38 protein-coding genes are annotated in these 44,726 nt (G+C 35.1%); 25 read left to right on the forward strand and 13 right to left on the reverse strand.

Features of this window, described 5'->3' with window-relative positions; all coding sequences use genetic code 11:
* From Q0845_RS26510 to Q0845_RS26540, 7 genes are all read left to right on the forward strand, one after another.
* The coding region (locus Q0845_RS26510) for a gliding motility-associated C-terminal domain-containing protein (protein ID WP_298520705.1) at positions 1-4,593 on the forward strand (4,593 nt) is incomplete at its 5' end.
* Between the two features lie 55 nt (positions 4,594-4,648).
* Positions 4,649-5,593, forward strand: coding sequence for a type IX secretion system membrane protein PorP/SprF (locus Q0845_RS26515; protein WP_298520708.1), 945 nt, complete (start codon positions 4,649-4,651; stop codon positions 5,591-5,593).
* A gap of 20 nt (positions 5,594-5,613) precedes the next feature.
* On the forward strand, positions 5,614-7,569 hold the full coding sequence (locus Q0845_RS26520) for an OmpA family protein (RefSeq protein WP_298520711.1): 1,956 nt from the start codon (positions 5,614-5,616) through the stop codon (positions 7,567-7,569).
* A gap of 184 nt (positions 7,570-7,753) precedes the next feature.
* Positions 7,754-8,662, forward strand: a complete 909-nt coding sequence (locus Q0845_RS26525; protein WP_298520714.1) for an SIR2 family protein — start codon at positions 7,754-7,756, stop codon at positions 8,660-8,662.
* Positions 8,663-8,925: 263 nt separating this feature from the next.
* Positions 8,926-10,320 carry a S9 family peptidase gene (locus Q0845_RS26530; RefSeq protein WP_298520715.1) on the forward strand — a complete coding sequence of 465 codons (1,395 nt, stop codon included), beginning with the start codon at positions 8,926-8,928 and terminating at the stop codon, positions 10,318-10,320.
* A gap of 78 nt (positions 10,321-10,398) precedes the next feature.
* Positions 10,399-11,463: a sensor histidine kinase gene (locus Q0845_RS26535; protein ID WP_298520717.1), complete on the forward strand. Its 1,065-nt coding sequence runs from the start codon at positions 10,399-10,401 to the stop codon at positions 11,461-11,463.
* A gap of 2 nt (positions 11,464-11,465) precedes the next feature.
* A complete protein-coding gene (locus tag Q0845_RS26540) occupies positions 11,466-12,188 on the forward strand; it encodes a LytTR family DNA-binding domain-containing protein (RefSeq protein ID WP_298520720.1) in 723 nt (240 codons plus the stop codon).
* Positions 12,189-12,250: 62 nt separating this feature from the next.
* Here the strand turns inward: Q0845_RS26540 and Q0845_RS26545 are convergent, their stop codons facing one another.
* The 4 genes from Q0845_RS26545 to Q0845_RS26560 all read right to left on the reverse strand — a co-directional run bounded on the left by Q0845_RS26545 (position 12,251) and on the right by Q0845_RS26560 (position 15,784).
* Positions 12,251-13,027, reverse strand: coding sequence for a nuclear transport factor 2 family protein (locus Q0845_RS26545; RefSeq protein ID WP_298520724.1), 777 nt, complete (start codon positions 13,025-13,027; stop codon positions 12,251-12,253).
* 200 nt (positions 13,028-13,227) lie between these two features.
* Positions 13,228-14,100 carry a helix-turn-helix transcriptional regulator gene (locus tag Q0845_RS26550; protein WP_298520727.1) on the reverse strand — a complete coding sequence of 291 codons (873 nt, stop codon included), beginning with the start codon at positions 14,098-14,100 and terminating at the stop codon, positions 13,228-13,230.
* A gap of 13 nt (positions 14,101-14,113) precedes the next feature.
* Entirely contained in the window at positions 14,114-14,848 is a 735-nt protein-coding gene (gene rluF / locus Q0845_RS26555) for a 23S rRNA pseudouridine(2604) synthase RluF (protein WP_298520731.1), read from the reverse strand.
* A 78-nt stretch (positions 14,849-14,926) separates the two neighbouring features.
* Complete coding sequence (locus Q0845_RS26560; RefSeq protein WP_298520734.1) at positions 14,927-15,784, reverse strand: hypothetical protein; 858 nt, start codon at positions 15,782-15,784, stop codon at positions 14,927-14,929.
* Positions 15,785-16,079: 295 nt separating this feature from the next.
* Between Q0845_RS26560 and Q0845_RS26565 the strand changes: the two genes are divergently transcribed.
* The 6 genes from Q0845_RS26565 to Q0845_RS26590 all read left to right on the forward strand — a co-directional run bounded on the left by Q0845_RS26565 (position 16,080) and on the right by Q0845_RS26590 (position 23,125).
* Complete coding sequence (locus Q0845_RS26565; protein WP_298520737.1) at positions 16,080-17,294, forward strand: NAD(P)/FAD-dependent oxidoreductase; 1,215 nt, start codon at positions 16,080-16,082, stop codon at positions 17,292-17,294.
* Between the two features lie 667 nt (positions 17,295-17,961).
* On the forward strand, positions 17,962-19,044 hold the full coding sequence (locus tag Q0845_RS26570) for a diphosphomevalonate decarboxylase (protein ID WP_298520740.1): 1,083 nt from the start codon (positions 17,962-17,964) through the stop codon (positions 19,042-19,044).
* A 92-nt stretch (positions 19,045-19,136) separates the two neighbouring features.
* Complete coding sequence (locus tag Q0845_RS26575) at positions 19,137-20,066, forward strand: mevalonate kinase (protein WP_298520743.1); 930 nt, start codon at positions 19,137-19,139, stop codon at positions 20,064-20,066.
* A gap of 13 nt (positions 20,067-20,079) precedes the next feature.
* Positions 20,080-20,994 carry a geranylgeranylglycerol-phosphate geranylgeranyltransferase gene (locus Q0845_RS26580; RefSeq protein WP_298520746.1) on the forward strand — a complete coding sequence of 305 codons (915 nt, stop codon included), beginning with the start codon at positions 20,080-20,082 and terminating at the stop codon, positions 20,992-20,994.
* Between the two features lie 171 nt (positions 20,995-21,165).
* Complete coding sequence (locus Q0845_RS26585; protein WP_298520749.1) at positions 21,166-22,122, forward strand: carbon-nitrogen hydrolase family protein; 957 nt, start codon at positions 21,166-21,168, stop codon at positions 22,120-22,122.
* Between the two features lie 118 nt (positions 22,123-22,240).
* Complete coding sequence (locus Q0845_RS26590) at positions 22,241-23,125, forward strand: pseudouridine synthase (protein WP_298520752.1); 885 nt, start codon at positions 22,241-22,243, stop codon at positions 23,123-23,125.
* A 169-nt stretch (positions 23,126-23,294) separates the two neighbouring features.
* Here Q0845_RS26590 and Q0845_RS26595 read toward each other — a convergent pair whose 3' ends face one another.
* Complete coding sequence (locus Q0845_RS26595) at positions 23,295-23,696, reverse strand: hypothetical protein (RefSeq protein WP_298520755.1); 402 nt, start codon at positions 23,694-23,696, stop codon at positions 23,295-23,297.
* 387 nt (positions 23,697-24,083) lie between these two features.
* On the opposite strand from Q0845_RS26595, the gene Q0845_RS26600 reads away from it, so the two are divergent.
* Genes Q0845_RS26600 through Q0845_RS26610 form a run of 3 tightly spaced genes read left to right on the forward strand, consistent with a single transcriptional unit; the run spans position 24,084 to position 26,916 of the window.
* A complete protein-coding gene (locus Q0845_RS26600; protein WP_298520757.1) occupies positions 24,084-24,254 on the forward strand; it encodes a hypothetical protein in 171 nt (56 codons plus the stop codon).
* Between the two features lie 36 nt (positions 24,255-24,290).
* Positions 24,291-26,240 carry a tetratricopeptide repeat-containing sensor histidine kinase gene (locus Q0845_RS26605; protein ID WP_298520760.1) on the forward strand — a complete coding sequence of 650 codons (1,950 nt, stop codon included), beginning with the start codon at positions 24,291-24,293 and terminating at the stop codon, positions 26,238-26,240.
* Between the two features lie 10 nt (positions 26,241-26,250).
* Positions 26,251-26,916 carry a response regulator gene (locus Q0845_RS26610; protein ID WP_298520763.1) on the forward strand — a complete coding sequence of 222 codons (666 nt, stop codon included), beginning with the start codon at positions 26,251-26,253 and terminating at the stop codon, positions 26,914-26,916.
* 71 nt (positions 26,917-26,987) lie between these two features.
* Here Q0845_RS26610 and Q0845_RS26615 read toward each other — a convergent pair whose 3' ends face one another.
* From Q0845_RS26615 to Q0845_RS26645, 7 genes are all read right to left on the reverse strand, one after another.
* Positions 26,988-27,707: a hypothetical protein gene (locus Q0845_RS26615; RefSeq protein ID WP_298520766.1), complete on the reverse strand. Its 720-nt coding sequence runs from the start codon at positions 27,705-27,707 to the stop codon at positions 26,988-26,990.
* 92 nt (positions 27,708-27,799) lie between these two features.
* Positions 27,800-29,149 (reverse strand): glycosyltransferase 87 family protein, encoded by a 1,350-nt coding sequence (locus tag Q0845_RS26620; RefSeq protein WP_298520769.1) that lies wholly within the window; start codon positions 29,147-29,149, stop codon positions 27,800-27,802.
* 47 nt (positions 29,150-29,196) lie between these two features.
* On the reverse strand, positions 29,197-30,702 hold the full coding sequence (locus Q0845_RS26625; protein ID WP_298520772.1) for a cellulose synthase family protein: 1,506 nt from the start codon (positions 30,700-30,702) through the stop codon (positions 29,197-29,199).
* Positions 30,703-31,389, reverse strand: a complete 687-nt coding sequence (locus Q0845_RS26630; protein ID WP_298520775.1) for a glycosyltransferase family 2 protein — start codon at positions 31,387-31,389, stop codon at positions 30,703-30,705.
* 255 nt (positions 31,390-31,644) lie between these two features.
* Complete coding sequence (locus Q0845_RS26635) at positions 31,645-32,121, reverse strand: hypothetical protein (protein WP_298520778.1); 477 nt, start codon at positions 32,119-32,121, stop codon at positions 31,645-31,647.
* Positions 32,122-32,467: 346 nt separating this feature from the next.
* Positions 32,468-34,057, reverse strand: a complete 1,590-nt coding sequence (locus Q0845_RS26640) for a 4Fe-4S binding protein (RefSeq protein ID WP_298520780.1) — start codon at positions 34,055-34,057, stop codon at positions 32,468-32,470.
* Positions 34,058-34,068: 11 nt separating this feature from the next.
* Entirely contained in the window at positions 34,069-35,418 is a 1,350-nt protein-coding gene (locus Q0845_RS26645) for an FAD/NAD(P)-binding oxidoreductase (protein WP_298520783.1), read from the reverse strand.
* Positions 35,419-35,700: 282 nt separating this feature from the next.
* On the opposite strand from Q0845_RS26645, the gene Q0845_RS26650 reads away from it, so the two are divergent.
* The 5 genes from Q0845_RS26650 to Q0845_RS26670 all read left to right on the forward strand — a co-directional run bounded on the left by Q0845_RS26650 (position 35,701) and on the right by Q0845_RS26670 (position 40,784).
* The gene (locus Q0845_RS26650; protein WP_298520786.1) at positions 35,701-36,417 is read left to right on the forward strand and encodes a DUF547 domain-containing protein; all 717 of its coding nucleotides are present in this window, start codon (positions 35,701-35,703) and stop codon (positions 36,415-36,417) included.
* A 367-nt stretch (positions 36,418-36,784) separates the two neighbouring features.
* The gene (locus Q0845_RS26655) at positions 36,785-37,714 is read left to right on the forward strand and encodes a hypothetical protein (protein WP_298520789.1); all 930 of its coding nucleotides are present in this window, start codon (positions 36,785-36,787) and stop codon (positions 37,712-37,714) included.
* Positions 37,715-37,750: 36 nt separating this feature from the next.
* A complete protein-coding gene (locus tag Q0845_RS26660; protein ID WP_298520792.1) occupies positions 37,751-38,755 on the forward strand; it encodes a glycoside hydrolase in 1,005 nt (334 codons plus the stop codon).
* An 8-nt stretch (positions 38,756-38,763) separates the two neighbouring features.
* Positions 38,764-39,519 (forward strand): hypothetical protein, encoded by a 756-nt coding sequence (locus Q0845_RS26665; protein ID WP_298520794.1) that lies wholly within the window; start codon positions 38,764-38,766, stop codon positions 39,517-39,519.
* A gap of 2 nt (positions 39,520-39,521) precedes the next feature.
* Complete coding sequence (locus Q0845_RS26670; RefSeq protein WP_298520797.1) at positions 39,522-40,784, forward strand: outer membrane protein assembly factor; 1,263 nt, start codon at positions 39,522-39,524, stop codon at positions 40,782-40,784.
* Positions 40,785-40,846: 62 nt separating this feature from the next.
* Here Q0845_RS26670 and Q0845_RS26675 read toward each other — a convergent pair whose 3' ends face one another.
* Positions 40,847-41,830, reverse strand: coding sequence for an NAD-dependent epimerase/dehydratase family protein (locus Q0845_RS26675; RefSeq protein WP_298520800.1), 984 nt, complete (start codon positions 41,828-41,830; stop codon positions 40,847-40,849).
* A 57-nt stretch (positions 41,831-41,887) separates the two neighbouring features.
* Between Q0845_RS26675 and Q0845_RS26680 the strand changes: the two genes are divergently transcribed.
* The 4 genes from Q0845_RS26680 (at position 41,888) to Q0845_RS26695 (ending at position 44,496) form a co-directional block, all read left to right on the forward strand.
* Complete coding sequence (locus tag Q0845_RS26680) at positions 41,888-42,346, forward strand: RidA family protein (RefSeq protein ID WP_298520803.1); 459 nt, start codon at positions 41,888-41,890, stop codon at positions 42,344-42,346.
* Between the two features lie 167 nt (positions 42,347-42,513).
* The gene (locus tag Q0845_RS26685) at positions 42,514-43,365 is read left to right on the forward strand and encodes a TraB/GumN family protein (RefSeq protein ID WP_298520805.1); all 852 of its coding nucleotides are present in this window, start codon (positions 42,514-42,516) and stop codon (positions 43,363-43,365) included.
* An 11-nt stretch (positions 43,366-43,376) separates the two neighbouring features.
* Complete coding sequence (locus Q0845_RS26690) at positions 43,377-43,880, forward strand: RNA polymerase sigma factor (protein ID WP_298520808.1); 504 nt, start codon at positions 43,377-43,379, stop codon at positions 43,878-43,880.
* On the forward strand, positions 43,870-44,496 hold the full coding sequence (locus tag Q0845_RS26695) for a hypothetical protein (protein ID WP_298520810.1): 627 nt from the start codon (positions 43,870-43,872) through the stop codon (positions 44,494-44,496). Before Q0845_RS26690 ends, Q0845_RS26695 begins: the two co-directional genes overlap by 11 nt.
* Positions 44,497-44,726 lie beyond the last annotated feature (230 nt).

Raw genomic sequence — 44,726 nt, forward strand, 5'->3', positions numbered from 1 at the left:
GACAATGACGGATTAAACAACGGAGAAGAAACTACAGGCGTAGACGATCCAACAACACCAGCCGATCCAAATGGTAACACAACCGATCCACAAGATCCAGATACGGATGGTGACGGTGTGACTGACGGAGATGAAGCAAATGATGGAACGAATCCAAACGATCCATGTGATTTTGTAGCAGCCAACCAAACGGTAGCAGTAGAAGCAGCATGGAATGGTTTAGATTGTGATAATGACGGACTAACCAATGAAGAAGAGGTTACAGGAGTAGATGATCCAACGACGCCAGCGAATCCAAATGGTAATACAACCGATCCACAAGATCCAGACACGGATGGAGACGGAGTTACTGACGGAATAGAAGCAGTTGATGGAACCGATCCAAACGATCCATGTCTATACGAAGCATCAAGTCAAGACATCACTGCTGTAGAAGTGGCTTGGAATGACTTAGATTGTGATAATGATGGATTAAACAACGGAGAAGAAACTACAGGCGTAGACGATCCAGCAACACCAGCTGATCCAAATGGAAACACAACCGATCCACAAGATCCAGATACGGATGGCGACGGTGTGACTGATGGAGACGAAGCAAATGACGGAACAAATCCAAACGATCCATGTGACTTTGTAGCAGCGAATCAAACGGTAACGGTAGAAGCAGCATGGAACGGATTAGACTGTGATAATGATGGACTGACCAATGAAGAAGAAGTTACAGGCATAGATGATCCAACAACACCAGCGAATCCAAACGGCAATACAACCGATCCACAAGATCCAGATACGGATGGCGACGGAGTTACTGACGGAATAGAAGCAGTAGATGGAACTGATCCAAACGATCCATGTTTATATGAAGCATCAAGTCAAGATATCACTGCTGTAGAAGCAGCATGGAACGACTTAGATTGTGACAATGACGGATTAAACAACGGAGAAGAAACCACAGGAGTAGATGATCCATCAACGCCAGCTGATCCAAATGGTAATACAACCGATCCACAAGATCCAGACACGGATGGTGACGGTGTGACTGACGGAGATGAAGCAAATGATGGAACGAATCCAAACGATCCATGTGATTTTGTAGCAGCCAACCAAACGGTAGCAGTAGAAGCAGCATGGAATGGTTTAGATTGTGATAATGACGGACTAACCAATGAAGAAGAGGTTACAGGAGTAGATGATCCAACGACGCCAGCGAATCCAAATGGTAATACAACCGATCCACAAGATCCAGACACGGATGGAGACGGAGTTACTGACGGAATAGAAGCAGTTGATGGAACCGATCCAAACGATCCATGTCTATACGAAGCATCAAGTCAAGACATCACTGCTGTAGAAGTGGCTTGGAATGACTTAGATTGTGATAATGATGGATTAAACAACGGAGAAGAAACTACAGGCGTAGACGATCCAGCAACACCAGCTGATCCAAATGGAAACACAACCGATCCACAAGATCCAGATACGGATGGCGACGGTGTGACTGATGGAGACGAAGCAAATGACGGAACAAATCCAAACGATCCATGTGACTTTGTAGCAGCGAATCAAACGGTAACGGTAGAAGCAGCATGGAACGGATTAGACTGTGATAATGATGGACTGACCAATGAAGAAGAAGTTACAGGCATAGATGATCCAACAACACCAGCGAATCCAAACGGCAATACAACCGATCCACAAGATCCAGATACGGATGGCGACGGAGTTACTGACGGAATAGAAGCAGTAGATGGAACTGATCCAAACGATCCATGTTTATATGAAGCATCAAGTCAAGATATCACTGCTGTAGAAGCAGCATGGAACGACTTAGATTGTGACAATGACGGATTAAACAACGGAGAAGAAACCACAGGAGTAGATGATCCATCAACGCCAGCTGATCCAAATGGTAATACAACCGATCCACAAGATCCAGACACGGACGGAGACGGAGTAACTGACGGAGACGAGGCAAATGATGGAACGAATCCAAATGATCCATGTGACTTTGTAGCAGCAAACCAAACAGTAACAGTTGATGCAACTTGGAACGATCTAGACTGTGATAATGACGGACTGACGAATGAAGAAGAAGTAACAGGCGTAGACGATCCAACAACACCAGCAAATCCAAACGGAAACACAACGGACCCACAAAATCCAGATACGGATGGAGACGGCGTAACCGATGGAGATGAAGCAAATGATGGAACTGATCCAAACGATCCGTGTAGTCTTGAAATCCTGAGTCAAACAGTGACAGCTTCCATGATGTGGAATGATTTAGACTGTGACAATGACGGATTAAATAATGAAGAAGAGCTTACAGGAGTAGACGATCCAACAACACCAGCCGATCCAAATGGAAACACAACCGATCCACAAGATCCAGACACGGATGGAGACGGTGTAACCGATGGAGACGAAGCAAATGACGGAACGAATCCAAATGATCCTTGTGATTTTATAACAGCAAGTCAAACGGTAGCAGTAGAAGCAGCATGGAATGGTTTAGATTGTGATAATGACGGACTAACCAATGAAGAAGAAGTTACAGGCGTAGATGATCCTTCGACTCCAGCGAATCCAAACGGAAACACAACCGATCCACAAGATCCAGACACGGATGGAGACGGAGTTACTGATGGAGACGAAGCAAACGATGGTACAAATCCAAATGATCCTTGTGATTATATTTCAGGAAGTCAAACGGTAGCAGTCGATGCAGCTTGGAGTAGTCTAGATTGTGATAATGATGGACTAAATAATGATGAAGAGTTGACAGGAACGGATGATCCAGCAACACCAGCGAATCCAAATGGTAATATGACCGATCCACAAGATCCAGATACGGATGGAGACGGAGTTACCGATGGAGATGAAGCAAACGATGGCACTGATCCAAACGATCCTTGTGATTTAATATTAGCAAGTCAATCAGTACCAGTAGAAGCAGTTTGGAATGATTTAGACTGTGATAATGACGGACTGACAAACGAAGAGGAAGTAACAGGAGTAGACGATCCAGCAACACCAGCCGATCCAAATGGTAACGTAACAAATCCATTGAATCCAGATACGGATGGCGACGGAGTTACTGACGGAGATGAAGCAGTTGATGGTACAAATCCAAACGATCCATGTGAATACAATCCAGTAAATCAAGATTTAGCAATCGTAACGGCTGCTTGGAATGATTTAGACTGTGATAGTGATGGATTGACAAATGGAGAAGAAGCTACAGGAATAGACGATCCTAATACGCCGATCGATCCTAATGGTAATATAACGGATCCATTAGATGAAGATACAGACGGCGATGGAGTTACTGATGGAGATGAAGCAAACGATGGTACAGATCCGAATGATCCTTGTGACTTTATACCAGCAAGTCAAACAGTTCCAGCGGATACAGCTTTTGAAAACCTAGACTGTGATGGTGATGGAGTAACAAATGCACAAGAAATAACAGATGGTACAGATCCAGATGATCCTTGTGACTATAATGCTTCAAACCAAAACATAGCAATTGTAACCGATGCTTGGGATGCAATCGATTGTGATGGAGATGGTGTAGTGAACGGTCAGGAAATATTAGATGCGACCGATCCACAAAACCCATGTGACTTTGATGTCAATAGTCAAGATGTATCTATCATTACGATGAACTTTGATGATCTCGATTGTGATGGCGATGGAGTTACAAACGGTCAAGAAGCAATTGACGGAACTGATCCAGAAGATCCTTGTGAATACGAAGTATTGAGTCAAGATATCTCAGCGGTAACAGTTGATTGGGAAATGATTGATTGTGATGGTGATGGAGTGACAAACGGTGATGAAGTTACTGATGGAACTCGTGTACAAGATCCATGTGATTACGACACAGCAAGTCAAGACTTAGCCACAGTAAGTGCCGCATGGAGCAATGCAGATTGTGATGGTGATGGAGTAACGAATGGCGATGAAGTTGCAGATGGAACCAATCCTTTAGATGATTGTAGTCTCAACATAGCAAGTCAAACGGTAGCACCTTCTGATGCATGGAATAATGGAGATTGTGATGGCGATGGAGTTACAAATGCTGTCGAAGTTTCCAATGATAACACCAATCCAGCAGATCCATGTGATTTTGACTTCAACAGTCAAGACTTAAGTACGGTAAGTGCTGCATGGTTAGCACTCAACTGTGATGGTGATGCAATTCCAAACGGAGACGAACTTGGAGATGAAAACGGAAATGACATTCCAGACTACTTAGAGGTAAACAACGGAGATCCAAATGTTCCTCTAGAAGTATATGACATAGTAACACCAAATGGTGATGGACTCAATGATGTGTTCACTATCAGAGGAATTCAAAACTTCCCTAACAATAACTTAAAAATCTATAACAGATGGGGAGTTAAAGTATACGATGTAGACGGATATGGTCAAGGAAATAAATTCTTCCGAGGATACTCTGAAGGTAGAGTCACCATAGCAAAAGACGATCGCTTACCTGTAGGAACCTACTACTATGTACTGTCTTATGTAGACGGAAACGGCAATAGACAAGAAAAAGCAGGACCACTTTACATTAATAGAAGATAAAAACAATACAAACACCTATCGGAGTTTTGCTCCGGTAGGTATAATACATACACTTATGAAAAAAAATTATGTAACCATTATAGCTCTACTGGTTTTAGTGTTGTTCTCTAATCATACAACAGCTCAACAAGATGCGCAGTATACCCAATACATGTACAATACGTTGAGTATAAATCCTGCCTATGCTGGATCAAGAGATGTGTTTAGTTTTCTAGGATTATACAGAACGCAGTGGGTAGGACTAGATGGAGCACCAAGAACTTTTACGGCGTCTATGCATTCACCAGTAGGAAAGCGTGTCGGATTAGGTCTTAATATAACCAATGACGAAATATTTATTGCCAAAGAAAGTTACATCGATATCGATTTTAGCTACACCTTAGATGTAGGAGAGCAAGGACGATTGGCATTAGGTATAAAAGCAGGAGCACATTTATTAGATATAGATTCTAACAGACTCAATACAGGAGCATTCAATCCAGGTGATCCAGATGCCATGATCAATATTGATAGGCGTTTTTCGCCACAATTTGGAGCCGGATTATATTATCATACGCCTAAATTTTACTTAGGATTGAGTGTGCCAAACATGCTAGAAACAGAACATTTTGATGAATCTTCAAATAACAATAACTCAAGCGCAACAGCCAGAGAACGTGTCAATTACTATTTAATGACAGGATATGTATTTGATCTTTCAAATGAAGTGAAATTTAAACCCGCAGGTTTGGTAAAGTTAGTAGCAGGAGCACCTTTACAGGTAGATGTATCTGCTAACTTTTTAATCTATGACAAACTCACGCTTGGAGCCGCATATCGATGGAGTGCTGCACTCAGCGCTATGGCCGGATTTCAACTATCGGATCAATTCATGATTGGATTTGCATACGATAGAGAAACTACGCAACTACAACAATTCAACGATGGTTCTTACGAAGTATTTCTTCGATTTGAACTCTTCAAGCGAAACAAACGTATGGTATCACCAAGATTCTTTTAATCCAACAAAAATAGTTACACATGAGATATACAATATACACAATCATAGCTGTCTTAATCGTTGGAATAGGAGCGGTTAACGCACAAGAAAAAAATATCAAAAAAGGAAATAATCAATATGATAATTATGCCTTTATCGATGCACGTGAAGCGTACCTGAAAGTAGCTGAAGAAGGATATCAATCGGTAGAATTATTAGCGCGGTTAGGTGATTCTTACTATTTCACAGCAGATTATGCAAATGCAGCAAAATGGTACGGAGCTTTATATAACTTTTCAGAAGATATTGATTCAGAATATTTATACAGGTATGCGCTTTCGCTAAAAAGTACAGAACAATATGCGACTTCAGATGCGATCATGGAAAAATTTTATGAAAGGAAAGGAGAAGACTTTCGCGGAAAATTATTTGTAAACGAACGCAATTATTTACAAGAAATAGAACAACAATCAGGACGTTTTAAACTTGAAAAAACAATCTTCAATTCCGACTTGTCAGATTTTGCACCTTCGTTCTATCAAAACAGATTGGTATTTGCATCCAACAGATCAAATCGTGGTGCCACCAAAAGAATTCATGATTGGAACGAACAACCTTTTCTAGATTTATATCAGGTAAATATTGTCTCAGAAGATGAAGCAAATACCGTTGAAAAAATGTCAAGAGACATCAACTCAAAATATCACGAATCTACAGCAGTCTATACAAAAGACGGAAACACCTTATATTTTACACGAAACAATTACACAAATAAAGAATACAAAGAAGACGATCAAGGAACAAACAAGTTAAAACTCTACAGAGCCACACGCGAAAATGACAAGTGGAATGTAGAAGAATTACCGTTTAACAGTGATCAATATTCAGTAGCGCATCCAGCATTAAGCGCAGATGAAAAAACATTATACTTTGCTTCTGACAAACCAGGAGGAAAAGGACAGTCAGACTTATACAAAGTAGCAATTAAAGGAACGGAGTTTGGAGAACCTGAAAATTTAGGAGATACCATCAATACAGAAGGTAGAGAAACCTTTCCGTTTATCAGTAAAGATAATAAGCTTTATTTTTCATCCGATGGACATGTTGGTTTGGGAGGGTTAGATGTTTTTGTGTCAGATATTGACAGGGCAAATGACTTCAGGGAAGTTTTTAACTTGGGTCGCCCAATCAACAGTCCTGAGGATGATTTTACGTTTATCATTAACGAAACTACAGGAAGCGGATATTTCGCTTCCAATCGTGAAGGCGGTATGGGAGATGATGATATTTACAGCTTTACGCGAACACAAAAAATCATTTCAAAATGTAGCCAAAAACTAGAAGGAATCGTATTGGATGAACAAACAAACAATCCAATTCCAAACGCTAAAGTCGTATTGTTGGATGGTGATACCAATGTTTTAGCGCAAACATTTGCCAAAGATGACGGAAGTTTTGAGTTTCCTTTAGATTGTAATACGCAATATGCCATTAGAGCAGCAAAGGAAAACTATACCACTGCCGAAAAAACATTTGGAACCACAAACGAACTCAATAAAACAATCAAAAAAACGCTATTTCTCAAAACAGGAAACTCTTTAGAAAAACCAATTGTAGCTCCTATTGGTGCTGATTTGGTGAAAATACTAGGATTAAATCCAATCTATTTTGATTTAGATAAAGACTATATCCGAGCAGATGCAGAAATAGAATTACGCAAAGTAATTGCAGTAATGAAACTATATCCAGATATGAAAATTGACGTGCGCTCACACACAGATAGTAGAGCGGATGACGATTATAATATGGATTTATCAAATCGACGTGCACAATCTACCATGCAATTTCTAATAACCAATGGTATCAATGAAAGTAGGCTCAAAGGCAAGGGCTACGGAGAAACTAGGCACGTCAATAGATGTCGTAACGGTGTCCCATGCACTGAATACGAACATCAACTGAATAGACGAAGTGAATTTATCATCATAGAAAATTAATACGATTCGAGTACGTGGCAATTTTTAAAAAAAACGCTTGTCTATTTAAGCCCTGGAGTGTCGCTTACTCTGGGGCTTTCTTCTTTTTATAATATGACTAGAGTGAGTTCAACTTTTGAAAGGAAACGCTAAATACGTATCTTCACCACAAAGGATAAAATAACAACATCAATACGCGAAAACCATGACTAAAACAGCTTCAGAAATACAAGAAATTCTTTTTACTCACAAAGAAGATCTAGGTTTTATTTTAGGAAATGGAATCAATTTGCATTACCAAAAAGACAATGTTTCATGGTATAACTTATTGCTCGATTTATGGAAAACTCATGCCGATGAACCTATGGACGAAATTCCAGAAGGTATCTCATTCATAGAATTTTATGATGCTTTGGGTTTGCAAAATGTAACACAATCCGGCTTTTCAACACAATTACAAAAAGATGTAAAAGCAAAAATGTTAGACTGGCAACCTGACAATGCACAAAACTTAATATTAGATAAAATAAAAACATTCAATGCGCCAATCTTGACGACTAATTTTGACGATTTAATTCCAAAATCGATGAAGCTAGACATGCATCGAATTGCAAACACAAGTTTCACAGATCACTACCCTTGGGCAACATATTATGCAAACAATGAACTCAAATCGCCATTAGATGGTTTTGGTGTTTGGTATATGAATGGAATGGTAAAATATCACAGAAGCATCAAACTTGGACTATCTGAATATATGGGAAATGTAGAACGTGCGCGTAAAATGGTCAATAATAATTACGGCTACATTCCTAACAACACTACAAATCCTTGGGTTGCAAACAATACGTGGATTGATATCATGTTCAATAAATCCTTATGTATTTTCGGATTAAGTCTGGACGAAACAGAAGTTTTTTTCAGATGGTTACTCATTCAACGCGCCAAATTCTTCAAGCGTTTTCCAAAATACAGTCACAAAGGATGGTACATCATGAAATCTGAAGACAATAACCCAAAAACGATTGGAAAAAAATTCTTCCTTAAATCTGTTGGAATAGAAGTCATTGAAGTAGAAGACTATCCTGTTTTATATGAAGACATCTGGAAGTAGTTAGGTTTTAGGTCTTAGGTTTTAGGTCTTGGGAAGTTTCTCAAGAACGCTCAAATCAACAAATCAACAAAAGAACAAATCAACAAATAAGAAGTTCACATGTTTATAAGTTTACAAGTTTAGTCTTTGAAACAAAGAATAACATATCATATTACCAACACCCAACAAACCGTTCACCACAATCAATTTCCCGTTCGCCATATTTTCGATTGTAGAAACTCCAAAGTGCTATACTTTTACATCGTAATCAAAAAACGACAGACATGCAATCATTATTCAAACTCATCTTTAGGCTCGCATTTTTCTTGGCAGCTATCGTTGCCTCCGCGCAAGATATCTCAGGAACTTGGAAAGGAGAATTAAGTATACAAGGAATAGAACTTCCTATTGTATTCAATATTTCTCAAAGCGACAATGGATTTACAACAACGTTAGACAGTCCAAAGCAAAACGCATTCGACATGCCTACAGACAAAACGACGTTTGTAAATAATAAACTAACCATTACATATGGAGACATTGCAATGGAATATACAGCAATGTATGAAAATGGTGCTTTCACAGGAACATTCACTCAAGCAGGACAATCATTTCCTTTAGATATGAAAAGAGGAGAAAAAGAAGCCAAAAAAGAAAGACCACAAGAACCTAAAAAACCTTATCCGTACGCTTCCGAAGAAGTAAATTTTATAAACAAGAAAGCGGATAATATTAAGTTTTCAGGAACCTTAACGATTCCTGCAAATGTGAAAAATCCACCTGTAGCCATTCTAATTACAGGTTCAGGACCACAAAATCGTGATGAAGAACTATTGGGACACAGACCATTCTTAGTCTTAGCAGATCACTTAACAAGACAAGGAATTGCCGTATTACGTTATGACGATAGAGGAACAGCAAAATCGGAAGGTAATTTCTCAGCAGCTACTTCGTTTGACTTTGCTAACGATGTAGAAGCAGCCATGGAATACTTGCAAACACGTAGTGATGTTGTAGATCCCAACAAAATTGGATTAGTAGGGCACAGTGAAGGTGGATTGATAGCGCCAATAGTCGCTGCTAGAAACAACAAAGTAGCATTTTGTGTACTATTAGCAGGACCTGGCGTAGACGGAAAAGAAGTACTACTTACACAAGGAAAACGTGCCGCAGAATTAGAAGGATATCCAGCAAGTGATATTGCGATTTCTCAAGAAGTATCTGCAAAAGTTTTTGACATCTGTGCTGACTTTAAAGGAGAAGCTTCAAAAAAACAAATGAAGGAATTAATTGAAAGTATAAAAACAAAAATGACTTCTCCAAAAGCAAAAGAAGAATTAACAGATGCTAATATCAACCGACAAATTGAAATGTTTACTTCTCCATGGATGCAAGCGTTCTTAGGATACGATCCGCAAACATCTTTGAAAAAAGTAAACTGCCCAGTATTGGCCATTAATGGAGAAAAAGATTTTCAAGTATTGCCAAAACTAAACTTAGACGGAATTAAAAAAGGATTACAACATAATAAAGACGTAACTATCAAGGAATTTAAGGACCTAAACCACCTATTTCAAACCTCAGAAACAGGAGCATTAAGTGAATATTCTGAAATAGAAGAAACATTTGCTCCTGTTGCGTTAAACTTTGTTTCAGAGTGGATCAACGCAAGATTCTAAATCATCAATCAATAGTAATGCACTTTTTCAGCCTCGAGAAAGTGCATTTTCAATACATTTGACACCTATTTTTAAGATATGGCAACTCCCAAGAAAGCAAATACATACATTTTCTGGCTCTTACAAATTTTTGGTTGGGGATCATTAATTAGTATCAATATTTGGGCACAAACAAACTTCGGAAATAGCAATCGTGAAGTTCAAACGAGCTACTTTCTTTTTGAAGGATTGACATTTGTTATTCTAGGTGTTGGACTTACATCTTGGTTGAGATTATACCTAAAACGAATCAATTTTATTGAAAACCAAACACGAAAAAATTACCTGAAAGTAATTCTCTTGTATTTGTTAATATCATTTGTATTTGTATTTGTACTCATTTTTATGAGTGAAATGCTCTATACTTCAATTCATGGAAAAGCACTTGAAATTACGGATAGAATCATCTTTCCTACCTCTATAAATGTCAGTATTTATATATTCTTTTGGATATTGCTGTACGTGGCCATTAAATCAATTATGCGTATGCAACGTAATAAAATGGATCATTTACGTTTAGAAGCTTCTCTGAAAGAATCGCAATTAAATACACTCAAAGGACAACTCAATCCGCACTTTATGTTTAACAGTTTAAATAATATTCGCGGACTTATGTTGGAAGATGTCAATAAATCGAGAGAAATGTTGACAAGACTTTCAGAAATGTTACGATATTCTTTAAACATGAATAAAGTAGATGCCATACAAATTGAACAAGAAATAGAAACGGTAGTCAACTATGTAGCGCTTTCTAAAATTCAATTAGAAGATCGTTTACAATACGAACAAGAAGTGGACGAATCCTTGCTACAAGTAAAAATTCCGCCAATGATTTTGCAAATGTTGGTAGAAAATGGCATCAAACACGGCGTATCTACTCAGAAAAATGGAGGAAAAATAAAATTGATTGTCACAGATAATAATGAAGAAATCGTTTTACAAGTCAACAATACAGGAACGCTAAAATCGGAGACAGATTCTACAAAAATTGGCGTCGATAATATCAAGCAACGCTTAGAATTACTTTATGGAGAAAAAGCTACATTTACATTAAATGAAGTAGAAAATGAAGTGCATGCTATCATCAAAATACCTGTAAATTAGATATGGAAAGCATAACCGCAATCATAGTAGAAGACTCTCGCTTGGCGCGAAATGAACTCAAAGAACTCTTAAAAAAGCATCCGCAAATTGAATTGATCGCAGAAGCTGAAAATGTAGACAAAGCCTACGAACTCATCAATGAAAAACAGCCGCGAGTTTTATTTTTAGACATCAATATGCCTGAAAAAAATGGTTTTGAGTTACTAGAAATGTTAGACAATGTGCCTATCACAATTTTTACAACAGCATATGACGAATATGCGATTAAATCTTTTGAATACAACGCTTTTGATTACTTGCTAAAACCCATCAATCAAGGTCGATTTTCCAAAACCATAGAAAAAGTCATTGCGACTATTGAAAAAGAAGCTACAGAAGAAAAACCATATGAGTTGCATCGTCAAATATTTATCAAAGATGGCGAAAACTGTTGGCTCATTCGAGTTTCAGAGATTGCCGTATTCGAAATAGTTGGAAACTATACAAGAGTCTATTTTGAAGATCACAAACCATTAATTTACAAGTCGCTCAACCAAATAGAAGCCAAACTGCCAGAAGAAACTTTTTTCAGAGCCAACCGACAGCAAATCGTCAATTTAAACCATGTAGGCAAAGTCATTCCTTGGTTCAATGGAAAACTCAAAGTCACCATAAAAGACTCCAATCAAGAAATCGAAATCTCACGCAGACAATCATACAAGTTTAAAGAACTTTTAGGGTTCTAAAAAAAACAAAAAAGTCTGACGTTAGTCAGACTTTTATATATAACAATTAACAATACTAAGTTTTAGAAATTAAACTTTCCATTCGTATTCTTTCTATCTGCTTCTGGAAGTATCGTTTCCATCACGTCCCAATGTTCCGCAATTTTGCCATTTGCAACGCGGAACAAATCGTAAAAAGAAGTAGGTTGTCCACCAAAAGTTCCTTCGCTTACTGCCAAAACAAAATTTCCTTCTCCCAAAACAATGTGATTTTTGGTGTACACCATCGTAATTCCTTGTTTTGCCATTGCTTCCAAAGCTGCACCTAAACCAGAAACGCCATCTGCAATCGCAGGATTGTGCTGAATATAATTATCGCCATCAAAATAATTTCCAAGTTTATCAAACTGACCATTCACCAAAATAGTAGCAACAAAATCCTTGATCAATGCTTTATTTGCGGCAGTATTTTCGGCATCTGTACTCGAAGTTGGTCCGTCGGTTTGTGTATGTCCACTTGGGTTTGGTACTGCTTTTTCTAGTAAATTATCCCAATGTTCAACGATCAATCCGTCTTCGAAACGGAAAATATCAAAACCTACTTTTGGACCAAAAAAGTCATATTCAGTATGTGTAAATACATAATTTCCATCTTCATAAGCTCTTACCACTTTTGCTTTAAATCCGCCTTCTGGTTTGTGCTGTAATACTTCTCCAAATCCTTCCAATCCGTCAGCAACGGCCAAATTGTGTTGAATGTATTTGTTCGGGTTAATATAAGCGACTGCTGTTTGATCGCCTGTTTCTAAACTTTCCAATACAGCGACTGCTTTTTCCTTGTTTGATACTGTTTTTTCCATTGTTGTTTGTGTTTCTGTGTTTGTAGTGGTTTCTTTTTTCTTCTGTGTTGTATTACATGACACTATTGCAAATGCGCATATAATAAGTGTGCTTTTTACCTTCATTGTATTTGATTATTTGTAATGAGACAAAAGTATACTTGAATAGAAAAAAAGCGTAGGTATAAGTTGAAATAAAAAAGGTTAAAGTCGAACCTAAACTATTTAGAGTGTAGTTTTTTGAACTGATTTGGGGTTAATTCAGTATATTTTTTAAAATACTTAACGAAGTTAGTCGATTCCGTAAATCCTAATTGATACGCAAGTTCAGTACTTTTAATACGAGAATTAATCAAATTTCTTTTAGCTTCCAGAATGATAAAATCATCAATGCATTGTTTGGCAGTTTTCTGAATGACTTCTTTACAAATATGATTCAAATGTTTGTAAGTTATGCCTAAAGATTTTGCATAAAAATCAGCATTTCTACTTGTGGTATACTGATGTTTAATTAAGTTTTCAAACTGTATAAATAAATACAAATAATTAGATTCGGTTGTAAATTCTACTTGCTGATGGCGTAACTGTTCTATTTTAGAAACAATAATGGTGAAGAGGCCGCTGACAATAGCTTCTTTGTGAGTTTGTTCGACATTGTAAAACTCTTGAAACAACAAGTCAAAATAAGAAACCACATTTCTATCTTCAGGAATCTGAATCACTGGCGAAAATAATTGCGAAGCAAACAATCGAAAAATAATAGATTCTGGCAGTATTTTAAACTGTTTCTCAAAATAGGTCTGCGTAAATAAAATAGCATAACCTGTCACATTTTCGGCAAACTGAAAAGCATTTACTTGTCCTTTCCGAATACAAACCAACGCGTTTTTGCGAATTTCATGCGAAACAAAATCAATCAAATGTTTTGTATTGCCGTTTGTATATAAAAAGAAAGCGTAAAAATCTGTTTGATGCGGTTGTTCAGGATCGTGATCATGCGAACGTATCAAAATATCTTCCAAGCGAAGAATTTCTATACCATCTAGTTTGTCGTAACCAGATTGAAATCGGATCGCTGGAATATCTTGAGACATTTGCTATAAAATTTTATTCGCGATGTGTTTTGGAGGAAGCATTGGTTAAGTCGTTAATTCCTTTCAATTCTTCTTCGGTCAAATGGCGCCACTTTCCAACAGGAACATCCAAAGAAATATTCATAATACGTGTACGTTTCAGTTTGACAACTCTATAATCCAAATATTCGCACATTCTTCTAATTTGACGATTCAAACCTTGTGTCAAAATAATTTTGAAAGTATATTTTGTGAGTTGTTCCACTTTGCATTTTCGGGTCAGTGTTCCTAAAATCGGAATTCCATCGCCCATTTTCTGGATAAAATCACTCGTAATCGGACGATTCACAGTCACTTCATATTCTTTTTCATGATTGTTACGTGCACGAAGAATCTTATTCACGATATCGCCATCACTCGTCAAAAAAATCAAGCCTTCACTCGGTTTATCCAAACGTCCAATTGGGAAAATTCGCGTCGGATAATTAATATAATCAATAATATTATCCTTTTCCACACGCGTATCTGTAGTACATACAATACCAATAGGCTTATTAAATGCCAAATACACTTGTTTCTCCTCCGAATTTGTAATCAACTCACCATCTACGCGAACTTCATCACCAGGTGCAATTTTAGTGCCCATTTCTGGAACTTTCCCGTTAATAGTTACGCGTCGTTGTTCAATTAATTTATCAGCAGCTCTGCGCGAACAGTAACCGGCTTCACTTAAAAACTTATTGATTCTTGTCAGTTGAATATCGCTCATTTAAAATCCTTTACAAAGTGCAAAGCTAAGCAAAATAAAGTTTGGATGACCACAGATGTTGTTGTAGAAAAAAATTATTTAATCAAGTTGAAAGCTATACAAATTTCGACCACTTCCATGCGATTCTTCATCCGAGATATAAACGGTTTTATCATCCTTAAAACAAATACTTTCCTTTTGAGAAGTATGTCCTAAATCGTACTTTTTTACAGTTCCGCTAAAGAAATTATCACCTTTAAAATCGGTAAATTGCCAAACTGCATTATGTGATAGTAATACGACTTTCTTTCCATTTGGACTCATCGCTGCCGAAGTTACCCAACAATCTAAGTCACTACACGTATTAAAAGTACTGATAAACTCCGCTTTGTGTTTTCCGGTGGTAGCTGGAATTTTATACAAATTGGTACGTCCATAATCTGACTTGGTACGACTCTTCGTAAACAAATACAAATATCCATTATGGTGAAAAAAAGATTCTACATCAAAATGTCTTTTCTTCTTTTTGGGAGGAAACTTTTTCTGATCTGGAAACGAAAACTTAATCTTTTCTGGATCAATACTTTTCTTAGAAGCTAAATCAGTCGCAGCTAACTTGTAAATCGTCTGATTCTTTCGAGAATTTGCATTATTGCCAAAATCGCCAACATATAAATTGCCTTCTGCATCTTTTGTCAAATCTTCCCAATCTCTATTTTTTCCTTGAATATACAAGGTTTTGTAAATTTTTCCTTTGGCAGTTACTTCAAACACTTTTGGATCATTTCCACTATCATTAATCATCCAAAAACTATCTGAATTTGGAATGGCTTCCATCCCAGAAACTTCTTTGAGATCACTCGAAATCTTTCCTGCATAATTTAGCTGACCGTAATTCACAGCGCAATTCGTACATAACAAAAGAAATAGGAGATATTTTAAAGAATAAGGCTTCATATTGCTAGGTTTTGGTCAAAAATAGAATAATAAGAAGTAAACATAAAATTTTGTGACTCAATTAAGAAGAGTTTAAGACTTCTGAAATTTTAAATGCTAAATGTTGAATTTTAAATTAAAAAGTATTTCTTTACAAAAAATGGAGTGTAAGCGCTAAAACATAAGAGTAAGCAATTCAAATCAACAAATCAACAAATTAACAAATAAAAGAAGTTTAAGAGTTTATAAGTTTAACGGTTTGCGTTTTTATTAAAAAAGGAGTATAAACAATTTAGCCAACAATCAACAATCATTCATGCAAATCATAGACGTGTTAATAATTGGCGGCGGTGCAGCAGGATTTTTTACAGCAATCAATATAGCTGAAAAACATCCTGAAAGATCTGTTGTCATTGTAGAAAGAGGAAAAGAATTTTTGACCAAAGTTCGTATTTCTGGTGGCGGAAGGTGTAATGTAACGCATGCATGTTTTGATCCGAAAGAACTCATACACTATTATCCAAGAGGCGAAAAAGAACTTTTGGGACCTTTTCATCAATTCTGTTGTGGCGATACCATGGGTTGGTTTGAAGAACGTGGTGTGGAATTGAAAATTGAAGATGATGGAAGAATCTTTCCAGTAACCAATTCTTCTCAAACCATTATTGATTGTTTTCTGCGTGAAGCGAAAAAGTATCAAGTAGACTTCAGAACAAATCATGCGGTTAAAAATATTTCAAAAGGAAACGATTTGTGGCAAGTAGAAACGAGTCAAGGAATTTTACAAGCAAGAAAAGTAGTATTGACCACAGGAAGCAATCCTAAAATGTGGAAACTCTTAGAAACGCTTGGGCATACGATAATTCCTGCGGTTCCATCACTATTTACGTTTAACATCAAAGATGCACGCATCAAAGATTTACTGGGAATTGCAACTCCAGCTAGTGTAAAAGTGGTTGGGACAAAACTAGCATCCAACGGACCATTACTCATCACACATTGGGGAATGAGCGGACCGGGAATTTTAAAACTTTCCGCTTGGGGCGCACGAATTTTGGCTGACAAACAGTATAATTTTCAAATAGAAGTCAATTGGTTAGATCATGTTTCTAAAGATGATTGTTTGGAAATGATCAAAGATTTTAAAATAGAACTAGCTAAAAAAGCGGTGCATAAAAACAATCCGTTCAACTTACCAAAACGTTTGTGGCAACGTATCATTCAAGCAGCAGGAATTAAAGAACAAACGCGTTGGGCAGATCTCAACAAACAACAAACAGAACAATTGGCATGCCAGCTTACAGAGGCTATTTTTAACGTAAAAGGAAAAAGTACGTTCAAAGAAGAATTTGTCACGGCAGGCGGCATTGACCTCAAAGAAGTCAATTTCAAAACCTTCGAAAGTAAAAAACAGCAAGACTTATATTTTGCAGGTGAAATTCTGAATATAGATGCCATTACGGGCGGATTCAACTTTCAGAATGCTTGGACAGGAAGTTATATTATTTCAGAATCGATCTACGATCTTTAGACGCTCTTTGCTTTTAGAATTTTAGTATCGGCTTCGCCTGTTAGACTTGCTGGCGCTCTTAGAATATTAGACTTATTCTCATCGTTAGCACAAGCTAAAACTACGATTCGTCATTACGAGCTATAGCGAAGTAATCTGTTCATAGTAGAACGGTACTGTTTTTTGAAGAAAAAGATTGCCACGTCGTAAACTCCTGGCAAAGACGTTTCAAAAAGGAAAGCTAGTATGAGTTGGAATTTATACAAACAAACTAAAAAAATTCGTGAATTCGTGGTGAAAAAACAACTCCTGTAAAGATGTTTCAAAAAAACTAGCTGTCGCTCTCAGTATTTTGAGATAAATTTTTAATTTTTTTAGAATTTGTACTTCACTAATTCATAAGGAAGCAAATGAGTGTTAAAAATAGCTAGATTACTCTTTGATACGAAAACAATTCGTGTCAATCTAGAAACAGAAATGACCAAAAAACAATTCGTGAATTCGTGGCTAAAAAATAGTAATGATAAGTTAGTTTGAAAATTCATACGAAAATACATTACTGGCGCGAGTTTGCAACTCGGCCAAAAACATTTGCAACTCGTGCCAAAACCAAGTCTAAAAAAGTCTAACAATCCAAGAAGTCTAAATAAGTCTAAAGTCGTATCTTTGCATAAATTTTAAATCGTCTATGGAAATAGCTGCATTTCTGCCGAAAGCATATACTAAAAGTATTGAATCTGGAAATGTCACTTGGAAGTCGCCAAGTAATATTGCACTTATCAAATATTGGGGAAAAAAAGAAGATCAAATTCCACAAAATCCATCCATCAGTTTCACTTTAGATGCTTGTGCTACCACAACAACATTATCCTATAAAAAGCATGAAACTACGCAAGATGGTTTTTCTTTTGACTTATTTTTTGAAGGAAAACAGAAAGACGATTTCAAACCAAAAATCAATACATTTTTAAAACGTATTGAACCATATCTTCCATTCTTAAAAAGCTATCACTTTACGATTGAAACCTCAAATTCGTTTCCACACAGTAGCGGAATTGCTTCTTCTGCATCAGGAATGAGTGCGTTGGCGTTGTGTTTAATGAGTTTAGAAAAAGAACTCAATCCAGCAATGACAGATGAGACATTTAACCAAAAAGCATCGTTTTTAGCGCGTTTAGGTTCTGGAAGTGCCAGCAGAAGTATTGAAGGCGATTTAATTGTTTGGGGAACGCATGAAGATACTGTTGGAAGCTCGGACTTATTCGGAATAAAATATCCGTACAAAGTGCATGAAGTATTTAAAAACTATCACGATACCATTTTATTGGTAGACAAAGGAGAAAAGCAGGTGAGTAGTACTGTGGGACACAATTTAATGCACAATCATCCGTTTGCCAAGCAACGTTTTGAGCAAGCACATGAAAACTTGACCAAAATGCAATCGGTATTAGCAGATGGAGATTTACAAGAATTCATTGCCATTGTAGAAAGCGAAGCATTAACCTTGCATGCAATGATGATGACTTCTTCACCGTATTTCATTCTCATGAAACCAAACACATTGGAAATCATCAATCGAATTTGGAAATTTCGTGAAACTTCAGGAACACATGTTTGTTTTACCTTAGATGCTGGAGCCAATGTACATGTATTATATCCTGAAAATGAAAAAGATATCGTATATCCATTCATACAAAAAGAACTCATACAATTTTGCCAAAACGAACATCACATTTGTGATAGAATAGGTTTTGGTGCAAAAAAGTTGTAATTTTACAGTAATAATAGCCTCAATAAACTGGACAAATGAAATGAGCTTGAAGCGAATTCCATTTGACTTGTCAAGAAAATAAAATCGGACAAATGAAAGGACCTCTTTTCTACTCAAAAATTTTACTCTTCGGAGAATACGGAATCATCAAAGATTCTAAAGGTTTATCCATTCCATATAACTTTTACAAAGGAGCTTTAAAAATTGACGAAGATCTTTCTGAAGAAGCAAAAGATTCCAATGAAAGTTTACAAGGTTTTGCAAATCATTTGGAAGCATTAGCGACTGAATTGGTAACGTTTGACATTGATGCTCTCAAAAGCGATTTGAAAAAAGGAATGTACTTTGATTCTTCTATTCCGCAAGGATATGGAGTAGGAAGTTCTGGAGCATTAGTGGCTTCAATCTACGACAAGTATGCGTACGATAAAATTACCGTTTTAGAGAACTTGACACGAGACAAACTATTGAAACTGAAAGAAATTTTTGGAGCAATGGAATCGTTCTTTCACGGAAAAAGTTCAGGTTTAGATCCTTTAAATAGCTATTTAAGCATTCCGATTTTAATCAATTCTAAAGATAATATTGAACCTACAGGAATTCCTTCACAAAACGAAGTTGGTCAAGGAGCTGTGTTTTTATTAGACAGTGGAATTACAGGAGAAACGGCACCAATGGTGAATATTTTTATGGAAAACATGAAGCAAGAAGGTTTCCGTAAAATGCTTAAAGATCAATTTATAAAACATACGGATTCTTGCGTAGAAGATTTCCTAAAAGGAGATGTAAAATCTTTATTTGGAAACTTAAAATCATTGTCAAAAGTAGTTTTCAATAACTTCAAACCAATGATTCCACAACAATTCCACTCACTTTGGAAACAAGGAATTGATACAAACGATTATTACTTAAAACTTTGTGGATCTGGCGGAGGCGGATACATTCTTGGATTTACGCAGAATATTGAAAAAACAAAAGAAACGCTAAGGGATTACAAACTTGAAGTAGTATACAACTTCTAAAGTTTGGACACACATGTTATCTAGAAAGCGAAAGCTATTTTTCTACAAACTCTTCAGTCTATTCTCTGTTGTAAGAGGATATAATATTCTAATTATTGTCATTGCACAATATTTAGCTGCTAAATATATTTTGGCACCAAAAGAAGGGTTCATGGAAATCATTCTAGATGGACATCTATTGGCACTTGTTTTAGCATCTGCAGTAGCCATTGCCGCTGGATATATTATCAATAACTTTTACGATGCAGAAAAAGACTTAATCAATCGACCTACAAAATCAATGTTAGATCGTTTGGTGAGTCAACGCACGAAAATCACCACCTATTTTAGTCTAAACTTCATATCGGTAGCCATTGCCAGCATTGTATCGTTCAATGCATTTATTTTCTTTTCTGCATATATCTTCGGAATTTGGTTTTACTCTCATAAATTGAAAAAGATTCCATTTCTTGGAAATCTGACTTCGGCAGTCTTAGCAATTACGCCATTTTTTGCGGTATTTATCTATTACAGAAACCTAAGTAGTGTCATATTTGTACATGCTGCGTTTCTTTTTCTGTTAATTCTAATTCGTGAATTCATCAAAGATTTAGAAAATATCAAAGGAGATTTGGCACAAGATTACAAAACCATTCCTGTGATGTATGGCGAAAAAGTGTCCAAAGGATTAATTGCATTTTCAGCAATGATTGCCATTGCGGTAACTATCTTTTTGATTTCGAAGTATGATACGAGTTATATGAGCTATTATTTCTACGGAAGTATAGGATTGCTAATTATATCGGTATTAATACTTTACAAAGCCACTGCAAAGTCACACTATATCTTACTTCACAACATTCTAAAATTCATCATTGTTTCTGGAGTTTTCAGTATTCCACTCTTAAATATTGATGTGATTTTGAATAAAATTACCAGAGTTTTGTGATAAAAACTCACAGATGATTCAAAATTGTTAAAGCGGTTTTTGAAGTATGTTTTCTACTTGAAAATTGGTAATTTGTAACAATTCAATACCAGCTAAAATGTTAATTTTTTAAAGGTTCTTTACTTTTAATCGACCAACAAAGCTGAATCATATTAAATAAAAAATTACTCTATGTCATCTTCTCATGAATTAAAAGTTGCCTTAGCGCAAATTGCACCAGTTTGGTTAGATAAATCCAAAACTATAGACAAAATAAAACAGCAAATTCTCGACGCAAGTCAGCAAGATTGTGAACTCATTGTTTTTGGAGAAGCATTATTGCCAGGATATCCATTTTGGGTAGCAAACACAAACGGAGCTGTATTCAATTCTACTACTCAAAAAGAAATTCACAGACATTATGTGCAAAACGCTATTCAAGTCGAAAAAGGCGATTTAGACGAAATTTGCAACTTGGCAAAAGAACATACTATTGCTATTTATTTAGGATTGATGGAACGCGCTGCAGATAGAGGTGGACACAGTATTTACTGTTCATTGGCATACATTAATCAGGAAGGAAGTGTAGAATCTATGCACCGAAAATTAATGCCAACCTATGAAGAACGTTTAACGTGGGCAAGTGGCGACGGAAATGGCTTGAAAGTACATCCATTAAAAGATTTTACACTTGGTGGATTGAATTGTTGGGAAAATTGGATGCCTTTGCCAAGAGCTGCTTTATATGGAATGGGCGAAAATGTGCATATTGCCGTTTGGCCAGGAAGTGAAGTTAATACTAAAGATATCACACGATTTATTGCACGCGAATCACGTTCGTATGTGATTTCTGTTTCTAGTTTGATGCGAAAATCAGACATTCCATCCGACATTCCGAATGTAGATGAAATTTTGAAAAATGTTCCTGATGAATTGGCAAATGGCGGATCGTGTATTGCAAGTCCAGATGGTGAATGGTTAATTCCACCAGTATTACACACAGAAGGTTTGATCATTGCTACGTTAGACTTTAATCGCGTGTTGGAAGAACGTCAAAATTTTGATGCTGTCGGACACTATTCGCGTCCAGATGTCACGCAGTTATCTGTCAATAGAGAACGTCAAAGCACAATTAAAATTAACGATTAGCTGACCTTTTGATTTTGAACGAATTATATATTTCAAACATAAAAAACGAATAATTGATTCTAGATTCGGTTATCGTAAATTAAAAAGTATCTTTGCAAAAATTTTATAGCATAGTATAATGGCAAAAGAGCGACACGGTAAAAGTAAAGTCAAAGCAGATAGCAAGAGTCACGGAGGAAAAAAGCCTTTTGATAAAAAGAAATCTTCAGACGGAAAAAAACCATTTGATAAAAAGCAGCCAAATTCAAATTATAAGAAAAAAGCAGCGCCTCAGCGTAAATCTTCAAACAATCCGAATGAGATTCGCTTAAATAAATATATTTCAAACTCAGGTATTTGTTCACGACGAGAAGCAGATATGCACATTTCTATTGGAAGTGTGACTGTGAATGGTAAAGTGATTACAGAAATGGGTTATAAAGTACAATTGACAGATGAGGTTCGTTTTGATGGACGTGTTATCAATCCTGAAAAGCCAACGTATATTTTGTTGAACAAGCCTAAAGGGTTTTTAGTAACAACCAAAGATGAAAAAGGACGTAAAACGGTAATGGATTTAGTTGCCAGCGCAACTACTGCCAGAATTGTGCCTGTAGGACGTTTGGAACGACAAACCACAGGTTTATTACTGTTTACCAATGATGGAGAATTGGCAAGAAAACTAACAGATCCGAATCAAAAAGTTCGTAAAATCTTTCATGTAGAGTTGGATAGAAACGTGAGTCAAGCTGACTTTAATAAAATCAAAGATGGACTCAATATTCGTGGTGTAAAACATGAAGTAGAAGAGATTTCTTGGATTCAAGGAGCTTCAAAACGTGAAATAGGCATCAAAGTAAGCTCAGGTAGCAATGGTTTAGTCAAAGCAATCTTTGAGCATTTGTCCTATACAGTAGCACGTTTGGATCGTGTGGTTTTCGCAGGATTAACCAAAAAAGACTTACCTAGAAGTCATTGGCGAAACTTAACGACCCAAGAAGTCATAAACTTAAAGCACTTATAATACAGAAGATATTAATACTAACAACAAAGCCTCTCATTACGAGAGGCTTTGTTGTTTTTAAGAGGGAATACAAATATATCTTTTGAGTAATTTTAAAAAATCTTCCTTCTACATAAAGATTTTAAAAATTTAATACGTCACTTTTTTGAATTTTTTAAAAAGGAAAATATTAAAAAAATAACGTCACTTTATTCTTTTGAATTACAATCTTCAATTTTTCTCCCATAGATGACTGTTTTCTTATCTGTTGACTTTCTATAATTTCTGCTTCTGCGGTTTCTATGGGGTTCATTTCTTTTTCTCTTTCGAGGATAAAATCTGCATAATTTTCATATCCAAGATAATTACATAAACAATTCGCAACGGAGCTTTTCAGTTCTACAATTTCTCCACTTGCCGCAATATTATACTTATTCCGAAGACTCTTCTCATGATATTGGAAACGACATTCGTCCATCATATAATCTGAAATCTTCTTTGAGAGTCCAGTAATAGACATGGTAACTCCCGTGGCTTCTTTTACTTCTTTCTTTGCTTTTTCAAAAGCACTTAATACTAACTCTTTATGCATGACTTGTAGTTTTAGGTTTCTTCTTCATTGTAAAAGCGTTTAAAAATTCGATAAAAAATGGGGAAACTAATTTCTTCAGACTTTCCGAGACTCTTCCTTAAACTTTCCACTCATTCATTCAAAACCTCAGTTTCTTTGTTACAGAAATATTTCTAAAAACTGAGATATAAATCAAATTAGATCTACTGCATTTAACTCAGTTTATTCTTGAGATAAGAAGCAAAAAAGGTAGCTCCCGGAAGTAGCTATGTTCTTTGTAATTGTCTCTTCACTTCCCAAAACACAAGAAATCGGCGCCATTTCTATTTCGCTGTGTTGCTACACCAAGACTACACTGAGTATTCCTCGGACGGCAACACCTATGTCCAATTTTTAAACACTAACAAAATGAAAAAATTCAGCTTAATAATACTTACGGTTTTCCTCAATTGCGCATTATTTTCTTGTACACCTAACTCAATTGCCGAAGAAGAAATACAATTTGAACAACAAGCCACGGAAGGAGAAGATGAAGAAGTTTCCGAAGAGGGAGGTAGTGAAAAACCAAAAGGAAATTAAACAATATTGTAATTATATTTTTACTATTTTAGAAGGATGAAACTACTATCAGTGACATCCTTCTTTTTAGTTATAGTATTTATAGTACTCTATAATAGCTGTGAAACTAACAAAGTTCAACTTCCAAAAAAATCAAAAAAAGTATTTGATTTAGAAAATAAAGCCTATCAAAAAGAGCTGGAAAAAAAATATGATAGTGCTGTTTTTTATGCACAAAAAATGCTTTATCATGCAAAAGATGAGAATTCCACTCCTTCGATAAAAGATGCCTATAATAGACTTTCTTTAGATCATCGGCTTAACAAAACATATGATTCCGCAATATATTACAGTGAAAAACTGTATGAATTTGCAGAAGAAACCAACGATACTTTGAATATGGCAAAAGCAATTTATAAGAGAGGTTGGACTTACAGAGCAATTGATAGTTTTAGTTTGGCATATAAAGATTTTATAGATTCGAAAAATTTATACTTGAAAATAAAGGATAGTTTACAAGCAGCAAGTAAATTATTAGATATTTCAAATCTTGAGAAAAAGAAAGGGAATTTTGGATTAAGCCAATTGTATTGCATAGAAGGATTGAAGTATGTTGAAAATACTTCGCATAAAAGAGTTACAAGCAAATTATATTATAACATTGCTGTATCTGCAAAAGAACAAGGAGACTTATTAATTGCTGAAAAAAGAATTAATCAAGCGCTAGCTTTGATAGTAGATTCATTAGCAATTAGAAATCCTGTTTTAGTTGGAACTTATAATAATACACGCGCTAATATCCTTAAAGAAAAAGGAGATTATGAAAAAGCTATAAAAATTTATGAATTTTTATTGAATGATAGTTCGAATAAATTAACAGAAACCAAAAAGGCAAGAATCAATAGTAATTTAGCACATACACTGTTTCTTAAATATGGATATACTAAGCGATCAGATTCACTTCTAAAAAAAGCATTGCCTGTTTTTAAAAAAGGTAATCATATTTCTGAGTTAATATCTATTAACATGAAACTGGCAGAAATATATTCAGAACGTAATCAACAACTAGCATTATCATACTTAAAAGAAGTCGTAGGACTAGCTGAAAGACTTGATAATAGAAAATCATTATATGAAGCATATCAACAATTGATAAAAATTAATGGTAGTGAAGAAAATATAACTAGATATTTGGTATTAGAAGAAATAGTAGCAAAAGAAAAAGATAGTATAGAAAGCAGGTTTGTAAATACTAAGTTTGATTTTGAAAAATCTGAAAATAAAAGAATTAAAGCAGAAAATAATACTATAATAGCAGAAAATAAAGCTTCAAAAATAAGAAATCAACTTTTGGTTATATCTCTAGTATTATTATTGGTTCTTGTTGCTACAGCTATCATCTACCAACGAATCAAACGTCGTCACAAAATTGAAAAGCTAAAAACAGTACATGTCACAGAAGCGCGAATTTCCTCAAAAGTGCATGACGAGTTAGCAAATGATCTTTATGAATTAATGACGCAGCTTGAAACGGCTTCGCCAGAGAAAGAAGTTATCTTAGATAAATTGGATACTATTTATAATCAAGCACGTGATATTTCTAAGCAAATTCAAACGGTAGAAACAGGCAAAGCATTTGCGGATGAACTGAGTAATTTGTTCAGAAGTTATCAATCTGAAAAAGTAAATGTGCTACTCAAAAGATATGATATTGAAATTTGGAAAGGAATTTCATCTCACATAAAAGTTACTGTCTATCGTGTTTTGCAAGAATTGCTCACAAACATGAAAAAACACAGCAATGCCGCATTAGTAGTGGTTTCCATCGAAAAACAAAACAAACAATTGTTCATTCAGTACATTGATAATGGGAAAGGCTTTACAAAAGAAATTTCTAAAAATGGGTTACATAATGCGGAAAACCGTATTCGAGCAATTAAAGGAAAACTTACTTTTGATACAGAACTACAGAAAGGTTGTAAGTTTAGTATTAATGTACCAGTATGATAGATAGCCTATGTTTACCAAAGTTTTAATAGCCGAAGATATGGACGACATCAACACAGGAGTCCTAACAGTTCTTTCCGAAATGGAAATTACCACCATTGATCATGCGCAATATTGTGACGATGCAGATTTGAAAGCGAAAAGAGCACGAAAAGATGAAAAGCCTTATGAATTATTGATCACAGATTTATCATTTGTGAAAGATCATAGAGAACAAAATTTGAATTCGGGAGAAGAGTTAATTGCCAAGTTAAGATCCGAACATCCAAACTTAAAAATCATTGTATATTCAGTGGAAGATAAATTGCAACGCGTACGAAGATTAGTGAGTGAGTATGGAATTGATGCCTATGTTTGTAAAGGAAGAAAAAGCTTGCAAGAGCTTGCCAATGCCATCAAAGAAGTCTATAAAGGAGAGCAATATTTGTCTCAAAAAATTAGTGGCGCTTTAAGTCCTAAGAATGATATGGAAATTGACGATTACGACATCGGATTGCTCAAATTATTATCTAAAGGATTGAGTCAGGATGAAATTGCAAAAGATTTAAAAGCGCGCAGTGTTTCTCCGAATAGCTTGAGTTCTATTGAAAAACGATTGAGCAAATTGAAAATTTATTTCAAAGCAAATAATGCCATTCATTTAATTGCCAACGCGAAGGATTTAGGCCTTATTTAAACAAAAAATAACTTCTTCTAAATCTATTGTAAAATCTAGAAGAAGCTATTTTTTAACTGTAACTATTCGATTTATAAAGTAGCGATATAGTCTATTAATTTTGCGAAATCGCCCTCTTTTTTAAGTTTTAATCTTTCAGACTTTATATACGCTTTGATTTCACTTTTCTTATCAGGAAACATCTTTAATACATCTTTCTTTTTTGGACTGATCATTGTTAAATTTCCATCTTTCAAAATATAGAAATAGTTGTATTGCGTAAATTTAGCAGCTCTATCCTTTTGGTTTGCAGTCAATGCTTTCTCATTTGGAGAGAATACACATTTTTTTCTAAGCATTAATTGTAAGTCGTTATTCTTGGTTAATGCCAACAAATACCCTTGCTGTTCGTAACCGTCTTCATCTTTATAAGAAAGTAACTTTAAAGTCTTGTTCTCAAAAGTAAGTCTCGAATCATCAATTTTCATTAAAGCACCGATTTCTTCTCCATCCACAGGCATTAATTCAATTTCGTCTGTATACGTATTAAAACGCATCATTACGTTTCCATACGATTTATCACCGACAAAAAACTGTCCTAACTTATAGCTTTCGTTCAAATATGGACTGCCTTTTACATTGTCCCAATCAATTTGATACGCAGTTTTTTCTTTGGAGTTAATTACTTTACGCAGTTCTTGAAATAATTGAGAAGTACTTTCAAACTGTCGTGGAGAGCCGTCTATTTGAGCAAATAATGAAATGCTAAACAGCAGCGAAAATGCAAATGGTAAGAGACGTAATGTTTTCATAATCAGTAAATAAATTGGTTATAATCATAAAAATAATGAAAAATGCGGAAAAATTAAGCTCTTTTAAGAAGAATATCAATGTGTAACAATTATTATGCAGTCTGAATTTTCACTTTTTTTGTGTTGCGAAAAAACAATTCATAGATTAAAAACCCGTAAACAACAACATATTCCAAAGCTACAAAATAGAGGATTTCCGCGTATCCTGCATTCTGATAAGCAGTATAACTAAAGATGATCATAAACGACCAAACTACTGTAAATCGATATTTAGTAAATACGCTTAAAATCAGTAAAGTAGCCAGATACCAAGGATGCATGGTCGTTGTGGTAAAAAAGTAGAAGGAAAGTCCAAACAACAATGCTGTAATGGTTTTTTGAAAGTCTTTATTATTCCTGAAAAGACTGATTCCTGCAACAAAAACAAGTACAATAATTGGCGTCACGCGACCAATATCTTTGATCAAATTCCAGCCAATGGTTTCATAGCCAATCCAACGTGCAATATAGTAGAAACTTGCATTGAATTCGAAATTTTGAAACCACAATTCTACGGTTTCTTGGTAATTTTCAATGAATTGATTGGATAGAAAAGGTAAAAAGAGAACTACAATTGTAATGATGACAATTCCATAAAAAGCGAGTAATTTCAAAGTGCCTTTCCAAATGGTTGGCCATGTTTTTTGAGACAATTCAGAAGCTTTATGTTTGGTAAACCATTGAAAAAATATCGGGAGAAAAATTAGCGGAATCAATTTTACAGAAACTGACAAGGCTAGCACAACAGCTGCCCAAATCCAAGAACCTTTGTGTAATAAATACAAACTCCAAACCACAAAGAAAATCATTACGCCTTCGAAATGTAAATTTCCTGTAAGCTCAATAATGATAAAAGGATTGAGAATATACCACCAAATATTGTGAACAGACAATCCTAAACGTTCTAAGAGCTTTTTGCCAAAATACAAGGTTCCAATATCTGCCAAAATGATTAAGACGCGCAAAACAACTACAGAACCTAAAATGCTTTTTCCAGCAAACAATCCTGCAATGGCAAAACACAACTGATTGATTGGCGGATAATTAGTATAATGAGAAGCACTCAAATTACCCATTCCGTTAAATAATTCCTGCGCTTCCGCAATAGGTGCCGTTCCAGCAGCCATCAAATCGTTTGGTAAATATAAATACGGATTCCAGCCTTCTACCAACATTCTTCCGTCCCAAATAAAGCGGTAAAAATCTTGTGACAAATTGGGAATGCTGCCTAAAAATACCAATCGGAACGCAATGGCAATTCCCGCAAGGAATAAGAAATTCGTTTTTTTAAGTTGAATCAATCCGAAAAAACTAGCAAATCCAATCGCATATAACGTAATTAAAATCGTCACATCCGTGCGCACTAATGGATAGCCAATGTAGAAATATACAAAGGCGCTCATAAGCACAAGAATAATAGAGAAGCTATGATATTTCTCTGCGGAAGCGATCACACTTTTGAACGAATCGAATTAAAGAATACAAAGGCAAAACCTAAGAATAACATTAAGTGAAAAGGAAATAATCCAAAATCATTTAATGGATACGCGCTGTACATTCCAAACAAGAAATACACCATTAAAATTGCTTCAATAATTGTATTTGCAGAAACTTTCTTTTTAATGTATTTATTATTCTTCCAAGAATCTTTCAAGGTTTTGATGTTGAATTTTGGTGTACGTACAAATTCACTTCGTTTTCCCATATGACCTTCTAAAACGGCTACAGAATTGTGCACTGAGAATCCCATGGCAACCGAAAAGAAAGTAAAAAACATCTGTATATATTCAATGAATTTCAGAAATCCGCCACCTTGTACACGCTTGAATGGAAACCAAAAGCAGATAAAAAATATAATCGTGCTAATGATAAAGAAACTAGAAATTGTAAAGTAAATTTCTAAATGTCCATATGTGTTTTTAATGTATAACATCGGAATACTTAAAATACCCACAATCAATACATTTAAAAACATGGTACTGTTGAGTAAGTGTAAAATTCCGTGAACTTTGGTTTTGAACGATATGTCTTTTGAAAAAATAACGCGCTTTACCATTTTGCGGAAATTCTCTGCGCCACCTTTGTTCCAACGGAATTGTTGTGAACGTGCAGCACTAATTACTACAGGCAATTCGGCAGGCGTTTCTACATCTTCTAAATATTTGAATTTCCAGTTTTTCAACTGTGCGCGGTAACTTAAATCTAAATCTTCGGTAAGTGTATCACCTTCCCAATTTCCAGCATCAATAATGCAGGTTTTACGCCAAATTCCGGCAGTTCCATTAAAGTTGATAAAATGTCCTTTGGAATTTCGACCTACTTGTTCGAGCGTAAAATGTGCGTCTAGCGCGAATGCCTGAATTTTAGTAAGTAATGAATAATCGCGGTTAATATGTCCCCAACGGGTTTGTACTACGCCAATTTTTTCATCTTTAAAGAAAGGAATTGTTTGTTTGAGCCAGTCAGCTTTTGGAAGGAAATCTGCATCAAAAATCGCGATGAATTCCCCTTTGGCATCTACCAAACCTTCTTTGAGAGCACCAGCTTTAAAACCAGATCTATCTTCACGGCGAATATGTACAATATCCAATCCTATGTCTTGTAGTTTCTTAATTTGTGCTGCGGTAGAAATCACAGATTCATCCGTAGAATCGTCTAATACTTGAATCTCAAGTTTCTCTTTTGGATAATCGATCAATGCAATATTATCCAGCAAGCGTTCCATTACGTACAATTCATTATACACAGGAAGCTGAATAGTTACATACGGAACTTCATCTGGATTATTCAAATCGAAGCGAGGCGCATTGTCTTCTTCCTTTTTTGATCGTAAATAATTGATCAATAAGTTCAATTGTGCCAAACTATACATTAAAATCAAAACCAAAGCGATACCGTAAATTGCCATGACAAAAAACGATAGTGCTAGTTTGAAAAATTCTGCATCAAATCCCATCTATTTAAAACTGTATTTAAAAATCCAACCTAAAATTTTCACGCCCGCAAATATAGTACCTTTTACGGTTCCTGAAACTTTTGAGACACCAATTCTCTTTTTATATTTTACAGGAACCTCGACATACGATAATTTCTGTTTCAATGCTTTGAGTTGCATTTCTACGGTCCAACCATACGTTTTATCTTCCATCTTTAAACCTAAAAGCTTTTCATACTTAATAGCTCTAAAAGGGCCTAAATCTGTAAATCGTGCCCTGAAAAACAACTTCATCAAAAAAGTAGCTAGCCAATTTCCGAAAACTTGTTGCGGAGTCATAGAGCCATCTTCTCGAAGCGATTTTACACGCGAACCAACCACAAAATCAATATCTTGCTCTATAATTGGTGCCACGATTTTAGTCAATTCTTCAGGATAATCCGAATAATCGCCATCCAAAAATACAAGAATATTTGGCTTTTCTTCTTGATTGGCAATATATTCCATTCCTTTTAGGCAAGCGTATCCGTAGCCTTTTCTCGGCTCTTTCAAAACAGTAGCTCCTGCTGCTTTAGCATTTACTTCCGTATTGTCTGTAGAATTATTGCTTACCACAATAACTTCGGTAACATTTTTGGGGATTTCCTGAATTACATTTGCAATAGAATCTTCTTCATTATATGCAGGAATGATGACTTTTATAATCATATTTTATTTTTTAGCTTTTGGCGTGTTATCGCTTTCGGCTTTTTTTATGTTGTATTTTAAATTGTAAATGTTCAATGAGTTTTAAATTATCATGGGAAATACATTCAACATTTAAAATTTAGTATTTATAATTTTTAGTTTCCAAGTTGTTCTCGATACAATTTTTCTTCATTTCACTACGAAAAACCACTCGAACTGACGTTTTGAGTTTTATTTGATTTACGTTTACCAAGACCCAAGACCCAAGACCCAACATCACTGTAAATCCCAAACGCTATTTTCTTTTTTAAAACTCTTTAAATCGGTCCATTCGCCAATCTTCTTACCATTTTCGTATTTCTCAGCACGAATCAATTCTTCATCTTTATAGCGCAGGCAATATCCGTTTTTTTGATTATTCTTCAACTGGCACTTATGGTCTATCTTTTCATTTTGATCATAAAAAAGCCACCATTTACTCTTTTTGCCTTTTACGTAATGTCCTTCGCTTTTCTTTGCGCCATTTTCGCGATAAAAGTACCAATATTTTGCGGGTTTGCCATTTTTAAAGCTGCCTTCTTTTTGAAGACTTCCACTTTCATAATAGAATTTCCAATATTTAGTTTTTACGCCTTTTCTGGTCCAACCTTCTTCTTTAAGTTGTCCATTATCGTAATAACTTTTTTGATATTCTTTTTGTGCGCTTACGCTGAATGTAACACTCAAACAGATAATGATTAATAGATGTTTCATGATGTATAGCTTTTGGCTTCTGACTGTTTTTTATGTTATATTTTAAATTATAGATGTTAAATGAGTTACTGAATTACCTAAGAAATACATTCAACATTTAAATTTTTTAGTTTCCGAGCTGTTCTCGATAGTTCTGATGAGTTTGTCGAAGGACAATTTTTCTTCATTTCATTACGAAAAACCACTCGAACTGACGTTTAGTTTTTATGTTATATTTTAAATTATAGATGTTAAATGAGTTACTGAATTACCTAAGAAATACATTTAACATTCAAAATTTAGCATTTAAAATTTTCTATCGAAGATCACATACAAGTCTCAATACTCAATACTAACTTCTCAAATCTTATTTATTCTCCTCTAACATATCAAATAAATTCACGTCGTTTCCTAAAATTACTTCTGGAATTTCGTGACGTGTTGCTCCATCATCTGATCCATTTTCTAATTTTAAAACTCCTCTTGGACAAACGGCACTACAAATTCCGCAACCTACACAAGATGAACGCACAATGTTTTGTCCTTTTTGCGCATACGCACGAACGTCAATTCCTTGTTCACAATATGTAGAACAGTTTCCGCATGAAATACATTGTCCTCCATTAGTCGTAATTCTAAACTTAGACTTAAAACGTTGTACAATTCCTAAATATGCTGCTAATGGACAACCAAAGCGACACCAAACTCTATTTCCAAAAATTGGATAAAATCCAGTTCCAATAACTCCTGCAAAGATTGATCCGATCAAAAATCCATACGTATCTTGAATGGTTTGTGTTTTAATGCCCAATACAGCATCAGCTCCAGTGAAGAAGGCATATAAAGTTATTCCTGTCATGACCACTGCAAAAACCAATACTCCATGAATCAACCAACGTTCAACTTTCCATGATCGTAAAGATTTGTCAGATAATTGTCTATATGGATCACCTAATGTTTCCGCTAATCCTCCACATCCGCAAACCCACGAACAATACCAGCGTTTTCCAAAGAAATATACCATCACAGGCACAACAACGATCGTTAGTAAAATTCCCCATACCAAAATGAAGAGTCCAAATCCGCCATTAGCGATCAAATCATTGATATTCCACTGAAAGAAAAAGTCATAATCTAAAGGAAACGCATTTTTAAAATCGTACCAAGGCTTTTCAAAGCTTACTAAAATTTCTGGAATTAAAAACGCAAATACAATTTGAAAGAATAATACAGAAGTCGTTCGTAACATTTGATATTTGTTATGACGATATTTAATGTACATACGAATTGCCATCACAGTCATCACTACACAGTATAGGAAACCGTATAAAAACCATTGGCTCGCAGCATTTCCGCTAATACTTTCACTTATTGGATCTACCAAATATGTCCAATTGACAATATAATCCGGGAAAAAGTAGAGAAGAACATAAAATCCAACTAAAAATATAAAGGCAAACCAAGCAATCCAACCTCTATTTGTAGATGGATTAAGCCAGACGCCATTGTTTTTAATACCAGGAATAGGTTTGCGATACAGCTCAGGAATGATAAACATCAGTGCTCCAATAATTCCTAATCCAAAGGTTAAAAACCAAAATAATCCTTTGTTTTCTCGTACAGGTCCAGAACCTACATCTTTCGCAATTGCATACGAAAAACTATGAGGTTTGTCCCAAATAACTTTGTCCCACTCATTGTTTTGTTTGTGTGTTTCATTAGAAGTAGCAATCGCATTTATTAAGTTTGAAGAGAACGTAAAAGGATTGGTAATCTCTTTACCTACGGTACTATTCTTTACATCTGCAATAAAAAGTTCGCTTTTAATGCCTTTATTTTGAACGATTTCATCAAATTTTTCAGCACTAAGATTGTAAGAGCCAATAAACGGCAATATGGTGAAAATGGCTAATCCTATTAGTAATAGGCTTATTCCTATGTTTTGTAATGTTTTCATCTGAGTTTTAATTAAGAGAATTGAAAAATACGTTTCCAACTTCTCTTTTTGAGTTGGATGTTAGTGTTGTGTTCTTGATTGAATTGTGCTACGATTGTTTTTTCGTGTAGTTTGTAGAATTCAGGATCAAAATTGGCGTCTGCTAAGTGTTCTAAAACATATTCTACAGAACGTTCTTCAGTGAGCCATTTATCAAAAGCATGATGACGCATGCGAATTCCAAAGGTGTTGATTCCTAAGAATAACTTCGATTCTTTGTGAAATGCAATGGTGATACAAATATGTTTCTCAGGATGTTTCCAATGAAAATGTTGTTCGTATGCTGGTCGTCCACGCTCACCAAAAACCCAACCATAAGTTTGGTATTCAATGTCTAAAAATTTTGCAGAATTGAACCAATGTCCCGGATTGTAATCTCTTGGATTTCCACATAAAGTTTGTGCCAAGGTTTCGCCCATCATACGACCTGTATACCAAACGGCTTCAATAGGTCTGCGTTGTCCAATAGGTTCGTGTTGTTCGGCACAATCGCCAATTGCATAAATATCTTTAATATTAGTTTCTAGTTTTCTATTAACCTTTACACCGCGTCCGAGTTCAATATTGGAGTCTTTTAAGAAATCTACATTTGGCGAAACTCCTGCAGTGAGTCCAACAACGGTGCATTCAATTTCTTCTCCAGTTTCTTTGATGATGATCGATTTTACTTTTCCGTTTTCGTCTGCTTTGATTTCTTGTAGATTCACACCTAAACGCAAATCTATATGATGTTCTTTAATATGTTCATTAATCATAGCAGATTCGCCCGCAGGCAATACGCCATTCCAAAAACTAGTTTCGCGTACTAAAAACGTTACTGGAATATCGCGACTTTGGAGCATTTCTGCCAATTCAATTCCGATAAGTCCGCCGCCAACAATGACAGCACGTTTACATACTTTATTATTAGGTGCGTATTTTTCTAAATTTTCTAAATCTTGTCTGTGATACATTCCCATAACACCATCTAAATCTTGTCCTGGCCAACCAAATTTGTTCGGTTTTGAGCCTGTAGCGATGATGAGTTTATCGTATTTCATAGTTTCTCCACTTGCAAAAACCAATTCTTTAGAAGCGTCTTTGACTTGTGATACAAACCCTTTTTTAAGTTCGATGCGATTCTTTTTCCAAAACCAATTTTCGTAAGGTTGTGTGTGCTCAAACTTCATATGTCCCATGTATACATACATTAATGCAGTACGCGAGAAAAAATATTCTGTTTCAGCTGAGATAATGGTAATTCTTTTGTCGGAAAGCTTTCGAATATGTCTGGCAGCTGTAACTCCTGAAATTCCATTACCTATGATTACAATATGTTCCATAAAATGTTGATTGGTTATTAAGTTCCTAAATATGAGTAGGAATTGACTCGTGTCGGGAATTCTGTCGATGTTAAAGTTAAGAACTTAAACAAGATTAAGAATTTAGAATAATTATAAATTAAAAGTTTTTTGTAAGGATTTTTAAAAAATAACAACTGGTTTGGCGCTTGAAAATCAAATTGATACGAAATGAAAACTTTTTTTTGAAAGTTTGTAAGTTCCTCACTTTTTTGCGGACTTATCCACCATTACAAAATGAAATTAATATTGAAAAAAATTGCTATGAACTATAAAATCATCACACTAATTGTATTATTTATGAGCACCATTGGATTTGCTCAAAATACAGACGCTTTCTTTAAGTCATCTGATGCATTTTTTAAAGCACATGTAACAAATGGACGCGTAAATTATAAAGCTATTAAAAAGAATCCTGCTGAATTGGAAAAAATTCTGGCTTCTACCAATAGTATAACAGTCGATAAAAGCGATGCCAATACGTACCAAGCTTTTTGGATTAACATCTACAACTTATCTGTAATTAAAGGAATTATTAAAAAATATCCTGTAAAATCACCACTAGATATCAAAGGATTCTTCGACAAAACAAAACATTCTGTAGGAGGAAAGAAGATTACACTGAACGATATAGAACACAAATTGTTACGCGGACAGTTTAATGATGCTCGTTTTCACTTTGTATTGGTCTGTGCAGGTTTAGGTTGTCCTCCAATTATTTCAGAAGCATATTTGCCTAATACATTAGACAATCAATTAGATAGGCAAACACGAATTGCTTTAAATAGTGACAGTTTTATCAAAGTAAATGCACGTAAAAAACGCGTACAACTTTCTGAAATCATGAAATGGTACAAAGAAGACTTTACACAAAACGGAAATGAAATCGACTTTATCAATAAATACAGAGAGGAAAAAATCGCAGAGAAATCTAAAATCAGTTACTATCCTTATAATTGGAAATTGAATCAAACGAAGTAATTTTTGAAATACTGAATGTTATATTTTAAATTTAGAATTAGCAAGTACTTCTCGATACAATTTTCTAGCGAAAATCACTCGAAGTGACGTTTTAGAAAACTATAGAATTAAGATTGTCAATTCGAGCGCAGTCGAGAATATTTTGAAAATGAAAGAACAAATACACAAACAAAAATATTCGTGAATTCGTGACAGAAAGTTGAGAAATTAAATTTAAAATGTAAAACTCAAAATTATAAATGTAAAAGTGTTTTCAATTGAAATTAAGAAAACAAACAGACTAATACACAAAAAATAAAAACTAAAGGCTAAGAGCAAAAAGCTAACAGCCAAAAAATAACTAATTACAATACTAAATTAAATTAAAATGAACACTAAAAACTTATTCTTAACCCTATTCGCCCTACTTTTTGTAAGCTTCTCTTTTGCCCAAGACGATGATCAAGATGAAGACACATCAGACGATTTAACAAACATTCAGGAATTTACGCCGTCAAAATTATTACGTAAAGGACAATGGGATATTAAGTTCTTCAATAGTATTTATACACAAACAGAAAGAACAGATGAAGGAAGTACTTCTGTAACAATTCCAAGAGAAACATTTTTTACAAATACTACAGAAATTTATACAGGAATTAGCGATAATCGTCGTATCAACATCGGATTCATTTTCCAAGTACGTTCCAATACGTTTGGTGGTGCAGGTGCTTTAGATGTATTTAACTTTAGAGACGATGCAACGTCAAGAAGCGGATTAACTACAATTGCGCCTTCGATTCGTGTGCAACCGTTTAAAAACATCTCAAACTTCTCATTTACGAGTTCTATCTATTTGCCAATTTTTAAAGACAAAGCAAACGCTCCATATTTAGATAAGAGAAGTATATTTTGGGAAACAAAATTCTTCTACGATAAAACATTCGGACAAGATAAATGGCAGTTATTTACACAAGCTGATTTCGGATTCAACTTTGGAGAAAAATCAGAAGACGCAAATCCAAATGATTCAAATGTAGGTGAACGTTTTGCAAACAATAGTTTATTCTTACCATTAGCTGTATTTTTAAGCTACTTCCCATCAGCAGAATCAACAGTATATGTAAATACAAAGCAAGCATTCTTAATTGATTTAGGAAATAACTTTGGACAAAATTCAACTTCTGTTGGAATTGGAACAAAATACCAATTGACAGACGTATTAAACATAGAAGCTTCTTTTGACAAGTTTGTACGTGGAAACAACTTCCAAGGACTTGGACAAACTTTTAGCATAGGTTTAAGAGCACTGTTTTAGGAAATATAGTATTTTAGGAGTCTAAAAAAATCATTGATGAAATTTAGACTCCTTTGTATCTTTTTTGCCTTGTTGCAATTTTCATGTACAAGTCAAACACAAAAAATGAATGGTGTAAGTTTTGTAGCTGCACCGCAAGCTATTGATCAAACCAATATTGATCCTGTCATTAAAGTGAATGCAAACTATGCCGCCATTATGCCTTTTGGCTTTTTGCGAAAGTTATCTGCAACAGAAGTCATTCACAATACAGACAGACAATGGTTTGGCGAAACTCGAAAAGGAGCCAAACAATATTCAGAATTACTGCAAAAAAACAATATCAAAATCATGATCAAACCGCAAATTTGGGTTTGGAATGGTGAGTTTACAGGTTTTATTGAAATGGAATCTGAGGCAGATTGGAAAGCGTTTGAAGCTTCGTATGAAAGTTTTATCCTTGAATATGCAAATCTAGCACAAGAAATTAAAGCTGAAGTATATTGTATAGGAACGGAATTGCACAAGTTTGTAGCGGCACGACCTGAATTTTGGAAACAACTCATCACGAAAGTGAAAAAAGTATACAAAGGAAAACTAACCTACGCAGAAAACTGGGATTCTTTTGACAAAGTACCATTTTGGAAAGGCTTAGATTTTATTGGAATTGATGCTTATTTTCCATTGAGTGAAGACAAAACACCTTCATTAGAAACCTTGCAAAAAGGTTGGCAACCACACAAAAAGAAGATTGTGGATTTGTCCAAAAAACTAGATCGAAAAGTAGTTTTTACGGAATACGGTTACCGAAGCATGGATTACACAGGGAAAGAACCTTGGGATTCTAGCAGAAAAGGAAAAGTACTCAATTTAAAAGCACAAGAAATCGCATTGCAAGCCTTGTTTAACGAGTTTTGGAAAGAAGAATGGTTTGCTGGCGGATTTATCTGGAAATGGTTTCACAACTATGAAAGATCGGGCGGATTGGAAGATCACCAATTTACGCCACAAAACAAACCCGCAGAAGAAGTCTTGCGAGAACATTATAAAGCACATCGATAAAAATACTGATGAATCGTTTCAAAATAATCATATACTGCACACTGTTTTTTGCCATAGTATCTTGTCAATCAGATGATACATTAGCGGCAATCAATATACAAAACACCACCAAGTTGTCTGATATGATTGCAAATCGTACTATAGAAACTGGTGCCGTGATTGCTTGTGCAGCAAGTGATGTTAACGATGACGCTGTTGTACATGTTTTTTATTATCTAGAAGAAGGCGCAACGAATGTTCGGTTTTTTGAGACAAATACAACCAATGTTGATAAAGACGATTATACAAGTTACAACGAATTAGCGATCAATTCTACGGCACTTTTTGATGGATTCATCTATCAATTTACAAGACCTTTTGCTCAAGATCAATGGGTGATTGTTACGTTTGAATTGAATGGAGAAGTGAAAATTTCAAATCCAATTCGTACTAAAAACAATTCAAAACCAACTGTTTGGAACGATGAGGTTACTATAAATCAACAAGTTTCTCAAATGCCAAGATTTATGTGGGAACACAACGCTAACGGAGATAATGCTATTTATTTTCAAGTACTTTCTACTATTGATTATGGCTTGCTTTCAGGAACCTACACGTATGAAAATCAATTTCAATACTATGATACGTCCAATGTGGTTTTAAACATCACAACGGAAACGCCACTTGAATTGACCGTTAACAATTCGTATAAATTTACCTTAATGGACGTCAGCGAAGATAATTGGGTAAATACAGTTATTCAAAGTATCTTTGTGGCTGAATAGCTATGAAAAAAAATATCCTCCTTTTCGCGTTTCTTTTAATTGCATTTTATGGAATTGCACAAGAAAAAATTGTCTATGATGTAAAATTTCAAGGACAAAAAAAGAACAAAGTCGGTTTCTTAAAAAATTACATTAGTGTCAGAAATGGTGACGCTTTAGATTCACTACAGCTGGAGAATGATGTTATTCTATTAAAGCGTTTGGCTGGTGTTTCGCATGCGTATTACCAAGTATTTTACTCGCATGATAACTTATACAATGTATATTTCAATATTGAAGAAAACTTTACACTCATTCCAAATGTCAATCTTTGGACCACAACGAATGAGCAAGTAGCGTATAAAGTTGGATTGTATGATTATAATTTTTTGGGAAGAAATATCGCTTTTGGCGGATTTTACCAAAACAACGGATTTGACTCATACGGAATCAATTTGCGCGCACCGAACTTGTTTACGCGGAATTTTGGAGTCGCCATCAATCACCAAAACTGGACGAGTGAAGAACCGCTTTTCTTTGATGGTGGATCGGCAAACTATAAATATAGCAATACATCATTTGAAGTATTAGCGCTCTATCAAATCAACTTCAGACATCGCTTACAGTTTGGAATCAACATCTTTAAAGAAGAATATGATTACTTATCTGGAATTACTTCAGATGCTATTCCGCAAAGCTTATCGTTGGACAAACAAATGCTGAAATTTGTGTATGAATACGATGCGTTAAACTATGATTACCAATATGTAGAAGGATACAAAAACACCTTGTATTTACAATATGTAACCACGGCAAATGACTTTCAAAACAACTTCCTTATTGGTTGGAGTGACTTTTTATATTTTGAAAGAGTGGGCGAAAGAGGAAACTGGGCAAATCGCTTTCGATTTGGTGTAGCTTCCAACAATTCAAGTCCGTTTGCACCATTTTCTGTGGACAACAACTTAAATATTCGTGGTGTCGGAAACATCATTGATCGTGGAACGGCAAGTATGGTATTGAATTCTGAATATCGCTATACTTTATACGAAAAAGGATGGTTTATTCTGCAAGGAAACGGATTCCTTGATGCGGGAACTTGGAGAAATCCTGGTGGAGACTTTGGAGATTTTGTCGATAGTAAAAACTTTAGAATCTATCCTGGAGTCGGACTGCGTTTTATACACAAACGAATCTTTAATGCTATTTTCCGAATTGATTACGGACATGGAGTTACCAAAAATGCAGGTCGCGGAATTGTCTTTGGTATTGGACAGTATTTTTAATTCTCACGTGTCACATCGAGCGCAGTCGAGATGAAAGTGGGAATCTCATCAAAAATAGAAAGTTAACAATTCAATTTGGCAATAAGTGCTAATCGAGTTGTTTCAGACATTCCATAAATAGGTTCTTTCCAACCAAGAGCATCATAATATTCAATCGTTTCTTTTACACTTTCTTCAAAGTCTGTCGGTACTATTTGTAAATCGTTTTTCAATGCAGTATTGTCATACGTATGATAATCACAATCTAACCATAACGGCATATCAAACCATTGATTAATGTCTTGCTGATGTAGAAAATCAGGTGTTGCATTGACAGTTTCAAAAGTTGTATGCAAATGCTTTGCAGCACTATTTACAATTTGTTGGATAGACGTTTTCTGAGCCGTAATTACATTATAAATTCCTGTCACAGGCAATTCAATACCATTTAGAATAGTTTGCACAAGATCTTGCACGTAGGTCAACGAAAATACGCGTTTGCCAAAATCGGGAAGTAGTAATTCTGTGTGTTTTTTTGTTTGATACAACCAATAATAAAAACGATCGGTATGATCATACGCGCCATATACCAATGATGGACGCAGCATTAAATATTCTTGAGTCGAATGTTTTAAAATCCGTTCACATTCCGCTTTGCGATTTCCATACGACGCATTTGTACGATCAGTTCGTTCAGCATCAGTACAACTAAGTATTTTGGTAGTTTCATCTCTCAATATCGATTGATCATGTTCGTTATCATATACCGAACACGTAGAAACTAAAATGTATTTTTTAAGTGTTCCTTTAATGGATTTCAATACGTTTGAAAGTGAATCAGGATAATAACACGATACGTCAATTATATAATCCCAATGTCCATTTTCAATTTGACGGACGTCATCTGTTTCTCTATCGCCTTTTATTTTTTTTAGCTGTGGAAACAAATCAGCTTGTGTTTGTTGCCTATTAAACAACGTAATATCGTATTTGTTTAATTTTTGTAATTGTTCAACTAAAGTACGACCTATAAATTGCGTGCCTCCAAGTACGAGTATCTTTTCCATGTAAAAAAGATACTATTTTAATTTCTTAAATTTGTGTTGAACCAAAAAAATAATCTTGTGAAAAACTTCCTTTCTCTTTGTATACTGTTTTTACTATGCTTTAGTAGTTGTCAAACCGCGAACGATTCTAATAAAAGTAGTGATATCACCTTTCATAAATCACATTTGCCACAACGACAAAACACACCTTTTAGCGCTGCGGTAGAAACGGAAAATTTACTTTTCTTATCAGGTCAAATAGGAAAAGATCATTCTAAAGGAATTTTAGCACCTGGCGGAATAAAAGCAGAAACAAAACAAGCTTTGGAAAATATAAAAGCAGTATTGGCGCAACACAATTCTTCACTGGATCGTGTCGTAAAATGCACGGTAATTCTAGCAGATATCAACGATTTTAAAGATTTCAATAGTGTGTACGTACAATACTTTCCAAACAAACCTGCACGTACAACTTTTGCTGCTGGCGGATTGGCCATTGGTGCAAAAATTGAAATTGATGTAATTGCTGCGAAGTAATTTTACAATTTTATTTTTTATAATATTAAAAATCAGTTAATTATAAAATAGTTTTCATTTTTTTGTAACATATTTTCAAAGTCGATACTTACGGAGCAAATAGAAATTAATTCAACACTAAGATCTATTCAGCTGAAAAAATATCTTTTGTGATAAACAACAAAATCATGCAACAACTCATTATATTACTTTGCTTTATTGTAAGCAGCTTTATAGCAAATGCGCAAGACACAAAACTTGAAAATTCCGTATTGTGGAAAATAGAACACGAAAACTTAGAGAAACCTTCCTACCTTCTGGGAACAGTTCATATTTTATGTAAAGACGATTTTACCATTCCCGAAAAAGTAACCAAAGCCTTCAACGAAACTGAACGTTTGGTGTTGGAAGTAGACATGTCGGACACGAAAGCTTTAATGGCAGTGCAACAAAAGATGATGTCTGGCGGAAAACTGACGGAAGAATTATCAAAAGCACAACAAACCTATTTAGACAATTTATTGAAAAAGGAATTGAATATGTCACTGAAAATGGTGAATAATTATACCTTAATGACGGTGTATACCTTGTTGATTCAGCAAAGTTACAGCTGTCCTATAAAGAAAATGTATGAAGTAGAATTGACAAGCATAGCGAAAGCAAATAACAAAAAAGTAGCAGGATTAGAAACGCTAGATGGTCAATTAGATTTTTTCGCGAAAGCGTATCCAAAAGACTTTTTATGGAAACAAATTGAGCTGTTTGAAGCCTATAAAACGGCGTTAGAAGAAATGGTGATGTTTTACAAAAAAGAAGAACTTCAAAAACTATATGACGGCATGAACGACGAGCGTTTTTTTAATAAAAATGCAGCATATTGGATGTTGACAGTTCGCAATACAAATTGGTCCAAACTAATGCCAGAAATGATGAAACAACAATCGAATTTATTTGCCGTCGGCGCAGCACATTTGCCTGGAGAAAACGGCGTTATTTCATTATTACGCAAACAAGGATATACAATTACGCCTGTATTTTAAAGCTCGATTCATTGAAACTCACAGAACAAGAATTTCTTAGCAAAATTGCCACACACAAAGGCATTATTCACAAGGTTTCTCGGATCTACTTTGAAGATGCGAGCGACCGTGAAGATTTGGTGCAAGAAATTATTTTACAACTTTGGAAATCATTGCAATCGTTCAATGGAAAAAGTCAATTTTCAAGCTGGATGTATCGGGTTGCTTTAAATACTGCCATTGTATTTTTTAAGAAAGAAAAACGAAAGCCTGATGGTTATGAAATGCCTGCACATGTGCAATTGGTTCAAGAAGATTATTCAGACGAAAAAGAACAACAACTTGCCACTTTTTACAAAGCTGTTCAAGAATTAAACAAAATTGAAAAAGCCTTGATTTTCCAGTTTATCGAAGGGTTTTCGGGAGAAGAAATTGCCAAAAATTTAGGAATGTCACCTGTAAATGTTCGCGTAAAGCTCAACAGAACAAAGAAAAAATTAAAAGAAATTATAAAAACACAGAATCATGGATTTTGATAAAATAAAAGAACTTATGGATAACGAAAATCAAGATGATTTGCAGTTGCCAACAAGTTTAGAAAACTTAAAGGAAAGTCAGATGCCAATTGCCAAGATTCGCAAAACGATGAAAGGAGAAATTGCCATACAACTTGCTGGAATTGTCATCTTTTTCACCTATCCATTTTTAATAGAAATGTATGAATTGCCACGTGCCGTATATTTTATTTTTATGTTCATTACAAGTTTAATGACTTTGGGATATTTAGCGAAAATGATTTGGTTTTTACGCAGAACTTCTAGTGTGGGACAGCAAACGAAAGAAACGATTTTAAACTTTATTCACGATATCAAACTCACGATGGAAGTCTATAAAACCGGAATTATTGCAGGTTCCTTGTTATTACCTGTTTCGGTAACAGCTATTTTTATGGGCGCGGTAAAATTTGGAGAAGATCGTTTTACAGAATGGTTTTTACTGCAAATGTCTACAAGTACGTTGCTGCTAGTGATTTTAGGATATTTACTTTCTGGAGTTGTTATTTATTATATTACTGTGAAATGGGCAGATAAATTGTATGGTGTGCATGTACGTAAGTTGGAAGAGATTTTGACTCAGATGGAAGAGGTTTAGAATCGCTGACGCTGTTAGATTTGGCGTTGCCTCTTAGAATTTTAGACGCGCTTTGCTTTTAGAATCACTTTAGGTATCGATTTAGATTATTAAAAACGTCACTTCGAGTGGCAAATCTCTGATTTGTTGTATCGAGAAGTACTATGAATTTCTAAGCTGTTCTCGATACAATTTTTCTTCATTTCATTACGAAAAACCACTCGAACTGACGTGTTGTGATCATTCCTCGT

Source organism: uncultured Kordia sp. (genome assembly GCF_947489565.1).
Classification (GTDB): domain Bacteria; phylum Bacteroidota; class Bacteroidia; order Flavobacteriales; family Flavobacteriaceae; genus Kordia.

Coding starts and splice junctions, on each gene's coding strand:
- Q0845_RS26645 (WP_298520783.1), bottom strand. CDS start 35,418: ATGGAACATATTGTAATCATAGGTAATGGAATTTCAGGAGTTACAGCT.
- Q0845_RS26665 (WP_298520794.1), top strand. CDS start 38,764: ATGAATCGTTTCAAAATAATCATATACTGCACACTGTTTTTTGCCATA.
- rluF (WP_298520731.1), bottom strand. CDS start 14,848: ATGAGCGATATTCAACTGACAAGAATCAATAAGTTTTTAAGTGAAGCC.
- Q0845_RS26625 (WP_298520772.1), bottom strand. CDS start 30,702: ATGGGATTTGATGCAGAATTTTTCAAACTAGCACTATCGTTTTTTGTC.
- Q0845_RS26570 (WP_298520740.1), top strand. CDS start 17,962: ATGGAAATAGCTGCATTTCTGCCGAAAGCATATACTAAAAGTATTGAA.
- Q0845_RS26630 (WP_298520775.1), bottom strand. CDS start 31,389: ATGATTATAAAAGTCATCATTCCTGCATATAATGAAGAAGATTCTATT.
- Q0845_RS26640 (WP_298520780.1), bottom strand. CDS start 34,057: ATGAAAACATTACAAAACATAGGAATAAGCCTATTACTAATAGGATTA.
- Q0845_RS26685 (WP_298520805.1), top strand. CDS start 42,514: ATGCAACAACTCATTATATTACTTTGCTTTATTGTAAGCAGCTTTATA.
- Q0845_RS26670 (WP_298520797.1), top strand. CDS start 39,522: ATGAAAAAAAATATCCTCCTTTTCGCGTTTCTTTTAATTGCATTTTAT.
- Q0845_RS26695 (WP_298520810.1), top strand. CDS start 43,870: ATGGATTTTGATAAAATAAAAGAACTTATGGATAACGAAAATCAAGAT.
- Q0845_RS26675 (WP_298520800.1), bottom strand. CDS start 41,830: ATGGAAAAGATACTCGTACTTGGAGGCACGCAATTTATAGGTCGTACT.
- Q0845_RS26590 (WP_298520752.1), top strand. CDS start 22,241: ATGGCAAAAGAGCGACACGGTAAAAGTAAAGTCAAAGCAGATAGCAAG.
- Q0845_RS26605 (WP_298520760.1), top strand. CDS start 24,291: ATGAAACTACTATCAGTGACATCCTTCTTTTTAGTTATAGTATTTATA.
- Q0845_RS26660 (WP_298520792.1), top strand. CDS start 37,751: ATGAAATTTAGACTCCTTTGTATCTTTTTTGCCTTGTTGCAATTTTCA.
- Q0845_RS26635 (WP_298520778.1), bottom strand. CDS start 32,121: ATGAAACATCTATTAATCATTATCTGTTTGAGTGTTACATTCAGCGTA.
- Q0845_RS26615 (WP_298520766.1), bottom strand. CDS start 27,707: ATGAAAACATTACGTCTCTTACCATTTGCATTTTCGCTGCTGTTTAGC.
- Q0845_RS26520 (WP_298520711.1), top strand. CDS start 5,614: ATGAGATATACAATATACACAATCATAGCTGTCTTAATCGTTGGAATA.
- Q0845_RS26525 (WP_298520714.1), top strand. CDS start 7,754: ATGACTAAAACAGCTTCAGAAATACAAGAAATTCTTTTTACTCACAAA.
- Q0845_RS26565 (WP_298520737.1), top strand. CDS start 16,080: ATGCAAATCATAGACGTGTTAATAATTGGCGGCGGTGCAGCAGGATTT.
- Q0845_RS26550 (WP_298520727.1), bottom strand. CDS start 14,100: ATGTCTCAAGATATTCCAGCGATCCGATTTCAATCTGGTTACGACAAA.
- Q0845_RS26650 (WP_298520786.1), top strand. CDS start 35,701: ATGAACTATAAAATCATCACACTAATTGTATTATTTATGAGCACCATT.
- Q0845_RS26515 (WP_298520708.1), top strand. CDS start 4,649: ATGAAAAAAAATTATGTAACCATTATAGCTCTACTGGTTTTAGTGTTG.
- Q0845_RS26620 (WP_298520769.1), bottom strand. CDS start 29,149: ATGAGCGCCTTTGTATATTTCTACATTGGCTATCCATTAGTGCGCACG.
- Q0845_RS26585 (WP_298520749.1), top strand. CDS start 21,166: ATGTCATCTTCTCATGAATTAAAAGTTGCCTTAGCGCAAATTGCACCA.
- Q0845_RS26545 (WP_298520724.1), bottom strand. CDS start 13,027: ATGGAAAAAACAGTATCAAACAAGGAAAAAGCAGTCGCTGTATTGGAA.
- Q0845_RS26560 (WP_298520734.1), bottom strand. CDS start 15,784: ATGAAGCCTTATTCTTTAAAATATCTCCTATTTCTTTTGTTATGTACG.
- Q0845_RS26535 (WP_298520717.1), top strand. CDS start 10,399: ATGGCAACTCCCAAGAAAGCAAATACATACATTTTCTGGCTCTTACAA.
- Q0845_RS26580 (WP_298520746.1), top strand. CDS start 20,080: ATGTTATCTAGAAAGCGAAAGCTATTTTTCTACAAACTCTTCAGTCTA.
- Q0845_RS26530 (WP_298520715.1), top strand. CDS start 8,926: ATGCAATCATTATTCAAACTCATCTTTAGGCTCGCATTTTTCTTGGCA.
- Q0845_RS26575 (WP_298520743.1), top strand. CDS start 19,137: ATGAAAGGACCTCTTTTCTACTCAAAAATTTTACTCTTCGGAGAATAC.
- Q0845_RS26600 (WP_298520757.1), top strand. CDS start 24,084: ATGAAAAAATTCAGCTTAATAATACTTACGGTTTTCCTCAATTGCGCA.
- Q0845_RS26595 (WP_298520755.1), bottom strand. CDS start 23,696: ATGCATAAAGAGTTAGTATTAAGTGCTTTTGAAAAAGCAAAGAAAGAA.
- Q0845_RS26610 (WP_298520763.1), top strand. CDS start 26,251: ATGTTTACCAAAGTTTTAATAGCCGAAGATATGGACGACATCAACACA.
- Q0845_RS26655 (WP_298520789.1), top strand. CDS start 36,785: ATGAACACTAAAAACTTATTCTTAACCCTATTCGCCCTACTTTTTGTA.
- Q0845_RS26540 (WP_298520720.1), top strand. CDS start 11,466: ATGGAAAGCATAACCGCAATCATAGTAGAAGACTCTCGCTTGGCGCGA.